The organism is Cupriavidus oxalaticus, assembly GCF_004768545.1.
Lineage (GTDB): Bacteria > Pseudomonadota > Gammaproteobacteria > Burkholderiales > Burkholderiaceae > Cupriavidus > Cupriavidus oxalaticus_A.
Genome location: NZ_CP038634.1, coordinates 911,867 through 968,819, shown reverse-complemented (window position 1 = coordinate 968,819; position 56,953 = coordinate 911,867). Strand labels below are relative to the sequence as shown.

Here is a 56,953-nt window from a genome sequence, read left to right as displayed (position 1 = left end):
TTGGTGAAGGCGGTGGTAGCCTGTCAAGGACAGCATGCCGCCTCTAGGGCAAATCCCGAGAGGGAAAATGGCCGGCGCTCAACATTTCCCCGGCCCAGTGCCGACGCAGCCATGCATTCATCAGAAGAAGGTGCCCCAGGCACCGACCGCCCCCACGACACCGCACCGAAAGCACCGCCGGCACGCGGAACCGGCGCGACCAAATACCGCCGCGGCCTGGAAACGCGCCAGCGCGTCATTGACCTGACCAAGGGATTGATCGCCGAGCACGGCTATGGCGAAGTCACGCTGGACCAGGTCTCCACACACGCCGGCGTGGCAAAAAGCAGCTTGCTGTGGCATTTCGGCAGCAAGGAAATGCTGCTGGCGGAAGCCGCGATCAGCCTGTTCCAGGAAATCGAGGTGCAGTTCGACCCGGCTGACCTGCAAGGCCTGACCGTGTCGCAGCGGGTGGATGAGTTGTTCGAGCGGGTAGCCGATTACTTCACGCGCAACCCGGAAACCAAGGGGATCGTGCTGGCGCTGTTGTTTTCAGGCAATGCGCCGCAAAGCGTGCGCGAGCATATCCGTGAAGGGTGGAACGGCCATGTGCGGGTTCTGGTGGAGGCCCTTGGCACGCCGGAGCGCCCGCTGCCACCGGAAATGGCGCGCGCGCTGCTGGCGGTATTCCATGGCTGTTACTGCCACTGGTATGCCAATGGCCGGCAGGAGCCTATCGGCAGTTACCTGGCGCCGGCACGGGAGATGTTCCGCCACTGGTATCTCGGCGCGGAATAATCGTATTGAGGGCTGGCGGACTCCGATGTGTGTCCTATAATCATTGACATCGCAACGATTGATCGAGCAATCACATGACTCCCCAGCCACAAAGCGGTGAGGCCACCGGCCAGGTCCTGCCATTCCGCAAGTCTTTGCTGGCCATGCTGGGCGTGTCCTTCGTGGTGATGCTGGTGGCGCTGGACCAGACCGTGGTCGGCACCGCGCTGCCGACCGTCGTGGCGGAACTGCAAGGCTTCGAGTACTACGCCTGGGTGGCGACGGCGTACCTGCTGACGTCCGTCATCACCGTGCCGATCTTCGGCCGGCTGGGCGACTATTACGGACGCAAGCCCTTCGTGCTGGCGTCGATCGTGGTGTTCACCGTCGCGTCGGCATTGTGCGGGCTCGCGAGCAGCATGCCGTTCCTGGTGCTGGCGCGAGCGCTGCAGGGCATCGGCGGCGGCATGCTGGTGGGCACGGCTTTCGCCTGCATTGCCGACCTGTTTCCCGACTCGCATGTGCGGCTGCGCTGGCAGGTGATGCTGAGTGCGGCATTCGGTATCGCCAATGCCATCGGACCGTCGCTGGGCGGCGTGCTGACCGAGTGGTACGGCTGGCGCGCGGTGTTCTATGTCAACCTGCCGGTCGGCGTGCTGGGCCTGTGGTTTGCCTGGCGCTACCTGCCGCACCTGCGCCAGCAGGCGCACAGCGGGCCGGTGCGCGTGGACTGGGTCGGGGCCTTGCTGATCGCCCTTGGCCTGGGCGCCATGCAGATGAGCGTCGAACTGCTGCCCGGGCGCGGCTTCGATGCCTATACCGGTGGCTTGCTGTTGCTGTCGGCCCTCGCGATGGTGGCGCTGTGGCACTGGGAGCGGCGCTGCGCCAACCCGATCCTGCCGGTGGAGATGTTCCGCAATCCCGGACTGGCGCCGCTGTTCCAGCTGTCGGTGTTCGCCGGCTTCACGATGTTCGCGCTGCTGCTGTATGCGCCGTTGCTGTTCCAGGGCGGCTTTGGCCTGTCGCCGAAGGAAGCGGGCTTGCTGATCACGCCGCTGGTGGTCTGCATCACGGTCGGCAGCATCGTCAACGGCCGCGTCATCACCCGCATCCGCCGGCCCAACGCGATGCTCTATGCCGGGTTTGGCATGCTGGCGCTGGCCACGCTGGCCCTGTCGCAGGCCACGCGCGCCATGCCGCACGGGATGCTGCTCGCCATCATGCTGGTGGGCGGACTCGGGCTGGGCTTCATCATGCCCAACCTGACGGTGTTCGCGCAGCAGACCGCCGGGCGCGAGCACCTTGGCATTGCCACGGCGATGCTGCAATCGCTGCGCATGGTGGGCGGCATGGTCGGTACGGCGATCGTCGGCACGCTGGTCACGCGCAGCTATACCGGCGGCGTCGACCACGCCATGGCTGCCGCCGGCGCCAGCCAGTGGGCAGCGCGCATGGGAGACCCGCAGGTGCTGATCGACAAGGCCTCGCAACTGGCGCTGCTCGGCGAGCTGGGCCAGGCCGGGCACAATGGCGCCTTGCTGCTGGAGCAGGCGCGCATGTCGCTGGTCAGCGCGATCCACCTGGGCCTGCTGGCCGCCGGGATTGCCGCTGCGGTGGGCGTCTGGTGCGCGCACCGGGTGCCGCCGGTCAGACTGGTGCGCACCGCGGGGCCTGCGATGGCGGCGGAGTGAGCGCCTGCGGCGCCTGTGATGGCGCTTGTGTACCCCTGAGGAGAACGGATGGAACTGGAGCGACAAAGCGTAGCCGTACTGCAGCAGTTCGGACGCACCTACCGCGCGTATGCGGCCGCATTCGAGCAGTGCATCGGCCTGCCGCTGGCGCGCTGGCGGATCCTGCATGTACTGCACCTGCAGGAGGATGCCATTGCGCAGCGGGCACTGGCCGACCGCGTCGGCATGGATCCGGGCGCGCTGACGCGCCAGCTCAAGGCCATGCAGGAGCTTGGCTGGGTCGAGCGGACCACATCGGAGCGCGACAACCGCGTGACCCATGTCACGCTGTCGCACGCCGGGCAGCAACTGGTGGCGCGCCTGATGCCGCTGCGCTCCGCCTTCCTGGAGGATGTGCTGACCGAGGTTTCGGCCTCGACCATGCAAGACCTGTCGCGCGGGCTGGCGCAGCTGGAGACCGGCATTGCGCATGCGCTGGCGCGGCTGGAGCAGCCTGACGCCGTGGCCTGAGTGCCGGGCCGGTGCCGGCGCCCGCCATTCAGCAGCCGGAAAGCAGCATGCCGTTGAGGGCGGCGAATTCGAACAGCTCGCGGTCGTTGGTGACACCGAGCTTGTGCATGGCACAGTTCTTCTGGCGGCTGATGGTCTTGACGCTGCGGCATAGCAGGACCGCAATCTCGCTGACGGAGCGCCCGGCCAGGTACATCCGCAGCACTTCCATTTCACGCGCCGACAGCCGCTCGGCGCCACCATGGCTTGCCGCCGGGTTGCCGGGATCGGCCTGTGACAGGATCTCCATGGCCGACTTGCCGATGTAGCGGAAGCCGCGCTGGATGCGGCTGATCATGGTGACCAGCTCCGACAGCGGGGCGTCTTTCAGCAGCAGGCCATGCACCTGCGTATCGAGGATGGAGCGCAGCACCAGAGGATTGGTGATCATGGTCAGAACGGTCACGGCCAGCGACGGATGGCGCCGGCGCAGTGCGCCCAACATGCGCAAACCGTCCCCGCTGCCTTCCTGCTGCGAGGGCATGTGATAGTCGGTGACGACGACATCGGGCCGCAGGGTCGCGACGCTGTTCAGCAGTGCCGTTGCGCTGGTCACTGTGCCGCAGATTTCCCATCCGGTCTGGGTGTGCAGGCGGTCGGCAACGGCCGCGCTGACCACCGGATGGTCATCGGCAAGCAGGATCCTCAATGCCATCGGGTCTCCTCGGTCCAGATTCGAGCCGGCCGTCATGCCGCGCCGCGCTCAAGAAAACGCCGCACGTCGGCCGACGTGCGGCGAAATGGCGGCGCCAGACAAGTGACGCCAGACAACTGCATGCATCGCCGCAGGACGGGCCAAACGGGAGACGGCCGGCGCGCTGCGATGCATGGGCAGGATACTGGCTATGCCCCGGCGCGAAAGTAGGAGAATTCGCAAAGCGCTGTCGCCACCGTGTCGCAGCAAAAAAAAAGCGCTGGCCCCGGCAGGGGCCAGCGCCTCGCGGCGCATCGAATGCGTTGACGGATCGGCGACTAGCGCGCCGGCGCCATTGCGCGAGTCAGGCGAGCGCCTCGGCCTGTGCCATCGCGGGCCGCCCGCTGCGGCGGCCGTCGATGGCCTTGAGCGGATCGCGCAGCACCGCGCTGCCGACTTCCATGATGTCGCGCAGCACCGCCTTGTCGTGGCTGCGCTCCGGCGCCCAGAAATGCAGGGCGGCCCATTCGGGAAAACTGCTCGGCGGTGCCAGCAGCCGTGTCTTGCGCTCGCGCGTGACCAGCGGCACGTTGAAGTCCAGCACCGGGCAGATGCCTCCCGCGGCATGCAGCAGCGTGATCTGCGTGTGCCAGGAAGGCACCACGGTCTCGCGATGCCCGGGCGTGCCGGCCTGCCGGCTCAGGAAGGCGCGCAGCGGGCTGCCGGCTTCGCAATCTTCCTGCAGCAGGATCCAGTCCGTTTCACCCTCGTCGTGGCTGCCTTCGCGGGCGGCACTGACGAGGCGGCGCGGCGTGGCCATGATGTTCTGTTGCTGCACGCGCTCGGGGTCGTGGCCGCCGTCTACGACAAACGCGCAATCCAGTTGGCCGCTATCGAGATGGCTGGCCAGCGCGGCATCGGCGATCACGGGGCGCGTGATGAAGCTGTCCTGCGGGAACTGCTCGCACAGCGTGGTCAGGATTTCCGTAATGACCGGGTCGCCGATCGAAGACGAGAAGCCAATGGAAATCCGCCTGCCGTCCGCGCGGCGCTGGCTTATGCCCGCTTCGCCCGGGCGCACCAGCTGGTTCCACTTGGCCAGGATCTGGCGCGCGGTCTGCTCCAGGCGCAAGGCGTGGGGCGTCGGTTCGAGCATGCCATTGCGCTTGACGAACAGCGGATCGCCCGTGATTTCGCGCAAGCGCGTCAGGCTATAAGCGACGGTGGGCACGCGTCCCTGGGTACAGGCGGCGACCGCGTTGAGGTCGCGATACTCCATCACCAGGACGAAGACATGTAATAGCTTGGTGCTGACGTGACGCATTCTGACTTCTCCCGATGCATGATTCTTTTTTTGATTTCTTGTCTGTCCGATGCGTACAGCACCGCGCGCAATGGAGCGCGCGGCAAAGCATGAAACGTGCTTATCCGACGGGGCGGCAATCTGACGCCCATACTGCAAAGCCAGCTTGGAAAATGGCGCCCGTCACACTCGGCGCGGCAGACCGGATCGGTCCGCGCCGTCCGGACAGGACTCTTTGGATGGCCATGCACGACTCCACATTTCCGACTTGCGTCGACAAATTGGCGCAGTGACTCCTCGATCCTTCAGGCCTGATATTTGCCGGCAGTGTAGGGACCGCACACCGGTTCTCTTCACGGTGGCTGCGGGCTGCCGGGCCGCTTCCTGCGAGCGCCGCGTGGCGCATTGCGAAAGCGTGCGAAATTTAGTTGTGCCGAGGAATCTTAATACATGGTCTGCAAAAGTCCTAGAAACTTGATTTGATGACAGGCTTCTAATCCTGCTTTTATCGCCCTTATCCGGTTCGCTATACCGGCGGGACAGCCGCTGCCGGCTCAAGACGACGTGCGGGCCGACACGGCTTGCCAGGCCATTGCCACGGTGCTGAAACAAAGTGGACTCCAAATTGGCTTAGCAAAATATGGCCGTGTCGGCAGCGTTGCCGGCACGGCGGCACGGCCTGTGCGGCTACGGCGAGGCTTGCGGATTTTCTGAACGACGAGGTGCCGGAAACGCCCGCGCGCCTGCTGGCAGGTGGCTTGCGGCAGCCATTTGGGCGGCGCTGCGCGCGGCGTCCATCCAGATAATTTTCTTAACTCGCCTTGCGAAGACACTGAATTGCCTTTTGGCGCGGCCGTGGGCTAACGTACGGCCAGAGTCGGCACGGTTGGCGGCGCGGCCGGCATTGCCTGCGCCAGCGCCGGCGCCGTTGTGGAGCGGAGAGATTCGTGAACAGACGGTATTCGGAAGAACAGATCCGCAGCTACCTGGCCGAAGCGGCCAGCGGCGTGCCGGTGCGCGAGCTGTGCGCGCGCTATGGCTTCAGCGATGCCTCGTTCTATGGATGGCGCGCGCGCTACGGGGACCAGAGCCAGAACGATGCCCGCGACGGGCGCAAGCTGCGCGAACTGCAAGAGGAGAATGCGCGGCTTAAGAGTATGCTTGCGGACGCACTGCTCAAGCTCGAGCTGCTGCGCAACCGTACCGGCCGCCGCCAGGGCAACGGCAAGGATCGCTGAAGGCACGGCTGGTTTTTCCGCAACGCAATGCCGCGCACCATGGCTGTCGCCATGCCCTGCGCAGGCCCCTGGAGTACTGGTTTTGAAGAGGTTTGTTTGCAAGTGCGGCCTGCTGACGGCCGCCATCGTGGCAATTTCCCTGCACGCCACGTCGTGGGCAGCGAGTCCTGCCGCATCCGCAGCCGCCGCCGGAGGTACGCCGATGGTGGCGCCACCGCCGCCGCGGATGCTGGACGAAGCCACCGCCGTGGTCGAAGGCCCCGGTGGCACCTTGTCCGCATCGCAGCGCCAGCACTGCCAGGGCCTGCTGGACCAGATCGATGCGCTGCCGAAGGGGCCCCAGTGGTCCGAAGGCAAGTCGTCGGTGACCACGGCAGACGGCCGCACCTATCCGACACTGGAGCGGCAGCCGGATCGCAAGCGGCTGGAAGAGGCGTATCGGCAGGAGTGCACGCAGCAACGTCGCTGAGTGCGCAACCCCCGGGGCTGCAAGCCGTCGCCGACGGCTAGGACGCCGGGCCCCGGCACATCGCCATCGCGGGCGCGAATTCCGCGCCCGGATCACCTTCGCGCGCAGGCCGCTGTGCGCCGCCGTCAAGGTCGGCATAGATCGAGGCAAGCCCGGCGGAGTCGATGATGCGCAGCCGCCGCTGGCGCACCGCGATCAGACCAACCGATGCAAAGCGCGACAGCAGCCGCGATACCGTTTCCAGCGTCAGGCCCAGCAGACTGGCGATATCGGCGCGCGACATCGCCAGCGTCAGCGTGCTGTCCTGCCGTCCATGGCGGCGTGCCTGCTCGCCGGCAAGGTCCAGCAGCAGCATGGCCAGGCGCTGCGGGGCTTTCATCGATCCCACGGCAACCAGCAGCACGCGCTCGCGCTCGGCGTTGCGGCGCATGACCGCCAGTGCGGCGATGCGGAAGGCCGGCGCAGCCATCAACTCGCGCAGCGATTCGACCGGCACCGCGCACACCTCGGAGTCCTGCAGCGCGATCGCCGCGGCACCGTGCTGTGGCGCTTCATGCGGTTCCAGTCCCAGCACATCGCCCGGCAAGGAAAAGCCGGTGACCTGGCGCCAGCCCAGCGGCGATTCGTAGACCTGCTTGGCGCTGCCCGTGCGCAGCGGATAGACCGTCAATGCCGGGCGTCCCTGGCGGACGACATAGTCGCCGGCGCGCAGGCTCAGGCGCTCGGGCCGCAGGCGCGTGCCGGCGGGCGCGGTGGCGGCGGCCGTCGCGGCTGCGCCACAGACGGGATGGAAAAGGCAAAGCGAACAGGCGGGGGCGCCGTGATCCGGCATGGGTATTTTGACGCAAGGGCAATCGACAAGTCAGTATAAAACGCCGGCATCGCCAGCCAACTTGCTGCGATCTTCATTCTTTCGATTCCAGTGTTCAATATTTTCGCGATGGCGGGGGAGGCCCGGGCGTGGCGCCAAGGCAATCCGCGTGCCACATCCGCCTCACGGGAAGTCCATCCGGGGTGTGGTATGCTGCAACGCACAACAAAGGCACCCCGGGGGAGATTCCGTCATATGAGCAGGAGTCCTCATGACCAAGAGCCTAGCCGCTGACTGGCACGCACAACTCCGGCGCCTGAGCCGGGTGCAGGCCCGAACTGAAACTCAGGTGAAGTCCTGGCTGCGACGCCTCGATTCGCTGAACCCGCTGACACCGTCACGTCCGCAGGACGCGCCAGCCCGCCCACGCCGCTCGGCTGTTGCCCCCCTGACGACGCCCGCCACGCCGCCCGCGTGGTCACCCGCGAGGTCGCCCGCCACGTCACCCATCGCGCCGGACGAACTGCCCGGCACTTGGCAGGCACACCGGCTGCGCCTGGCGGCGCTGCCCGGCGAACTGGTGCCGCAGCTGTCCTATCACCTCTATATCCCGTCCAAGCGCCATCGCGGCCCGTTGCCGGTGGTGGTGCTGCTGCATGGGTGCCGGCAGACGCCCGATGCCCTCAGTGCCGGCACGCGCATGAACGCGCTGGCAGAACAGGAGGGCTTTATCGTCGCTTACCCGCAACAGCCGCTGCGGCGGCAGGTCCAGCGCTGCTGGCAGTGGTTCGACCTGAGCGCCGCCGAGGGCGGGCGCGAGGCGCAGGCCCTGGCGGCACTGCTCGATGCGCTGGCCGCGCGCCACGATGTGCGCGAGCGCGAGATCTACCTCGCCGGCATGTCCGCCGGTGCGGCCATGGCCGCGGTGGTGGCGCTGCGTTACCCCGGCAAGGTGGCCGCGGTGGCGATGCATTCCGGTGTCGTGATCGGCGCTGCCGACACGCCGCGCGCCGGCCTGCACGCCATGCGGCACGGTGCCACGGCCGAGCCGGCATGGCTGCTCGACGCCGCTGGCGTCACGCCAGGCGGGCCCGAGATGCCGGCGCTGGTGATCCACGGCCTCGCCGACGATGCGGTGCACCCGGTCAACGGCAGGCTGCTGGCGCGCCAGTTTCTCGCCTACAACGAGCTGGAAGACCGGCTTGCCGCGATTCCGGACGCAGGGCCCGACGCGGCGCCGGGCGAAGAACCCGGCCGCTGCCGCGAGTACCGCTTCGGCCGCTGGAGCCGCGACCTGGTCGCGCTGGTGGAGGTGGAAGGGCTGGACCACGCCTGGAGCGGTGGCGACGCCAGCTACGGTTTCCATAGCGACATCGGCCCCGACGCCAGCGCGATGATGTGGGATTTCCTGCGCCAGCACCGGCGTTGAGCCGTGACCACGCGCGCATGAAAAAAGGGACGGCAACTGCCCTCCATTTCTCTGCGTCTCAGGGCACCGCGCTTCAGCCGCGCGAACGGTCCTTGACGAACAGCGCCGTCACCATGCCCGGCACGCACAGAGCGACGACATCGCCGTGGTCGATGCTGGACTACCAATGCGCAGACGCGGCACCTGAACTGGAGAACTACGCTGACGCCTCTTCCGCCATCGCATCAATCCTCCGGCGTTGAACTCGGTCAGGCAATTTAGATCGATCGCACGGATGTGCTCGACCGTGAAATCGATGAAGACGCGATTGCGCGTGGGCAGGTGTTGCCGGCTCAGATCGCAGATGTAATGCCCGCGGTCGTCGCAACCAGCAGGTCTTTGCTCGCAATGTGATCGCAGATCTGGTAGCCGGCCATCTGCGCAATGCACCATCCCCGCAGCAGCGCCTGCAGTACAAGGTCGGCATCGTTGAAGGTCATACGAGCCGCTGGCGTGTACTTGCGGACAATGCCGTCGACCTTGAATTCCCACGGCGGCATCATGCAGTCGGCCGGACAGGGCGACACGATCACACTCGCGTCCGCGCTGATCCAGCCTATCGCGTCGGACGATGTCCGCGTTCCGCACGGTGCCCGGTTCGTCCGGCAAGGCCTTCGGACTCGACAAGGCCGCAAGGGAGCCCCGCGAATGCGGAGCTATCAGAAAATCTGAAAGATTCCATCAATATTATTCGATTTTCTTTTTGAGCGCGATGCAGCAAAGTCTGGGCAAGGAGTTAAACATGAATGCACGAGCGCCCCTGACTGCGCTGGCTCTTGCCGGTGCCTGGCTACAACCTTCTTTTGTTTCCACTGCCTCCGGCACCTCCGTTCCCTATGTGGAAGCTGGCAGCGGCGAGCCAATGGTATTCGTGCACGGGTCGCTGTGCGACTACCGCTATTGGGAGCCGCAGCTCGCTTCTCTGTCGAAGGACTTCCACTGCCTCGCTCCGAGCCTGGGCCACTATTGGCCACAAACCAGTGCGAACGGACGCGGCGACTTCAGTTGGGAGGCGCACGTCGCGGAGATTGCGGAGTTCATCGATGCGCTCGGTCTGGGGCCGGTCCATCTGGTCGGCCACTCGCGTGGCGGTTGCATTGCGTTTCATCTAGCGTGTGAATACCCTCACTTGGTGAACACGCTCACGCTCGCTGATCCAGGCGGCCCACTTCAGGCAACGCCGCAAGCAGGGGCCGGCAAATTGCCGCCGGCCACCCATGCGTTGAGAGAGAAGGCTGCAGCACTGGTTGAGCAAGGCGAATTCGATGCCGGTCTGAATCTGTTCGTAGACTCGGTAACCATGCCGGGTTTTTGGAGCAAGAGTTCCCAGGGCTTCCGCAGGATGGCGCTCGATAATGCGCTCACACTGCCGAAGCAGCTGCGTGACCCGTTGCCCGCCTACACACGCGAAGCGGCCGGCGAAATCCGGTGTCGAACGTTGCTGATCGATGGGCAAAAGAGTCCGCGCATGTTCCGTGGCACGGTCGAGAAGCTTCAAGAATGGATCGTGCAAGCTAAGCGTCAGACAATTGCCGGAGCCTCTCACGGCATGAATATTGCCAACCCAGGCGCGTTCAATCGGGCGGTTGCCGAGTTGGCTGGCTAGAGAGGCCCTGTCTCGCAGAGTTCGTGGATCGAGCCGTTGATCGCCATCGTGACCGAGGAAATCCTGACGCGTCATTCACGGAAGGCGCGCCTACAACGACTTCAGATACTCGGCCAGATCCGCAATCTGCTCAGCGGTCAACCCCAGCCCTTGCCTGGTGTTATAGGTCTGCGCAACGTCCTCCAGCGTTGCAGCCGACCCGTCGTGGAAGTAAGGCGGATGCTGCCACACACTCCTGAGCGGACTGGTTCGATACTGCTTGCCGAACGTGAGGCATAGCTGGGCGATTCCGGTTCGACCATCGAGTCGCTCGGCGGATGCAGGCGCGCATTGGCGTCGGTAAGCAGTGTGCCGCTATGGCAGGTGGCGCAGCGGCCGGCGCCTTCGGACACCAGCCTGCATATCGGCGAAAGCGCCTTCCACAAGGCAACGCTATTTCGTCCGACCGGGTCCGAACGGGCGCCTGTTGCGAGTGGGTGATGGCGCTGCGCGCCCAGGGCGGCACGATGAAAGAAATCGCGCGCGAGCTCTCAGTCGACAATCGAACCGTACACAAGTCGTCACCGCGGGGGCATTCCCCGAGCGCGTCGGATACAGCGCGGGAGTGGCAGGCGCGGTGTGGCGGGTAAGCCCCAGGCTTGCGACCAACCACTTCGCAAAGGCCATAAAGATGCCAGATCGGCATTTTTGGCGGTGACTGAGCAATTCCCATGTCTTTGCTTTGTCCGAATCCGTTGCCATAATGGCGACAAAAAAGTGAAATCCGGGGCACAAAGCAGCGTGTAACGCCGGAGTGCGGGGTCAGATTTTCTGGGACGACATGGAATTCAAGCAATCCATTCAGGCAGTGGCCGCCACGCCGCGCGGCCGGCTGGCGACCCGCGTTGCCGGCGGCGTGGTTGCCGCGCTCGCGGTGTTCGGGCTGGCGGGCTATATCGGCGGACCGCCGCTGCTCAAATACCTGATCGAAAAGAACGCGACTGAAGCACTCGGGCGCAAGGTCACGCTGGGCAAGGCGCATGTGCGGCCGTTCGAACTGGCCGCCACGCTGTCTGACCTGACGATCTACGAGCGCGACGGCAAGACGCCTGCGGTGACGCTGGGCGAGGCCGAGGCCAATACTTCGGTGGCATCGCTGTGGCATCTGGCACCGGTGGTGGACAACCTGCACGTCGACCGCCTTGCCGTGCGCGTCGCGCGCGGCGCCGACGGGCGCATGACCTTTGCCGATGTCCAGGAAAAATTCGCAGCACTGCCGCCCAAGCCGGCCGATGCCAAGCCGGCGCGCTTCTCGGTCAACAATATTGCCGTGACCGGCAGCAGCTTCAGCTATGACGACAGGCTGCTCGACACCAGCCTGCGCGTCGACCACCTGACGCTGACGCTGCCGTTCCTGTCCAACCTGCCGCATGACGTCGAGATCGTGACGCGGCCGACGCTGAGCGCGCGGGTCAACGGCACGCCGCTGGCGCTCGATGGCGAGGTGCTGCCCTTCGCCGATTCGCGCCAGACCCGGCTCAATGTCAATCTCGACGGGCTCGACGTGACGCGCCTCATGGCCTTCGCGCCGCCGCTGCGCGATGCCGAGGTCAAGTCCGGCAAGCTTGATACGCGCCTGACGGTGGCGTTCCGCCAGCAGAAGGACACGCAGGAAATGCTGCTGATGGGCACGGCCGCGCTGCGCGATGCGGATATCCGCACGCGCGCGGGCCAGCCGCTGGTGAAAAGCGGCCGGCTGGCGCTGGACATTGCCCGGCTCGAGCCGCTGGCGCACCGGGCCCAGCTGCGTAGCGTGGAAATCGAAGGGCTGGGGGTGCAGGCGGTACGCCGCGCCGACGGCACGCTGAACCTGGCGACGGCGTTCCTGCCGCAGGCGGTAAGCAAGTCGACCGACGGCGTGGCGCCGGCCCCCGCTCCGGCTCCGGCTGCGGCGGCGTCCGCGCCCGCGCCCGCCGCGGCTGCTTCCGCTGCTCCTGCTCCTTCGGCTTCTGCCGCGCAAGCCGCGCCGGCCGGCCCCGCGGCCAAGGACCAGCCCTGGCGCTATGCGGTCGACCGCATCGTAGTAAAGCAGGCCAACCTCGGGTTTGAGGATGCGCTGGCGCCCTCGGGCCCGGGCAAGCTGGCGCTGGGCCCGCTCGACGCCGAGGTCAAGGGCTTTGCCGGCACCGAAGGCGACAAGCCGGCGCATATCGATGCCACCCTGACCGTGGCCGACGGCCAGACCCTGCACCATGCCGGCGACCTGCTGCTGCGCGACGGCACGCTGGCCGGCACGCTCGAGACCAAGGGGCTGCGGCCGCAGGGCTTTGCCGCGTGGTGGCCGCGCGAGCTGCGCAGCCAGTTCGGCGAGACCGCGGTCGATGCCGAGCTGCACTACCGCATGTCGTGGGCGGCGCCGCAGTTCCAGTTCGTGCTGGAAAAGTCCCGGGTGGAACTGGCGCCGCTCTATGTCGCCACACGCGATCCGGTGGTGATGCCGGCCGCGCCTACCGCCACCGCCAACACCGCCAACACCGCCAACACCGCCAACACCGCCAACACCGCCAACACCGCCAACACCGCCAACACCGCGAATGAAGCCGCGACGCAGGCCCCCCAGCGCGTCAGCCGTCGTGCGCGCGAACGCGCCGAGGCCGACCGTGCAGGCGCCAACCTGCCGCTGCTGCGCGCCGAGAAGCTGGTGCTCGACGATATCCAGTTTGACCTCGCGCGCCAGACCTTCGCGACCAGCCAGGTGACGCTGGCGCAGCCGCAGATCGCGGCCACGCGCGACCATAGCGGCCAACTGCTCGAAATGGCGCGGCTGTGGGCCAGCGAATCCGCCCAGCAGGCTCGCGCCACGCCGCGCAAGGCACCGGCCCCTGCCGCGAATGCCACGAATGGCGCTAGTGGCGCCAATGGCAGGAACGGCAGTGCCGCCGCAGGTGTCTGGCAAGCCAGGATCGGCAAGATCGCCGTCGACGGCGGCAGCGCGCGCGTGGCCGACTACCAGCCGGCCGAAGCCAACCGCGGCCGCCCGGTGATCCACCAGTTCCGCAATATCGAGCTCAGCACCGGCGCCATTGTCTGGCCGCTGACGCCGGCGGCGGTGCCGGTGAAGCTGCACGCCGAATCCGGCCGGCGCGGCGTGATCGGCATCGACGGCACCGTCTTGCCTGCCATGCCGGCGAGCCGCCTGCAGCTGGACCTGCGCCAGGTCGAAATCGGGCCGCTGCAGCCGTACCTGGCCGACCGCCTCAACGCGGCGCTGCGTAGCGGCACGCTGACCGTCAAGGGCAAGCTCAATGTCGACGCGCCCACCGGCAAGCCGATCGCCGCGCAGTTTGCCGGCAACGTGCTGGCCGGCAACGTGCGCACGGTCGACCGTGTCAGCGGCGAGGATTTCCTGCGCTGGCGCTCGCTCGCGCTGTCGGGCATCGACTTCGCGATGGATGAGAGCAAGGGCCCGATGCGCGTCAGCCTGGGCAATATCGCGCTGTCCGATTTCTATGCGCGCGTGATCCTGAACGCCAACGGCCGCCTGAATCTGCAGGACGTGCTGGCCGGCGGCGCGGCCAAGGGCGAGGCGGCGCCGTCCACCAGCCTGACGCAGGCCAACCCGGCCTCGGCGCCGGCGACGCCGCCGGTGCAGGCCGGTGACACGCGCACCGCGCAGGTCGAGCAGAAGCCGGGCGGCCCCAAGCCGCAGATCCGCATCGGCGGCGTGTCGGTGAACCAGGGCAACATCAATTTCTCGGATTTCTTTGTCAAGCCGAACTACACGGCCAACCTGACCGGCATGAAGGGCTCGGTGTCCAAGGTGTCGTCGGGCGATCCCGCGCCTGCCGACCTGGTGCTCGACGGCCGCATCGACGACGATGCGCCGGTCACCATCAGCGGCAAGATCAACCCGCTGGGCGAGCAGTTGTTCCTGGACATCGCCGCCAAGGCATCGGGGGTCGAGCTGACGCGGCTGACGCCGTACGCGGCCAAGTACGCCGGCTACCCGATCACCAAGGGCAAGCTGACCGTCGATGTCGCCTACAAGATCGAGAACGGCAAGCTGGATGCGAGCAACCACCTGTTCCTCGACCAGCTTACCTTCGGCGAGCGTGTCGACAGCCCGGACGCGACCAAGCTGCCGGTGCTGCTGGCGGTGTCGCTGCTGAAGGACCGCAATGGCGTGATCGACGTGAACCTGCCCGTCTCCGGCTCGCTGTCGGATCCGGAATTCAGCATCGGCGGCGTGATCGTGCGCGTGATCGTCAACCTGCTGACCAAGGCGATCACTTCGCCGTTCTCCTTGATAGCCTCTGCCTTCGGCGGCAGCAGCGAGGAGCTCGGCTACGTCGAGTTCGCGCCCGGCACGTCGACGCTGACGCCGGCGGCGAAGGAGAAGATCGGCAAGCTCGGCCAGGCGCTCAATGACCGGCCTTCGCTGCGGCTGGAAATCAGCGGCCGCATCGACCCGGCCACCGACGAAGCCGGCGCGCGCCGCGCGTGGCTGGATGCGCGCGTGGCCGAGCAGAAGCGGCGCGACCTGCGCAACAGCGCGCAGGCAGGCACCGAGGCCGGCGACGACGAGTCGGGCGTGCAGGGCGCCGAGATCAAGGTGTCGAAGCAGGAATACCCGAAGTACCTGGAAGAGGTCTACAAGCGCGCCTCGATGAAGAAGCCGCGCAATTTCGTCGGCTTTGCCAAGTCGCTGCCGCCCGAGGAAATGGAGAAGCTGCTGATGGCCAATGCCACTGTCTCCGAGGCCGACCTGAAGCGCCTTGCCGAGCAGCGGGCGCTGGTGGTCAAGCAGTCGCTGGAGCGCGAAGGCAAGGTGCCGGAGAGCCGGCTGTTCCTGACCGCGCCCAAGCTCACGGCCGAGGGCATCAAGGACAAGGGCGCGCCGAACCGGGTCGATTTCTCGATCCGGCAGTAGCCGTGGCGGCCGGCGGCGCCGTCACGGCGCCGCCGGCAAAAAACGGTATGATTCGGCCCGGACAATGTGTCATGACCGAATCTGGAGAATGTTTTGCAGGATCAACTTGAAGCGGCCGTTGCCTACAAGACCTGGGTGTGCGTGATCTGCGGCTGGGTCTACGACGAAGAACAGGGCTGGCCCGAAGACGGCATCGCCCCCGGCACGCGCTGGGAAGACATCCCCGACGACTGGCGTTGCCCCGAATGCGACGTCGGCAAGGGCGAGTTCGCGATGATCGAGCTGTAATGCATGACGGCGCTTTGCAGCGCCGTCATGCATTGACTAGCCATGCCGCCGCAAAGGCGGCCGGCACAGGCCGGTGTGGTGACGTTGCGCGGCATAACGCCGGTAGCGCATCCGATACGGGTGAACGCTGCGCCACAGGGCCACCAGCACGGTAACAAGCAGCAGGGCCGCCATGATGGCGGCAAGCAGGGCGATCGACATGGCGGCCCTCCTCTTCGCGATTCGTGCGGATCGTGCAAAACCTGCCAGCCCGGCCTCCCGGGCCGGTATCAGATCAGCATCGGCAGCGCTTCCAGCACCAGCACCGCGACCAGCGCGCCGATCAGCGCTCCCATGGTCCGGCAACTGATACGCAGGTACTTGGCGGTCACCGGGATCGAACCCATGGCGATCACGCCCACCAGCGCCATCGGAATCAGGAATACAAGATCATGCGCGGTGAAGTGCATGGCGGTCTCCTGTCTCTCTTTTGTGATTCCAGTATAGGCAGTGTGTGCCGCGCGCAAGGCAGCGCGCATCGGGATTGTCCCGTAGTGTGCACAGCAGCCGGGCGTTCGCAGGTATCGTTATCGGCACTCCTGCGCCGATGGCGTTGCGCCACGCACGAAGCGGAAGTGTTTTTCGCCATGCCGGCAGCCTGGTGGGAAGCGCGTGTCCTATGCTGATCAGAGACGCGGGCCCCGATCCCATCCATGTCGAAGGTCCCGCCGACTCAAGAGAGAGAGACGGAGGTGGCTATGGAACTTCACATGCGATCGCACCATTACGTGCGGCGCCAGCCGGACTGGACCGCGGCAGCGGTGTCGGGGCTGGCCGCGGGCGCGCTGCTGCTGGTGCTGGAACTGTTCTGGTCGTCGATGGTGTCGGGCGTCAATCCGTGGGTGGCCACGCGCATGATCGCGGCGATCGTGATGGGCCCGGACGAGCTGCAGACGTCGCTGTTCACCGTCGGCACGGCGGCCGCGGCACTGGCGATCCACTTCGTGCTGGGCGCGGTGCTTGGCATGATCCTGGCGGCGATCATCGCGCCGTTCACGCTGGACTCGAGCCTCGGCATGGCGATGCTGGCCGGCGCCGTGTTCGGGCTGGTCGTCTACTTCTTCAATTTCTATGTGATGACGCGCGCGTTCCCGTGGTTTGTCGAGGTGCGTGGCTGGCATACGTTCATCGGCCACCTGATCTTCGGCGTGACGGCCGCGGCGTGCTACTGGAAGCTGGAAAGCAAGGACGTGTCGCACTGAGATGACGCAATGAGCCGCGGTGCTCAGCGGCCGAACCGAGACATTTTTCAACCCGGGGATCGTGCCCGAACGGCACGGCAAGACGCATGCACGTTTCCTGCGCGCTTTGGCCATTACACGGGGCCGCGCGCGACCATGGCGGTGGCATGGAGCCGAAGGGTTCCTGCCGCCGCTTTTTCTGGGCGGACCGCTTGTGCATGGAGGCACGCATTTGCCCGCCATGTCGCCTTGCAGTGACCTGACGGCATGCACTAGTCTTATCTAACCTTGCGTGACTTCCGCATCCCTCGCCGCGCGCGAGGAGGAGGGTGGTTATGGCGTTGGCCATTGCACTCGTCGTCATCGTCGTCGCTTCGGTGCTCTTCCATTTTCTGAGCCCGTGGTGGGCGACCCCGCTGGCGTCCAACTGGAAGCAGATGGACGACACGCTGACCATTACCCTCGTCATCACCGGGATATTCTTCGTCGTCATCAACCTGTTCGTCGGCTACATCGTCTGGCGCTACCGGCACAATGCGCCGCATCCCAACGGCGGCACTGGCCACCGCGCCGCCTACGAGCCGGAAAACCGCAAGCTCGAGTGGTGGCTGATCGGCGGCACCACCCTGGGCGTGGTGGCGTTGCTGGCGCCGGGCCTGTTCGTCTACGCCGACTACGTGCGCCCGCCGCGCGAGGCGATGGTGCTGGAGGTGGTGGGCCAGCAATGGTCGTGGGGGTTCCGCTTTCCGGGCAAGAGCGGCGAGCTGGGTGCTTCCGACCCGCGCTTCATTACCGGTTCCAATCCGCTGGGCCTTGACCCGGACGACCCGCGCGGGCAGGACAACATCGTCATCGTGGGGCCCGAGGTACACCTGCCGCTGAACAAGCCGGTGAAAGTGCTGCTGCGCTCCAAGGACGTGCTGCATGATTTCTATGTGCCGCAGTTCCGCGCGCGCATGAACATGGTGCCGGGCATGGTGACGTCGTTCTGGTTCACGCCGACGCAAACGGGACGCTTTGAAATCCTGTGCGCGCAGCTGTGCGGCGTGGGGCACTACAACATGCGCGGCATCGTGGTGGTGGACGAACCCGCCGCGTACGACGCCTGGCTGGCGAAGCAGCAGACCTTTGCCATGGCGCTGGCGAAGGCGGCGGCACCGCCGGCCGCCATGGCCGCCGCAGCGCCGGGCGCCGCCAGCGACGCCGGCGTGGTGGAAAAGGGCCGCGCGCTGGCGCAAAGCAAGGGCTGCGTCGCATGCCACAGCATCGACGGCAATCCCGGCGTGGGCCCGACGTGGAAGGGCCTCTACGGCAAGACCGAGACCTTTGCCGACGGCAGCAGCGCCGCGGTCGACGACGCCTTCCTGCACAAGGAGATCACCGACCCGCACGCGCGCCTGGTGAAGGGCTTCGGTCCGGTGATGCCCCAGCTGCCGATGAGCGAGGACGAGACCGCTGCGCTGATTGCGTATATCAAGTCGGCGGGAACCGGCGCCCCCGCACCGGAGGTCGCGGCGCCGGGCGCGCCCGCTGCCGCCACCAGCGCCGCCACGACCGCGGCAGCCGGCACGGCCGCGCCCGCGCCAGCCCCTGGCGCTGCCTCGGGCACCTATACGACCTCGACCGCGGTGGCCGTGCCGCCCGGCGCGGCGCCCGCGCCGCCACGCAAGTGAGGAGACCCGCATGGCTTACGCCGACGATGCAGCCCATCACGCGCCGCAGAGCTTCTGGACCCGCTACGTCTGGAGCCAGGACCACAAGGTGATCGCCGTGCAGTACACCATCGTGGCGATCGTGGTGGGGCTGGTGGGCGTGGCGTTGTCCAACCTGATGCGGATGCAGCTGGGTTTTCCGGGGCGTTTCGAGTTTATCGACGTCAACCGCTATTACCAGTTCGTCACCATGCACGGCATGATCATGGTGATCTACCTGCTGACCGCGCTGTTCCTGGGTGGCTTCGGCAACTACCTGATCCCGCTGATGGTGGGGGCGCGCGACATGGTGTTCCCCTTCCTCAACATGCTCAGCTTCTGGGTTTACCTGCTGTCGGTGATCGTGCTGCTGGCCAGCTTCTTCGTGCCGGGCGGGCCCACCGGCGCCGGCTGGACGCTGTATCCGCCACAGGCCATCCTGCCCGGCACGCCGGGGCATGACTGGGGCATCATCCTGATGCTGGTGTCGCTGGCGATCTTTATCGTCGCGGCGACGATGGGCGGCCTGAACTACGTCACCACCGTGCTGCAGGCACGCACCGAGGGCATGACGCTGCTGCGCATGCCGCTGTCGGTGTGGGGCATCTTCATGGCCACCATCCTGGCGCTGCTGGCGTTTCCGGCGCTGTTCGTGTCCGCGGTGATGATGCTGCTGGACAAGACCCTGGGCACCAGCTTCTTCATGCCCGCGATGGTGTCGATGGGCCAGCAGCTCACCTACAAGGGCGGCAGCCCGCTGCTGTTCCAGCACCTGTTCTGGTTCTTCGGCCACCCCGAGGTGTATATCGTCGCGCTGCCGGCGTTCGGCATCGTCTCCGACCTGGTCAGCGTCCATGCGCGCAAGAGCATCTTCGGCTATCGCACCATGGTGTGGGCGATCCTGGCGATCGGCGTGCTGTCGGTGGTGGTGTGGGCGCACCATATGTTCGTCAGCGGCATGAACCCGTACTTCGGCTTCTTCTTCGCCACCACCACGCTGATCATCGCGGTGCCAACGGCAATCAAGGTGTACAACTGGGTCATCACGCTATGGCGCGGCGACATCCATTTCTCGGTGCCGATGCTGTTTGCGATCGCGTTCATCAGCACCTTTGTCATCGGCGGGCTGACCGGGCTGTTCCTGGGCAATGTCAGCGTGGATATCCCGCTGTCGAACACGTATTTCGTGGTGGCGCACTTCCACATGGTGATGGGCGTGTCGCCGATCCTGGTGGTGTTCGGCGGCATCTACCACTGGTATCCCAAGGTGACGGGGCGCATGCTCAACGACACCATGGGCCGCGTGCATTTCTGGATCACCTTCATCGGCACCTACGCCATCTTCTTCCCGATGCACTATCTCGGCGTGCTGGGCATGCCGCGGCGCTACTACGCTTGGGAGAACTACGCCTTCATCCCCGAATCCGCGCACGTGATGAACATGTACATCTCGGTGGCGGCCTTCGTGGTCGCGACGGCGCAGCTGCTCTTTGTCTACAACCTGGTGTGGAGCCTGCGCCATGGGGACAAGACTGATGGCAATCCCTGGCGCGCGGCCTCGCTGGAGTGGCAGACGCCGCAGACGCCGCCGGTGCACGGCAACTGGGGCCCGCACCTGCCGGTGGTGTACCGCTGGGCCTATGCCTACAGCGTGCCGGGCGCGCCCGAGGACTTCATCGCGCAGAATGCGCCGCCCGAAGCGGGTGGATCGGAGCCTGAACCCCACGCCAGCCGCGGAGCCGTAGCATGAACGCCGACGCCGTCTACAAGGTCAGCCGCGACGACTTCGGCGGCAACCCCTCCGGCGAGAATGCCGCGCACCGCCACCCGCGGCGCCGCTCGCCGGCAAGCACCGGCCTGTGGGTGTTCATGGGAGTGGTCACGTCGCTGTTTGGGCTGTTCCTGACCGCTTATGCGCTGCGCATGGACAGCCCGGACTGGCACCGCATCGCGCTGCCGTGGCAGGTGTGGCTGTCCACCGCCCTGCTCGCCGCCGGCAGCGCGGCGATGGAGGTGGCGTCGCGCGCGGCACGCCGCGGCAGCATGGGCGTGGCGCGGCTGGCGCTGCGCCTCGGCGGCCTGGGCGCGGCCGCCTTCGTGGTTTCGCAGCTGTGGGCCTGGCAGGCGCTGGGCGCGATGCAGGTCATGCCGGCCGGCAATCCGGCGGGCAGCTTCTTCTACCTGCTGACCGCCATGCACGGCCTGCACGTGCTGGGCGGGCTCGTGGGCTGGGGCTTCGCGGTTGCCGCGCGCGGCAGCGGCGAAGTTGCCGTGCTGCGCATGCGGCTGTGCTCGCGCTACTGGCATTTCCTGCTGGCGGTATGGGTGGTGCTGCTGGCGGCGCTGGGCTGGCTCACGCCCGAGCTGGTGCGCTATCTCTGCGGCACGGCCTAGGACGGGCACGCACGCGCAAGAGGAGGAGAGCGGCATGTCAACGCAACTGTCTTCACCGTCGGCCACGCCGCCCGCGGCTCCGCCACTTGGCGGGGTGCGCGGCCTGCTGGCCGACTGGTCGTCGGACCAGCAGGCCTTCAAGGTGTCGTGGGGCAAGACCATGATGTGGATCTTCCTGCTGTCCGACACCTTTGTCTTCAGCTGCTTCCTGACCGGCTATATGTCGGTGCGGATGGCGACCACGGTGCCATGGCCGAATCCCAGCGAGGTATTCGCGCTGCACGTGGGCGGCGCCGATATCCCGCTGCTGCTGATCGCTATCATGACTTTCGTGCTGATCACCAGCAGCGGCACCATGGCGATGGCCGTCAACTTTGCCTACCGGCGCGCGCGCCGGGAATGCGCGCTGCTGATGCTGGTGACGGCGCTGTTCGGCATGCTCTTCGTCGGCATGCAGGCGTTTGAATGGACCAAGCTGATCGTCGACGAGGGCGTGCGGCCGTGGAGCAACCCGATGGGCGCGGCGCAGTTCGGCTCGACGTTTTTCATGATCACCGGCTTCCACGGCCTGCACGTGTCGTGCGGCGTGATCTACCTGCTGGTGGTGGCCACGCGCGTGCTGCGCGGGCGCTACGAAGCCACCGGCAACTACCAGATCGTCGAGATCGCCGGGTTGTACTGGCACTTCGTTGACCTGGTCTGGGTGTTCATCTTTGCGTTGTTCTATCTCTGGTGAGGGCGGCCATGGCATCGACTCCCGCATCCCCCGCAGGCTCCACGACGCCCGCGCAGCCGGCCGCGCACGAATCCGGGCATGCCGGCGCGCATAGCGGCCAGCAGCATCCCATCGGGCTGTACCTGAAGATCTGGTTGTTGCTGTTCGTGCTGTCGACGCTGTCCTACCTGGTCGACTATTTCCACGTCACCGGCTACCTGCGCTGGACGCTGATCCTGGTGTTCATGGCGCTGAAGGCGGGGCTGATCGTGGCGGTGTTCATGCACATGGCATGGGAACGCATGGCGCTGATCTGCGCCATCCTGGTCCCGCCGCTGTGCCTGCTGGTGCTGGTCTGGCTGATGGCGGAAGAAGCGAACTATACGTTCCTGACGCGCGGCATCTTCTTCCGCTGACGGGGAGGGCGCCGCCGGCTCCGGGAGGGAGCCGGCGGCAGGCCGCCTCAATGGCTGTCGCCGTCGTTCGGCTTCAGACCTGGGTGATGAACTTGGTCACAAGGTAGCCGTCGAACGTCTCCAGGCCGCCCTCGCTGCCGATGCCCGAGTCCTTGATGCCGCCGAACGGCGTCTCGGCCAGCGCCATGCCGAAGTGGTTGATGTTGACCATGCCCGCTTCCAGCCCGTTGGAAACTTCCGTTGCGGTCTTCAGCGAGTTGGTAAACACATACGAGGCCAGGCCAAAGGGCAGGCTGTTGGCGCGGCGCAGCACCTCGGCGGTGTCCTTGAAGCGCGTGACCGGCGCCACCGGGCCGAACGGCTCGTCGGTCATCAGGCGCGAATCGTCGGGCAGGTCGGTCACCACGGTCGGCGCGAAGAAATAGCCCTTGTCGTTGCCGAGGGCGCTGATGCGCGAGCCACCGGCCACCACCTTGCCGCCGCGCTGGCTGGCATCGTCCAGGAACTGCTCCATCGACAGCACGCGGCGCTCATGCGCCAGCGGGCCCATCTGGGTGCCGTCGTCCAGGCCGTTGCCCACCTTGATCGAGCCGATCACCTCGGTAAAGCGCGCCAGGAACTTGTCGTAGGCCTTCTCCTGGACATAGAAGCGCGTCGGCGACACGCACACCTGGCCGGCATTGCGCAGCTTGAAGCGCGCCAGCATCTCGGCGGCGGGCTCGATGTCGGCGTCGTCGAACACCAGCACCGGCGAATGCCCGCCCAGCTCCATGGTCACGCGCTTCATGTGCGCGCCGGCCAGCGCGGCCAGCTGCTTGCCCACCGGCACCGAGCCGGTGAACGAGATCTTGCGCACGATCGGCGATTCGATCAGGTAGGTCGACACTTCGCTGGGCACGCCCCAGACGATGTTCAGCACCCCCGGCGGCAGGCCGGCGTCATGGAACAGCTGCGCCAGCGCCACCACCGCGCTGGGCGAGTCCTCCGGGCCCTTCAGGATCAGCGTGCAGCCCGCACCGACCGCGGCCACGATCTTGCGGATCGCCTGGTTGAACGGGAAGTTCCACGGCGTGAATGCGGCGCAGACTCCGATCGGCTCGCGCACCACGATCTGCCGCACATTGGGCTGGCGCGGCGGAATCACGCGGCCGTAGATGCGGCGGCATTCCTCGGCGTGCCAGTCGGCATGCTCGGCGCAGACCATGATTTCGCCGATGGCTTCGGCCAGCGGCTTGCCCTGGTCCAGCGTGATATTGCGGCCGATCTCCCTGGCGCGCTCGCGGGCCAGCTCGCCCACGCGGCGCAGGATCTTGCCGCGCTCCAGCGGCGAGGACTTCTTCCAGCTCTCGAACGCGCGCTGCGCGGCGGCGAGCGCGTGGTCCAGGTCGGCGCGGGTCGCGTGCGGCAGCTTGCCCAGCACTTCCTCGGTGGCCGGATTGATGACGTCCTGCTCGCGCCTGTCGCCTCCCTTGATGAATTCACCGTCGATATAGAGGGCGAGATCCTGGTACATGCGTGTTCTCCTTGGTGGCGTTCGATGGGCGAAGGGCAAGGCCGCGGCGGCGGGCAACCCCGCGGCCGCGGCCGTCAGTGAAAACGCAAGCTTACCGCGACTGCGGCGATCATGCAGTGGACGCTGCGCCGGGGGGGCGGGCGCAGGCAGGGAGGAAAGTGCGGCACCCGTCCCCCGCCGGCGCGAGGGAGCTATGGGCCGGAGCGGACTGCGCCCGTGGGCGCTCAGGCCAGGTCGCGCGGCCGGGCGGCCGGGGTGGCGCCGGTGCGGGTGGCTTCCACCACCAGGATCACCAGCAGCGTGATCAGCGTCAGGCTGAACACGGCATAGCCGATGCTGTCGCCCTCGATGGCGAACAGGCTGGGCGCATAGGTCGGGCTGGTGCAGACCATGGTGCCGGCGGACATGCCGGTGTAGTGCATGCCGCAGACCGCCACGCCCATCACCACCGCCGCGGCCAGCTGCTTGCCGCCCGTCTTCACCGTGGTGGCCAGCCACAGCGCCACTACCGACACCACGACGGCGATCACCGCCGACAGTGCGATCACGCCCAGGTCCCAGTCAAAGCCAGGGCTGCGCGTCGTTGTCGTCCGCACACGCCTCAGGGGCGTGTACGCCATGTCATCGCGATATCGCCGGTCTATGTGTGGTTGACCACATAGACGTGAACCCCCCGGTGCCGCGCCCTGTAGAATTTGTCGGACCTATACCTAAACCCCCTAAACCGTCTTCACGTGCGCGCCATCCGGCTTCTTCTGCTGGTCATGATGCTGGCCTTCCTGCCTCTCCAAGGCTGGGAGGATGCGGTCGCGCACACCGTGTCGGCGGACGCCACGGCCAGGGCCGCCGAGGCCGAGTTCGCAGAGCGCGGCGACGCCGGCCACCCCATACCATCTTCGGAAGCCGCCGAGCCGTCGGAGCAGCCCGGCCCCGATCCTTTCGAGCAGCTGTTATCGCCCTCCCCGCTATATCCCGCGGCCTGTGCGGGTAGTGCCAGCCGGCCGCATTACACCGACGGGCCACGGCCCGGTCCCGACCTGCCACGCCTGCCGCGTCCTCCACGCGGCTGATCCCTCACCGTGAGCGGTGTGCGCGATCGCGTTCGGCGTCCTGGCAACAATGATCGTGGCCTAGTTCTCGCGCCAGCGTGAATTGTGCCCTCGATGCGGGTGCCGCCGGGCTGGTGGCCTCGCCCACGCGAACGGCACGACTTTCCGGTCATTCCAGTCATTCACCCATCGAAAGCGCATCGCGGCGCCTCAGTCCGTAAGCTGATGCCAGCGAGACCAATGCCCCGGCGCTGAGCGCGCTGGCACGGGTTCTCTGATATGGAATCATCAATGCAATCGATCCTGCTTCAACCAGGCATGCCAGCGTGGCGGGAAACGCTGGCACGCTGCCACCATGACTGCCATCACACGCCAGGCTGGTACGTAGCAGCAGAGCGCAGTGAGCGCGGCAGTGCGGCTGCCGTCCATGTCACCGACGGATCCCGCGACTTGCTGGTTCCGCTCGTGTGCCGGCCGCTTACCAATGTCAGTTGGGACGCCACCTCGGCCTACGGTTACGGAGGACCGGTAGTGAGCCACGGCGCACCGGCCGGGTTCGCCGACGAGGCGCTTGGCGCCGCGCTGGCGTTGCTGCGCCGTGAAGGCTGCGTGTCGTGGTTTATCCGCATGCACCCATTGCTGAATGCGGACTGGCGGAGCCGCTTCGGGTTGGTGGTCGAGCAAGGGGCCACCGTCTCGATCGACCTCACGAAGAGCCCGGAGCGGCTGTGGCAGGAAACCCAGGCGCGCCACAAGCGCGGCATTAACCGCGCCCGCCGCGCTGGCGTCACCGCACGGCTAGATAGTGACTTCGCCACGCTGCCGCGGTTTATCCGGCTCTACAACGAAACCATGACGCGGTTAAATGCGTCAGCGTATTACTTCTTCGACGCGCAATACTACCGGACCCTGGTGCGATCCCTCGGCAGCGACCTGTTGCTGTTCGTGGCCGAAGAGGACGACTGCGTCATCGGCGGGGCATTGTTCACCGTGTCACGCGAGTCGGGCATCATGCAATACCACCTCGCAGGCTGGGATTGGGAATACCGTCATCGCCAGCCGTCAAAGACGGTGATCCATGCCGCGCGCGAATGGGGCCGGCTTAACCGCATGAGCTGCCTGCACCTGGGCGGCGGATTGGGTTCGGCGAACGATTCTCTGCAGGAATTCAAGCTAGGTTTTTCGCCTGACACGCATGTGTACCGGACGCAGCGCGTGGTTGTGGATCCTGAGCGCTATGTGGCGCTGTCCGGCGGCGACAAATCCACGCTGGACGAACTGGACGGCTACTTCCCGGCGTACAGGCGCCCGGGGGGGCGTTTCGGGCCAGCGCTGCCGTCGACGCTTGTGGCGAGACCATCCCGCCAGGCGAAGCCTGAAGCAAGCGATGGCGGCAGGGGCAATGCAGATTGCCTAGTTGAGGAGGTGTGATTGTGAGGGGGCGTGATTGCCGGCTTCGGCGGGAAGCTGATCGCTGGCGCGGCGGAGCGTGATTACGCCGGCGACTTTGCCATACCGCGCCACCCGCCGATGCTTGCTGAAAGCCATTCGAAAGATCAGCCTGTCATCCTGCAACCGCTGGCACTCCCTCCCGGCACACGCGCCGGCACACACCAGCGCGTCTTAACGGCCGCGCCTTGCCCTGACGCAAGCGCGCGCCGTCTTATTCGCCAGGCCAATAGCAACCCTCATCCAGCCTGCGCCGACCACCACTTCCAATACGAACGGCATTGCGAGCATATGCATCACATCATGATGTATTGAAGCAGCCCATTCTGTCAAAAAACCCCTTATTTAAAGGGTATATCGGTAAATACCCGTAAACAAAGACAAATGAAAGGCACCTGAAAGATCACCTCTTTAAGGTTCGATCCATCCGTCGGAAACCATGCCCACGGCATGCCGCGTTGCGCAGAGCCAGCGCACGTCCCGGCCTTGCATTTCATGAACTTTGAGGAGAATCGTTTTGCGCATACGCAGCCAAAAGGACTTTGCCTCCGGCCTGATGTTTATCCTGGTCGGTCTGGGCTTTTCCTGGGTCGCACGCGGCTATTCCATGGGAACGGCCGCAAAGATGGGACCCGGATATTTCCCCTTCCTGCTGGGCCTGGTGCTCGCCGTGTTGGGCGCGGTAGTGCTGCTCGGCTCGCTCTCGTCCAAGGGCGAGGAAGACCACCTTGCCCGCTGGGACCTGAAGACCCTGCTGTGGATCCTGGGTTCGGTAGTGCTGTTCGGCCTGCTGCTCAAGCCGCTCGGCATGGTGCTGTCCGTGTTCGTGCTGGTGCTGGTGTCGTCGATGGCGAGCCATGAATTCAGCTGGAAGGGCGCGTTGCTCAACGGCGTAGTGCTGGTGCTGATCAGCCTGGGTGCGTTCGTGTACGGCATCAACCTGCAGATGCCGGTGTGGCCGGCTTTCCTGGGCAGCTAAGGAGTCGCAAACCATGGAATTGTTTGACCATCTTGCGCTGGGCTTTTCCACGGCCCTGTCGCTGCAGAACCTGGCCTACGCCTTCCTCGGCTGCGTGCTGGGCACGCTGATCGGCGTGCTGCCGGGCCTGGGGCCGCTGGCTACCATCGCCATGCTGCTGCCGATCACCTACACGCTGCCGCCGGTGGCCGCGCTGATCATGCTGGCCGGCATCTACTACGGCGCGCAGTACGGCGGCTCGACCACCGCCATCCTGGTGAACCTGCCGGGCGAATCGTCGTCGGTGGTGACAACCATCGACGGCTACCAGATGGCAAGACGAGGACGGGCGGGCGTGGCGCTGGCCACCGCCGGCCTGGGTTCGTTCTTCGCCGGTTGCGTCGCCACGCTGATCCTGGCCGCGTTTGCCACGCCGCTGTCGGAAATCGCGTTCAAGTTCGGTCCCGCCGAATACTTCTCGCTAATGGTGCTGGGCCTCATCGGCGCCGTGGTGCTGGCTTCCGGCTCGCTGCCCAAGGCAATCTCGATGATCGTGCTGGGCCTGCTGCTGGGCCTGATCGGAACCGACGTGAACTCGGGCGCCGCGCGCTTCTCGTTCGACGTGCCGGAGCTGACCGACGGCATCGACTTCGTGGCACTGGCCATGGGCATGTTCGGCTTCGCGGAAATCATCGCCAACCTGGAGCAGAAGGAAGCCCGCGAGACCTTCACCAACAAGGTCACCAACCTGTTCCCGACCAGGGACGACTTCAAGCGCATGATTCCCGCGGTGCTGCGCGGCACGGCGCTGGGTTCGGCGCTGGGCATCCTGCCTGGCGGCGGCGCGGCGCTGGCATCGTTCGCGGCCTACTCGCTCGAGAAGAAGACCTCCAGGTTTGCGCACGAGTTCGGCAAGGGCGCGATCGAAGGCGTGGCGGGTCCGGAATCGGCCAACAATGCAGCGGCGCAGACTTCGTTCATCCCGCTGCTGACGCTGGGCATTCCGCCCAACGCGGTGATGGCGCTGATGGTGGGCGCGATGACCATCCACAATATCCAGCCCGGCCCGCAGGTGATGACCAGCAACCCGGCGCTGTTCTGGGGCCTGATCGCCTCGATGTGGATCGGCAACCTGATGCTGATCATCCTGAACCTGCCGATGATCGGTATCTGGGTCAAGCTGCTGACCGTGCCGTACCGCTTCCTGTACCCGGCGATCCTGACGTTCTGCTGCATCGGCGTCTACTCGGTCAACAACCAGACCTTCGACGTGTTCATGGCTGCGGGCTTCGGCATCATCGGCTACCTGTTCCTGAAGCTCAAGTGCGAGCCGGCGCCGCTGCTGCTGGGCTTCGTGCTGGGGCCGATGATGGAAGAGAACTTCCGCCGCTCGCTGCTGCTGTCGCGTGGTGACTTCACGGTGTTCGTGACGCGCCCGCTGTCGGTCGGCCTGCTGATCGCGGCTGCCGCGCTGGTGGCGGTGGTAGCCCTGCCGTCGATCAAGGCCAAGCGCGAAGAAGCGTTCCAGGAAGAATAGCGCCGCGCGTGCTGCCCCGGGAATGCGCCGTTGGAACGGTTCACCCCAGGCGGCGCATCACAACGCAAGCGTTCCGGGGTGCCTCTGTGCACCCCGTTTTTCTTTGGCTGGGCCGCACGGCCCGCCATCACGACAAGAGAGTGCCCGACTGCGGCAGCAGTCATGGGCTGCGCATGATGATCAGGATTCCCGCACCGTCGGGTGCGCCGACAGCGCCCATGAAACCGCCAACCCTTGACCGGTTTTTCTCACGTATCTACGTCCTCAAGCTCGTGCAGTCGAGTCCTTCGACGGTGCTGAGCCTGGTCGAACGCCTGCGCGAACGCGGCATCGACAAGAACATCCGCTCGCTGCGGCCGGTGCTGCGCAGCCTGATGATGGCGCGTGCCATTACCGCCGAGCTGGTCGAAGGCAGCGGCCGCGTGTACTGCATCACGGAGCGCGGGCGTGCCGAACTGGAGCAGTACATCTCGCACCTTGCGGTGCTGAAGGCGGAGCTGGCGCCGGACGAGGGCGAGCAGCCCTGAGCGTCATTCCCTGGTGAAGATCTCCAGGAAATGCTTGCTCGGGTCCTCGAAATAGATCCGGCGGCCGCCATCGTCGGTACTGACCTGTTCCGGCCGGCGGCGGTACGGGTCGGCCCAGTACATCAGGTGGCGCGCGCGGATGCGGGCAAAGCTCTGGTCGAACTCGGCGTCGCTCAGCAGGAAGGCGTAGTGCTGCAGGGCAACATCGCCTCCGGCGTCCATAAAGTCCAGCGTGACGCTGTTGTCGAGCCGGACGGCAAGAAATGGCCCGAACGGCACTGCCGCAGGTCGACCCAGTATCTCGCAGAGGAAGTCGGCCGATACCTTCTTGTCATGGGAAAACACGATGGTGTGATTGAGCTGGATAGCCATGTCCGCAATCTCCCAAAGCTGTGTGGAGGGAGCAGCGCGTCATCATGCCACGGCGGACATGCGCGCCACGCGCGTCCCACGCCGATAGCGTACAGGTTTTGGCGGCTGGATGTCGCCCGCAATAAGCACAGGCCGGTCCAGTGGACCGGCCTGCGGCGCCTGCCCGCGCGGCTGGCTCGGGCAGGATCATGCTTGCTGCGTTATTGCGATACCAGCTCCAGGCCGGCCTGCGACTCGTCATCGCCGCGTGCCACCAGCACCTTGATCTTGTTCGGCACGGACGCGCCGACGCCGTCAGTCGGAATGGTGGTGATCAGCCAGTCGGCGTTGTTGGCCAGCGTCAGCGTGCCCGAATCAAAGATCACGGTCTTGGTGCCCGCCGTGGTAATACGCAGCCGATAGGTGCCGCCGTCCATGTCGACCGAATCGGACCCGGAGGCCGGCGATGCCTGCTTGTAGCCCACGTTGCTGAAGTTCGGGCCGACCGAATTGAGGTCGACCGCCGGCATGGTCAGGTAGAAATCGACGTTCTGCGCATTGAACGAAGCGTTCAGCGTGCGCACGCGCGCCTTGTGCGAGAACAGGCCCTTTTCGAACGGATCGTCGATCTGCAGCACTTCGGCGCCGGTCGCGCCTGGCAGTGCGACCACGGTGTACTTGTGGCCGGTGGCTGCCACGATGGTGGTGCGGCCGAGTTCGGTCTGCGTGCCGGCAGTGTTGAACGAGATCAGCTGGTTGCCGGTTTCGACGTTGAAGTAGGTCGAGACAAACTTGTACGGCTTGTTGGTGAAGCTGGTCAGCGCGCCGTTCTGCAGGATGTCGACGTTGGGGCCGCCGGTGACCGCATGGATTGCGCGGACGCTCGGCTTGCTCAGGCCGATGCGATCGTCGATACCGTCATCGCCGCCGCCGCAGGCGGACAGGATTGCCGTTGCGGCCAGCGCAAGGCCGAATATAAGACTGGACTTGGATCGGAACATGGGTCACCTCTTACCGTTGGACTCAGAGACGAGCTGGCCCATGCCGCGCGGCGGGTGCGCCGGTAGCTGGCCAGTTGGCTTTCTGCATGGACTGCAGGCGCGGCGTACGCGCGTGCCGGGATGCAACTGCCGTGATGCAACGATAGGTATGAAGTGTGGTGCGAGACAGGCGCGCGCTTCCGAATTCCCTGTCGGAGGAATCCCACAAGACGCGGTGGCCACAATGCGTCCGAAATACGGCAAAGCGTGACCGGCTATGGGTTGGCGGCGGCCGGCCCGAAGCGCCGACTTGTGCGGGCCTGCGGCAACTACTGTGTAACCGGTTGTTGCAACCGGCGTGTCGACGCCATTGACCCCGTCATTAAGGCAAGGGTTTTGGCGCGATCGGGCTCATCGCTAAGGCAGTGACATCATGACCTGGTTGCGCCCGTTGCGCTTGGCCTGGTACAGCCCCGCATCGGCGACCTCCACCAGCCGGCTCGACGGCTCACCGGCCTGCGGCACCAGCAGCGCGCCGCCGATGCTGACGGTCACGCAATCGCTGGTGGGCGAGCCGCTGTGGGCGATGGCAAGGTCCTGCACCGCGCGCCGTACTTTCTCGGCCAGCAGCCGCACGCCGCCGGGCGAGGTGCCCGGCAGCACCATCGCGAACTCTTCGCCGCCGAAACGCGCGGGCAGGTCCGATGCCCGCGTGCAGTTGTCCCTGATCACCGCGGCCACGCGCCGCAGCACGTCGTCGCCGGCGACGTGGCCATAGGTATCGTTGTAGGCCTTGAAGGCGTCGACATCGATCATCAGCAGCGCCAGCTGCGTCTGCTCGCGCTGCGCGCGGCGCCATTCCGCGCCGAGGTATTCGTCGAAGTAGCGGCGGTTGGACAGCCCGGTGAGGCCGTCCGAGTTGGTCAGCCGCTGCAGTTCCAGGTTGGTCTCGAGCAGTTGCTGCTGGCTTTGCCGCAGCGCACGGTAGGCTTCGTCGCGCTGCAGCAGGTTCAGGTACGAGCGCGAGTGGTAGCGGATGCGCGCGACCAGCTCGATGCTGTCGGGCAGCTTGACCAGGTAGTCATTGGCGCCGGCGGCGAAAGCCGCGCTCTTCATCGAGGCCTCTTCCTTGGTCGACAGCACGATGATGGGGATATCGTGCGTGGCGGCGTTCTCGCGGTAATGGCGAACCAGCGTCAGGCCGTCGACGCCCGGCATGACCAGGTCCTGCAGGATCACCGTGGGCCGGGTGCGCTGCGCCACGGCAACGGCTTCGCCGGGCTGCGAGCAATAGTGGAAATCGATGTCGGGCTCGGTGGACAGCGCACGGCGCACCGCTTCGCCGACCATGGCCTGGTCGTCCACCAGCAGCACCATGACCTGGTAGTCCGATGCGTTAGAGGCGAGGGCAGGGTGTTGGGAGTTCATGCTGTAATCCTGGGGTGTTGCGCTCCCGGGCCGGGCCCGGGACGTGTTCTGGCAGTATGGCGGCGCTCACGGCAGTGGCGCGGCCAGGCCGGTGCGGCCGCACGCCTGCACCAGCCGTGGCGCGATGCGGCCCAGCGGCAGGATTTCGGCCGCCGCGCCAAGCGCCGCCGCCGCCTTGGGCATGCCGTACACGGCGCTGGTGGCGCGGTCCTGTGCGATCGTCAGGAAGCCGCGATCATGCATCGCCTTCAGGCCGAGCGCGCCGTCGCGGCCCATGCCGGTCAGCAGCACGCCGACCATGTCGCCGCGCCAGTGCTCGACCACGCTTTCAAAGAATACATCGATGGAGGGCCGGTACAGGTAGTCGCACGGTTGTTCGGTATAGACCATGCGCGTCGGGCTTGCCAGGCGCAGGTGGTCGTTGGTGCCGGCCAGCAGCACCGTGCCGGCCTGCGGCGTGTCGCCGGCGCGGGCGATGCGCACCGGCAGCGCGCATTGTCCGTCGAGCCATTCGGCCATGCCGGCGGCGAAGGCCTCGTCGACGTGCTGCACGGCCACCACCGCCGCGCCGAAGTCGGCCGGCAGCGCGCCCAGCAGCGCCGCCAGCGCGGCCGGGCCGCCGGCGGAGGCGCCGATCGCCACCAGGCGGGGCGCGGCGACGGCGCGCGGCGCGGCTTGCAGCTTGTGCTGCGGGGCCACGCGGCCAGCCAGCAGCCGGCCGATATTGCGCATCTTGCGCAGCAGCGGGCCGGCGGCGAGCTGTGCATCGGCTTCCGTCAGCGTGGGCGTATCGACCGCGTCGATGGCGCCGTGTCCCATCGCCTCGAACACCTGCTCGGCATTGCGGCCGAGATCCATGGTGACCACCACGATCGCGCAGGGCGTGGCCGCCATGATCCGGCGCGTGGCTTCGACGCCGTCCATCACCGGCATCAGCAGGTCCATCAGGATCAGGTCCGGGGTGCGGGCCGCGGCCATCTGCACGGCTTGTTCGCCGTCGACGGCGACCCAGGCGAGCTCGAAGGCGGGGTCCAGCGCGATGGCCCGGCGCAGCGCGGCGACGGCGAGCGGGGAGTCGTTGACGATGCCGATTTTCATGAGCGTGCCTCGCCGATCAGGTCCTGCACCGCGTCGAGCAGCGCGGCGTCGTGGAAACTGCCCTTTGCCAGATAATAGTCCGCGCCCGCTTCCAGGCCGCGCTGGCGGTCCTGCTCGCGGTCCTTGTACGACACCACCATCACCGGCAGCTGGCGCAGCGCGGCGTCATGGCGGATCCTGCTCACCAGCTCGATGCCGTCCATGCGCGGCATGTCGATATCGGTGATGACCAGGTCGAAAGGCTCGGCGCGCAGCACGTTCCAGCCGTCCATGCCGTCGACCGCCACCGCGACATCGTAGCCGCGCCCGGCCAGCAGCTTGCGCTGCAGCTCGCGCACGGTGAGCGAGTCGTCGACCACCAGCACGCGCCGCGCGCGCGCTTGCACGCTGGCTTCGGCAGCGTGGCGCACGCCTTCGATGCGGCCTTCGGAGACCAGCTTCTCGACCGAGCGCAGCAGGTCTTCCACGTCGAAGATCAGTACCGGCGTGCCGTCGTCGGTCAGGCTGCCGGCGGCGATGTCCTTCACCTTGCCCAGCGCGGCGGGCAGGGGCTGCACCACCAGCAGCCGTTCGCCCAGCATGCGGTCGACCGCGATGCCGTAGGTGCGCTCGCCCTCGCCGACGATGATCACCTGCACGTCGTCGCGCTCGTGCGCAATGCTCTCCGGCCGCTGCATTACCTGCGCCGCGCTGACCAGGCCGATGGCACGGCCCTCGTGGCGGAAATGCTGGTGGCGTTCGGTCTGCTCGATCTGCGCGCGTCCGACCGCGGCGGCGCGCAGCACATGCCCGAGCGGGAAGGCATAGGCCTCGCCCGTGACCTCCACCAGCAGCGTGCGCACCACCGACAGCGTCAGCGGCAGCTCGAGGTGGAAGTGCAGGCCCTGCCCGGGCTGCTGCGTCAGGCGCAGGCTGCCGCGCACGCGCCGCACCATCTCCTGCACCGCATCCAGGCCCACGCCGCGGCCGGACACTTCCGACACCGTGTCGCGCATGCTGAAGCCGGGCAGCAGCAGGAAATCGAGCAGCTCCGCCTGCGACAGCCGCGCCGCGGTCTCTTCCGAAGCAAGGTTGCGCCGCACGATCGCGCGCCGCAATGCGTCCAGGTGGACGCCGGCGCCGTCGTCGAAGATCTCGATCACCAGCCGGCCGGCGTTGTGGCGGGCCTGCAGCGTGACCCGGCCTTCGGCGGGCTTGCCCTGGGCCTGGCGCACCGCGGGCGGCTCGATGCCGTGGTCCACCGCGTTGCGCAGCAAGTGGGCGAGCGGGGCGTCGAGCGCTTCCAGGATGTCGCGGTCGACCTGCGTGCCCGCGCCGACCAGCTCCAGGTGCACGGACTTGCCGAGCGCACGGCCCAGGTCCCGAACCATGCGCGCGTAGCCGGTCAGCCCATCCGCGAGGGGGCGCATGCGCGAGCCCAGCGCGCTGTCGTAGAGCCGGCGCGCAAGGCGCGTGGCGCGGTGGTCGTACTGGTCGAATTCATCGGCCCGCCGCGACAGCTCGCCATGCCCGTCTTCGAGCAGCTGGCGCAATCCGGCCAGCGCCACGCGCGCGCCGGCGTTGTCCGCGAGGGTGTCCTGCAGCGCGTCCTGCAGCGCATCGGCTGCGCGCAGCGCGCGCGCCTGCTGGCGCCTGGCCTTCTGCAGCGCCTGGCCGAATGGCCGCAGCCAGTGCGACTCGACCATGGCCTCGCCGGAGAGTGCCAGCAGCTGGTCGAGGGCATCGGCGTTGACGCGCAGCATGCGCTCCTGCGGCTCGCCGGGGGCGACTGGCTGTGGCCCCGTTGCCTGCGGCTGCGGGATGGGTGCGGCTGGCGCTGGTGGTATGGCGGGCCCATCGTCTGCCGGCACTGTCCACGGCGCGGCTTGCGGGGCTGCAACGGGCGGCAGGGCCAGGCCGCCATCCAGTGTGCCCAGCCGCTGCACCACCGCATCGATCCCGGCGCGGCCGGCGCCGTCGGCCCAGCCCGGATCGCCGCCGGGCGGATGGCCGATGCGCAGCAGCAGGTCGGTGCCCTGCAGCAGCGCGTCGATATGCGCGGCCGTCAGCGGCATGCCGCCCTGCGCGGCGACTAGGCAGTCTTCCATGGCGTGCGCCATGCGCACGCCGGCGTCGAGCCCGACGATGCGCGCCGCGCCCTTGAGCGAATGCGCCGCGCGCATGCACGCCTCCAGGTGCTCGGCGGCGGCCGGGTTGCGCTCCAGCGCCAGCAGCCCGGCGTTGAGGATTTCGGCCTGCGATTCGGCCTCGAGCGCGAACAGCTCGAGCAGCGAGGCGTCGCGCAACTGTTCGGGGTTCATGCCAGGCTCCGTGCCAGTGCCTGGCGCAGCAGGGCCGCGTCGAGCAGGCCGACGCTGCGGCCATGGTCCAGGAATAGCGCCTGCGTGTAGCGCGCCGACGCGCGGCCCAGCGTGGCCGGCAGCGGCTGCAGCGCGGGTCCGGATACGCGCACCACGCCGGAAACCTCGGCCACCGGCAGCGCGAGCGCGGCGCGGCCCTGGCCGAGGATCAGGAAGCGGCTGCCCGCTGCCTCGCCGGCATCGCCGGCCTCGCCAGTGCCGAACAGCCGTGCCAGCGACAGGCACACCAGCAGGTTGCCGCGCACGGCCGCCAGGCCCAGCACCGCGGCATCGCGTCGGTGCGGCAGCGAATGCACCGGACACGGCGCGGTGACTTCGCCCAGTGCCGCGGTCGGCAGCGCCAGCCATTCTTCGCCGATGCGGAATACCAGGCACGACAGCGCGTTGCCGTGCCCGGCGTACGGGTCGTCCGCTTCTCCGCCCATGGCTGCCGCATCGGGCAGCGCATCGGCGTTCTGGTCGAGCAGGTCTGGCAGGTCGAGCTGCTGCGCATCCAGCAGCATGGCCGCGGCTTGCGCGTAGGTCGGGCAGTTGCGGCAGTGCGCGTGCTCGGCCAGCGCCGGGCAGGAGCCGTCGCCGCGCACGCCGATGCGGCGCCAGCAATCGTCCACTGCGACGGTGGCCGCGCAGGTTCCGCGGAAAATGCCTTGCGGTTCAGCCATGGTGCTTGCGGGTGTGGCGTTGCGCGCGCTGGCGCAGGCGCATGGCGCCGTCGTGGTCGCCTTCGGTGTCGAGCAGCGCGGCCAGGTGGTACAGGCTCTCCTGGTGCGCCGGGTCCAGGTACAGCGCCTTGCGGTAGGCGGCGTGCGCCTGCGCGGTGCGGCCGGCGGCGTCGTGCAGCACGCCCTGCATGCACCAGGCGCCGGCGGCGCCCGCATCGGTGCCGATGCGGTCGAGCAGTGCCTGGCAGGCGGCGCCAGCGGCCTCGAGTTCGCCACGGTCGGCCATGCCGGCGATACGGGCCAGTTCGCTGGCGTGCGCATGGCCGGGCATGACGGTAGCAGCAGGCGTGCCGGGCGCGGGCGCTGGCCGCACGACGGGCCTGGCCGGCACCGGCGAGCGCGGCAGGCGCGGCGGCGCAGCCATCCTTGCCCCCTGCGGCGGGTGCGCGATGGCGACCGGTGTGGCGCGCGGCGAGGGTTTGCGGAAGGCAAAGGTCAGCGGCAGGCCGACCGGCACCATCCCCTGCGCGCTCAGCAGGCTGGCCTCGGCCGGGCCGACGAAAAGCAGGCCGTCGGCCATCGTCAGCCGCGCCAGCGTCTGCACCGCGCGCCGCTGGTCGGGCGCAGCGAAATAGATCAGCAGGTTGCGGCAGAAGACGAAGTCATAGGGCGGCTCGCCGGCGAGCAGGTCGGGATCGACCAGGTTGCCCTGCAGCAGCCGCACCTGCGCACGCACACGCGGGTCCAGCGCGTAGCCGGCGGGGCCGGCGGTGAAATAGCGGTCGCGGAAGTCGAGCGGGCCACTGCGGAAGGCGTTGGCGCCGTACTCGCCCTGGCGCGCGCGCGCCAGCGCCCGGGCGCTGATGTCGACGGCGTCGATGCAAAAGCGCGCCGCCGGCACGCCGGCATCGAGCAGGGCCATGGCGATCGAATAGGGCTCTTCGCCGGTGGAGCAGGGCAGGCTCAGCACGCGCAGCGTGCGCGTGCCGTCGGCAAAGGCGCGCTCGGCGGCAAAGCGGCCCAGCGCCAGTAGTGCCTCGCGATGCCGGAAGAACCAGGTCTCGGGCACCACCACCGCCTCGATCAGCGCCTGGAACTCGCCGGCGGTGCCGTGCAGCAGGTTCCAGTACGCCTGCGTATCCGCTGCCTGCACTGCGTGGCTGCGCTCGCGCACCGCGCGTTCCACCGCGCCGCTGCCGATGGCATCGGCGTCCAGGCCGATGCGGGCCTTGAGCAGGGCCTCGATGTGTGTGGCAGTGCTCATGCGGGGTCTCCGGACGTGTCGGCGAACAGCATCGCATGGATTTCGTCTGGCAGCAGGGCGTCGATGCGCACCCACTGCACCAGGCCGCGCGCGTCATGGCGCACCGGCCCCAGGTAGCGCGGGCTGGCGCCCGCTATGCCGCTATCGACAAAGGATTCGGCCGGGCAGCGCAGCATCTGCGTGGCGGACTCAAGCCGCAGGCCGAGCAGCCGAGGCGCGGCGGTGCCGCGATGGCGGTAGTGGACCAGCACCGTGCGCGTGCTGGTGCGCAGCGCCGCCGGCACGCCGGTCGCCAGCGCCGGCAGGTCGATCACCGGCACCGGCTGGCCGCGGCGCTCCATCATGCCGGCCACCCAGGCGGGTGCGCCGGGCACCTGCTTCTGGCGCGTCAGCGGCAGCACCTCGGCGACCTCGGCCGCATCCAGGGCGTAGTGGTCGGCGCCAAGACGGAACAGCAGGAAGAGCTTCATGGTTGCGAGGCGGAAGGCTGGGCGGGCCAATACGGGCCAATACGGGCCGATAAGGTCCAGTAAGGGGCCGCCTAGACCTTGAAGCGCGAGACGCCGCTGCGCAGGTCGTTGGCGACCAGCGTCAGTTCGTCGATGGCCTGGCCCGACTGGCGCAGCGATTCGACCGTCTGCTGGGCGGCTTCCGACAGTTGCATCAGCGCCTGGTTGATCTGCTCGGCGCCGCCGGCCTGCGCCTGCATGCCCTCGCTGACCATGACCACGCGCGGCGCCAGCGATTGCACCTGGGCGATGATCTGAGACAGCTGGTCGCCCACCTGCGTCACCTCCGACATGCCGCGGCGCACTTCTTCCGAGAACTTGTCCATGCCCATCACGCCCGCGGCAACGGCCGACTGGATCTCGCGCACCATCTGCTCGATGTCGTAGGTGGCCACCGCAGTCTGGTCGGCCAGGCGGCGGATCTCGGTGGCCACCACCGAGAAGCCGCGGCCGTACTCGCCGGCCTTCTCGGCTTCGATCGCGGCATTGAGCGACAGCAGGTTGGTCTGGTCGGCCACCTTGGCAATGGTGGTCACCACCTGGTTGATATTGCCGGCCTTCTCGTTCAACGTGGCGAGCTTGCCGTTGACCGAGCCGGCGGCTTCCATCACGTGCTGCATGGTGCCTTCCATGCGCGACAGGCCCACCTGCCCGGTGCCGGCCAGCCCGGCCGCCTGCTCGGCGGCGCTGGACACCTCATGGATGGTGCGCACCAGGTCGCGCGCGGTGGCCGAGATCTCGCGCGAGGTGGCGCCGATCTGCGTGGTGGTGGCGGCGGTCTCGGTGGCGGTGGCCTGCTGCTGGCGCGCGGTGGCGGCGATCTCGTTGACCGAGGTGGTGACCTGGATCGCGGTGCGCTGCGCCTGGCCCACCAGCGAGGTCAGCTCGCCGGTCATCTGGTTGAAGCCTTCCTCGACCTCGTGGAACTCATCCTTGCGGCGCAGCGCCATGCGCTGGCGCAGGTCGCCGCCGCGGATGCCGGCGAGCAGGCCGACGATCGACTGCATCGGCACGGTGATCGCGCGCAGCAGCAGGTAGCCGCACACCACGGCCACCACCAGCGCGACGATCAACGCGGCCTCGATGCTGATCTTGGCGGTGTTGACGGCATCGTCGATGCCGCGCGCGGCGCGTGCATTGACCGCGCTGTTGTCGTCGACCAGGTGCTGGGCCGCCTTGCGCGCGGCGATCCAGCGATCATGCACGGGGCCGCGCAGCGCCGCGACCGCGGCCGCGCCGTTCCAGTCGCCGGCCTGGGCCAGCACCTGCGCGGCCTGTTCATACTGGGCGCGCAGGTCGCGGTAGGCCTGGAACGCGACGCGGTCCTCGCTGCGCGTGATCGTGCCCTCGTACTGCTGCTCCAGCTTGTCCAGGCGCGCGGCCGCGTCCTTGCCCTGTTCCTGGAAACCGCGGCGCTCGTCGTCGTTCGAGGCATTGATGGTCTGCCAGGCAAGCACGTAGCGCTCGCCCCAGACGCCGCGGATACCGGTGCTGTAGTTCAGCCCCGGCAGGGCGTCATGCAGCATCAGCGCGGTCTCGCGCTCGATCGCATTCATCCGCATATAGGCGACCACGCCCATCAGGGCCATGACCAGCAGGATCATGGAAAAGCTGGCCAGGATGCGGGTACGGATGGTCCAAGCGTTCACGGTGAAGGTCCCGGTAATGTTCTTGTTCAGGGAGGAGCAGGGCGACGGAGCGCAATGTTACCGGGGGCGGCCGTTGCCCGCATCGCCGCGTCCAGGGCCGCTTTCCGGCTGCGCGGCTGCCGGCACGGCCCTGGTGCGCGGTAGGGTACTGTATGCCGCAAGCCGATTCAACGCGCAACCGCGCGACGGGCTCGCCAGCGTTGCGCCGCCGCATTGGGGTTACGGCAGCCGGCGGGAACTTCTTGATTTTTTCCAAGTTTTCGTCACACTTGCTAAATTGCTTGCGGGTAACAATGTCGACAATTACAGATGGGGCAGGGATGGTGGCCAAGTCCGGGGCGAAGGCGGCTGGCGCCTCGCCAGGCTCGGATCTCGATCCGCTGACCGGCGTTGACAATCGCCAGGGGTTTCTGAAGCGGCTGGAGGTGCGCCTGCAGGCTGAGGCGGTGCCCCGCTGCGCATTGCTGCTGATCGGCATCGATGATTTCCGTGCCTTCAATGATATGCACGGGCATGCCGAGGGCGACGTCATCCTGCAGCGGGTGGCCCGGCGCCTGCGCGATGCTTCGCCGCGCGATGCCGCCATCGGCCGCGTCGGCAGCGACGAGTTCGGCGTGCTGCTGCCTTCCATTTCCGATCCCACGCTGGTCCGGCATGTCGGCGCGGCGATCCTGTCAATGCTGTCTTCCCCGCATGAGCACGCCGGGCGCCGCCACCATGTGCTGGCCAGCATCGGCGCGTGCGTGATTCCCGCTGCCGGCGAACTGGGTTCAGACGTACTCGCCGCCGCCAGCCTGGCGCTGGCCCGTGCCAAGCACGACGGCGGCCGCACCATCCGCTTCTTCAAGCCGCAGATGCGCTCGGACGTGACCGCGCGCCTGTCGCTGGTCCAGGCCCTGCACGAAGCCTACGCGCAGCGCCAGTTCGAGCTGCTGTACCAGCCCCAGGTCGACCTGCGCGACGGCCGAATCCGCGGCGCCGAGGCGCTGATGCGCTGGCGGCATCCGACCCGCGGGCTGATCGTGCCGGCACTGTTCATCGACGCGCTGGCTGCCAGCAGCATTGCCAGCGACGTCGGCATGTGGCTGCTGCAGACCACGTGCGCGCAGGCGCGCGCGTGGTCGCTGGCGTTTTCGCAGCCGCCGCGCGTCGCCATCAACCTGTTTGCGGCGCAGCTGTCCGAAAGCCGCCTTCTGACCGAGGTGCGCCACGTGTTGCGCGCGCTGGAGCTGGCGCCGGATTGCCTGGAGATCGAGATCACCGAGACCATCGCGCTGCAGCAGGGCGACGAGGTCTCGGACCAGCTGCAGGCGCTGCGCCGCGACGGCGTGACGCTGACCTGCGATGATTTCGGCACCGGCTATGCGTCGCTGAGCTTCCTCAAGTCGTTCCCGGTCGACCGGCTCAAGATCGACCAGTCCTTTATCCGCAATGTCACCCAGGATCCGGTCGACGCCGCGATCGTGCGTTCGGTGATCAACGTGGGCAAGAGCCTGCGCATCGGCGTGGTCGCAGAGGGCGTCGAGACCCCGGAGCAGCGCGACTTCCTGCTGGCCCACGACTGCTACGAGGCGCAAGGCTACCTGTATGGGCGGCCGATGCCGGCCGACCGGCTGACCGAACTGCTGCGCGAGCAGCAAGGCCGCTGAAACCGCCGCCGGCCGGCCGGCGCGCGCCGGCTCCGGCAATACCGGCACAACCGGCAATAGTTGTTTCTACCTTTGACGCCCGGTGTGCCGCCGCGCATCGCCCGCCGCCCGCCTTCCCGCCCGCCGCCTGCCTCGCGCCTCGTTTCCCGGCGGGCCACCATGCCACATGGTGAAATACGCGCTTACAAAGTCCGCCGCATGGGCCATGTTGCCAGGCTTCCCGGCAATGTATCGTGCCAATAGGATGGCGCGTTGCCATTGGCTTCGCCGATCGGTTCCGACCGGCTGCCCGCGCCGCATCCCGGAGCGTCTTGTCCCGACCTGAAATCATGTCCGAATCCGTCCAATCTGGTGGTTCCCGCCCGCTCGCCGGCCCGCGCACCCGGCTTGCCCTGACTGCGCTCGCCGCCGCCTCGGCCCTTGCGGTGGCGGCTGCTGCACTGGCCCAGGTGCCGCCACCCGGCCAGCCCTACCTGGACGCGCCCATCGTCGACGCCCCGGTTGCGCAGGCCGACCCGTCCGCCCGCATCGCCACGCTTACCGCGGTCGACGGCAACCTGAGCTTCGCGCCGGCCGGCTCGGACCAGTGGGCCGCCACCGGCCTGAACCGCCCGGTCACTACCGGCGACCGGCTGTGGATGGACGCCGGCGGCCGCGCCGAGCTGCACGCCGGCAACGTTGCCATGCGCATGGGCGGCGCGACCGCGGCCAGCATCCTGAACCTGGACGACGACACCACCCAGGTCAAGCTGACGCAGGGCACGATGCAGGTGCGCGTGCGTGCGCTGCCGCAGGACCAGACCGTCGAGATCGATACCCCCAACCTGGCCTTCGTGCCGCGCGAGCCGGGCGACTACCGGCTCGACGTGGCGCCGGACGGCAGCACCACCACGGTGACGATGCGGCATGGCAGCGCCGTGGTCTACGGCGATAGCCGCTCGATCGAGCTGCAGCGCGGCGATCGCATGCGCTTTGCCGGCACCGACCTGGCCGATGCCGGCGGCGGTCCGATTGCCGAGGACAGCTTCGACCGCTGGACCGCGGCCCGCGACGCCCGCGAAGACGCGTCGCCGTCGGCGCGCTACCTGCCGCGCGAAATGCCGGGCTACGCGGCGCTGGACGACTACGGCGACTGGCAGGAAGAACCCGCCTACGGCGCGGTCTGGTTCCCGCGCGTCGTCAGCGCCGGCTGGGCACCCTACAGCGTCGGCCACTGGGCATGGATCGCGCCGTGGGGCTGGACCTGGATCGACGATGCCCCATGGGGCTTCGCCCCGTCGCACTACGGGCGCTGGGCCTTCGTGGGCACGCGCTGGGGCTGGGTGCCGGGCCCGCGGGTGCGGCCGTGCTACTCGCCGGCCGTGGTGGCCTTTGTCGGCGGTGGCGGCGGCGGGCACGGCTGGAGCAGCGTGCAAGTGGGCGGGGGCCCCGGCGTGGCGTGGTACCCGCTCGGTCCGCGCGATGCCTACCGGCCGGCGTACCGCGCCAGTCCCAGCTATGTCGCGCGCATCAACCGCGTCACCGTCAACAACATCGTGATGGGCGACCGCGGGCGGCCCGTGCCGTATGCCAACCGCAACGTGCCTGGCGCCATCACCGGCATGCCGGCGCGCAATTTCGTCGAGGGTCGCCCGGTGCGCGGCATGCACCGCGCCGAATGGCGCAACCTGCCGGCCGGCGAGGCACGCGGCGGCCCGCCGGTGGCGCCGGTCAAGAACAGCCTGGTCGGCGCCGCGCCGGTGCGGCAGCTGCCGCCGCAGGCGCGCCCGGTCTTCGAGCGCCAGGCGATCGCGGCGCACCCGCCGGGACGGCCGGCCACCGATGACCTGGCCCGACGCTTCGCCCGCGAGGGCGGTGTCGTCCCCGGGGCGGGCCCGGCATGGCGCGGCAGCCCCGAGCCACGGCCGGGACGCCCCGGGCGCCCGGGACGCAAGGCGCAGCCCATGCCGGACGTGCGCATGAGCCAGGCCGCCCTGGCCGCGCGCGAGCAGCAGCCGCGCGCCGGCCGCCCGGACCCGGCCCAGGCGCCGGACGGCTGGCGCGGCAATGGCCGTGGGCAGAGCGCGCGTCCCGACGATGGACGCGGCTTTGCCGGCCAGCCTGATGCGCAACGCCAGGCGCAGGCCATGCAGCGCGAACAGCAGCAGGCGCGCGACCTGCAGCGGCAGCAGCAGGAAGCGATGGAGCGCCGCCAGCAGGACCAGCAGCGCCAGTGGCAAGGCCAGCCTGGCCGCGAACAGCAACAGGCGCGCGAACTGCAGCGGCAGCAGCAGGAAGCGATGGAGCGCCGCCAGCAGGAGCAGCAGCGCCAGTGGCAAGGCCAGCCTGACCGCGAACAGCAGCAGGCGCGCGAACTGCAGCGGCAGCAGCAGGATGCGATGGAGCGGCGCCAGCAGGAGCAGCAGCGCGGGCAGCAACGGCAGTGGGCGGACGGGCAGGATCGCCCCGATCCGGCGCGGCAGTCGCAGGAAATGCAGCGCCAGCGCTTCGAGCAGCAACGCCAGATGCAGGAGGCGCAGCAGCGCCAGGCCCAGGACGCCCAGCAGCGCCAGATGCAGGAAGGCCGCCAGCGCCAGCAGATGGAGCAGCAACGTCAGGCCCAGGACGCGCAGCGCCAGCAGATGGAGCAGCAACGCCAGGCGCATGACGCCCAGCGCCAGCAGATGGAACAGCAGCGCCAGGCCGCCGAGCAGCAGCGCCAGCAGGTGGAGCGCCAGCGCCAGATGGCCGACCAGCAGCGGCAGGGGCAGGAGATGCAGCGCCAGCGCTTCGAGCAGCAACGTCAGATGCAGGAGGCCCAGCAGCGCCAGGCGCAGGAAGTCCAGCAGCGGCAGGCACAGGCCGCCCAGCGTCAGCAGATGGAACAGCAGCGCCAGATGCAGGAACAGCAGCGGCAGGCGCAGGAACAACAACGGCAGATGCAGGAGCAGCAACGCCAGCAGGCCATGCAGCGCCAGCAGGCTGAGCAGCAGCAGCGCGCCGCGCAGGCGCAGCAGCGGCAGGCGCAGGAGCAGCAGCGGGCAATGCAGGAGCAGCAGCGCCACCAGCAGGAACAGCAGCGGCAAATGCAGGACCGCCAGCGCCAGCAGATGGAGCAGCAGCGCCAGCAACAGCAACAGCAGCAGCGCGCCCAGCACGACCGTGGGCAGATGGAGGCACGTAACCGCGACGGTGACCGGCCCCAGTAGCGGCGATGCCCCCGATGGGCCGGCGCGCCGTGCTAGCATGAACGCCAGCCCAGCAGCGCCCCCATCGCCCCATGACGACCCTCTACGCGACACTAGGCGTGCAAGCCGACGCCACCCTTGACGAGATCAAGCTGGCGTACCGGCGCGCCGCAATGAAATGGCACCCGGACCGCAACCTCGGCCGCGAGGCCGAGGCGCACGCGGCCTTCCAGGAAATCCGCGACGCCTACGCGATCCTGTCCGACGCCGAACAGCGCCAGATCTACGACGAAGTGTTCGAGCGCGAGATGCGCCGCTGGCAGGCGGAGCAGGAAGCACACGAAGAGCAGGAACGCGCCGCGCAGCGCGAGGCCCAGCGCGCGGCGCAGGAACAGTACGAGAAGATGGTCACCATCGCCATGCGCTTTGCCGATGACGGCCACAACCGCGATGTCCTGTTTGGCGTGCTGCTCGGCCGCGATTGCGAGGCGGAGCTGGCGGCCCGCATCGCCGACAGCGTTTCGGCCTTGCAGGCATCGCGGCAGGCAAGCGCGGCTGCCGCGCAGGCGCCGGAACCCGAGGCAGCGGCGGCGTCAGGGCACGATGCCCCGGAGCGCCACAGGCGCCATCCCGGCGCCTTCGATTCGTTCTGGCACGGCCTGTTCGGCGTTCGCTCGTAGCGGCGCGCCGACCTCCGGCTGAGACGCGTCGGATCCTGTCGGTTGCCGCCAACAGAAAAAAGCCCCACAGGCGCGTGGCCTGCAGGGCTTTTCGGCGTGGATGGCCAACTCATTTGGCCAGCGCATTTGGCCAGCTCATCTGGCCACCTTACTTGGCCAGCTCCGACAGCCGCACCTGCGAGATCTTGCCGTTCTGTACCCAGCCCACCACGGTATCGGCCATCGAGCCGCCCTTGGCGTCGATGCCGTCGACTTCGTTGGGATTGACCTCCCTGGCCAGTCCCTTCACCGCGTCCGGCATCTTTGCGCGGATCGCCGCGGCATCGCTGGTGGTGCCCGCCAGCTTCATGGCGCCGGCCAGCGCATAGACCATGGTGTAGTTCAGCGACATCTCGGTGGTCGCATCGCGGCCGTCATGCAGCTTCTTGTACTTGGCATTGAACGCCTGCGCCGCCGGGCGGTTGTCGTTGACCAGCGGCAGCACGCCGATCGAGCCTTCCAGCATCGACAGCCCGTTGGTGACCTTGGCCATCTCGTCCATCTTGGCCTGGTCCATCACGATAAAGCCGCCCTTGAAACCCAGTTCGCGCGCCTGCTTGACCACAAGCGCGGTCGGCTCGGACGGTCCGCCGACGAACATCACGTCCGGCTTCTCGCTGATGGCGCGCGACACGCCGCTGTAGAAGTCGGTGGCCTTGGTGTACGACATCGGGTTGTTGGCCACCACCTTGCCGCCGGCCGATTCCCAGGCCGGCACGAAGGCCTGCACCCAGGCCTTGGCATAGTCGTGATCCGCCGGCGTCAGCGCCACGTTCTTGCCATAGCGCTTCATCTGCGCCTTGATGAACGGCTCGATATAGCCGGTATAGGCCGGGGGGATGCGGATGGTCAGCTTGTTGCCGGCATCGGTGATGCGCGGCACGCTGGAATAGGCCATCACCAGGAATTTCTCCTGCTCGTTGAAGGCCTGCAGCGCAAAGATGCCGCCCGAGTGCGGCACGAAGATCGCCGCGGTCTTGTGCTGCTGCACCAGCCGGCGGCCGTTGATGGCGGCCTCGGCGGGCGAGTACTTGTCGTCCAGCGCCACCACTTCCAGCTTGACCTTCTTGCCCTTGACCTCCAGCCCGGCGGTGTTGATTTCATCCACCGCCATCTGCACGCCCGACAGCACGTTCTTGCCATAGAGCGCGGCGCCGCCGGACAGCGGGCCGGTATAGCCGATCTTGACGACTTCCTGCGCCAGCGCGGCGCCCGAAGCCATTATGGCGGTCATGGCGGCCACGGCGGTGGCGGCCAGCGGGAAGATACGGCGGATGATGTTGCTTTGCATGGTGATGTCTCCTGGATGTACTGCGCTTGTTATGTCTGCTGTCCCTTAACGACCGCACGGTTTGCTTCCCTCTCTCGCAAGCGGGAGAGGGAGCACACAATCGGTAGTGGAGGCCTTTGGTTCCTTAACCCCCGATATACGCCTTCCGAATCCCCTCGTCCTTCAGCAACGTATCCCTGTCCCCCTCCATCACGATCTTCCCGCTCTCGATCACGTACGCGCGATGCGCGATCCCCAGCGCCGCGTACGCGTTCTGCTCGGCCAGCAGCACCGTGGTGCCGGCGCGGTTGATGCGCTGGATGATCTCGAACATCTGCTTGACCACCAGCGGCGCCAGCCCGAGCGACGGCTCGTCCAGCAGCAGTGCGCGCGGCCGGCTCATCAGCGCGCGGCCCAGCGCCACCATCTGCTGCTGCCCGCCCGACAGCGATCCCGCGGGGTCGTCCTTCTTCTGCCGCAGGATCGGGAAGAGTTCATAGACTTCCTCCAGCGTCCTGCGGATCCCCGCCCCGTCGCGCCGGTGCACATAGGCGCCCAGCACCAGGTTCTTTTCCACGCTCATCGCCGGAAAGAGCTTGCGTCCTTCCGGGCAATGCACCAGCCCCGCCTGCACGATCTGCGACGGCTTCATGCCCGACAGTTCGCGCCCGTCGAAGCGCATGCTGCCGCCGCTGATGCGGTGGATTGCGCTCATCGCCAGGAAGATCGAGCTCTTGCCGGCACCGTTGGCGCCCAGCAGCACCACCAGCTCGCCGGCGCCGGCGTGCAGCGTGATGTTGTCCAGCGCACGGAAGCTGCCGTACGACAGCGAGACGCGTTCAAGCTGCAACATGGTCGGCTCCCAGGTAGGCCTCGATGACATGCGGATCCTGCTGGATCTGTGCAGGCGTGCCTTCGGCGATCTTCTCGCCGTAGTTCAGCACCATGATCTTGTCGGCCAGCCGCATGATCATGTCCATCTTGTGTTCGATCAGGCAGACGGTCTTGCCATGGCGCACCATCTTGCGGATCAGCTCGGCCAGGCCGACGGTTTCTTCCGGATTGACGCCGCCCGCCGGCTCGTCGAGCAGCAGCAGCTCCGGGTCGGTCGCCAGCGCCAGCGCAAACGCCACGCGCTTGCGCGCTTCCTGCGTGATATCGGCGGCGACTTCATGCGCGAGGTGCGACAGGCCGACAAAGTCGAGCGCGGCTTCGGCCTTGTCGCGGCACAGGCGCTCTTCCTCGCGCAGCCGGCGCGTGTTGAGCAGCACGTCGCCCAGCCCGGCGCGCGTGCGCAGCCGGTGGCCGACGATCAGGTTGTCCAGCACCGTGGCGCGGTCGAACAGCGCGGTCGCCTGGAAGGTGCGCGCCACGCCGAGGCGCGCGATCTGGTCGGCGCGCAGGCCGGCCACGTCCTGCCCCTTGAACAGGATCTGCCCGGAGGAGGGTGCGTGCGTGCCCGCGACCAGGTTGAAGAAGGTGGTCTTGCCGGCGCCGTTGGGACCGATGATGGCATTGATGTGGCCCTGCTCGAAGGTCACCGAGACATCGTGCACCGCGGTCAGGCCGCCGAATTTCTTGGTCAGGTTGCGGATCTCAAGCATGGTCGGCTCCGGCGCGGGTGGTCGGGACAGATGCGATGTTGCCGGCGGCAGCGGGCTGTGCCTGCTTGCCGCGGCGTGCGGCGGCGGCCTTGCGCGCCTGCTTCTTCAGCCAGGAACCCACGATGCCGTCCGGCACGAAGATGATCAGCAGGATCAGCACCGGCCCGAACACCAGCATGCGGTAGTCCTGCATGAACTGCAGCGACTGCGTGATCCACGGCACCAGCACCGCGCCCAGCAACGGCCCGAAGAGGGTGCCGATGCCGCCCACCAGCATCGACATCACCATGTCGAAGGTCAGGTCGGTGCGGGCGATGTCCGGACCCAGGAAGCGCACCTGGCCGGCGTACAGCGCGCCGGCAAAACCGGCGTAACCCACCGACAGTACGAACGACAGCACCTTGGTGCGCATCAGGTTGATGCCCAGCGCTTCCGCCAGCGCATCGCTGTTGCGCACGGCCATGAAGCTGCGGCCCAGCAGCGAGGTGACGATGCGGTGCATCAGGAACGTGCCCACAGCCAGGAAGAACAGCACCAGGTAGTACTGCGCCTGCACGCTGTCGAACGCGAGCGGTCCGATCGCAGCCGGCACCGGGATGCCGATCAGCCCCACGGTGCCGTGCGTCAGGCTTTCCCATTTCTCGATCACCAGGTAGATGATGTAGCCGATGCACATGGTGAAGATCGAGAAGTAATGGCCCTTCAGCCGCAGCGACACCACGCCGACGACGTAGCCCAGCACCATGCAGACCACGCCGGCCAGCACGAAGGCGAGCCAGAACGGCACCTGGTGATCGACGGTCAGGATGCCCAGCGTGTAGGCGCCGATGGCCATGAAGCCGCCGTGCGCCAGGTTGAGCTGGCCGGTGTAGCCGGTGATGAGGTTGAGTCCGAGCGTGGCGATGGCGTAGATGAAGGCCAGCGTCATCACGGTCAGGTAGTAGCTGTTGGGCGTGACCAGCGGGAACGCGATGGCCAGTGCCAGCAGCAGCATCCAGCCGGTCTTTCCTTGCAGTGCTTTCATGTCGTACTCCTCAGGCTGCCTTGCCGGCAAACAGGCCCTGCGGCCGGATCGACAGGATCACCACCAGCAGCACGAAGGCGATGATGTCCTTGTAGTCGGTGGAAACGTAGAAGCCGCCGAAGCTCTCGGCCATGCCGATGATCAGCCCGCCGACGATGGCGCCGGGAATGCTGCCCATGCCGCCCAGGATGATGATGACGAAGGCCTTGGTGATCACCAGGTTGCCCATGCTCGGGTAGACCAGGTTGATCGGCGCGTACAGCGTGGCGGCGATCGCGGCCAGTGCGCCGGAGATGGCGAAGACCAGCAGCGTGACGCGCGTCGCATCGATGCCGACCAGCGCGGCGCCGTCGCGGTTCTGCGCCATCGCCATGATGGTGGCGCCGGTCATGGTGCGCGTGAGGAACAGGTGCAGCAGCACCATCAGCGCAAACGCGGCGCCGATGATCAGCAGGCGCTGCAGCGGCGCGGTCAGGCCGAAGACGTCGACGATCTGGCCGTACGGCGTCGGCATGCGATGGAAGTCCGCGCCCCACAGCGCCTGCGCGCCGGCCTCCAGGAACAGCAGGATGCCGATGGCCGCGATCATGTCGTGCAGCTCGGGCGAGTTGCGCAGCGGATGGAACACCAGCCGGTCGGCCAGCATCGACAGCACCGCCACCACCAGCGCGGCGCCGACCATCGCCAGCCAGTAGTTCATGCCCAGCGCCGTCATCAGGTAGTACGACACATAGGCGCCGGCCATGTAGAACGCGCCGTGCGCGAAATTGGGCACGTGCAGGATGCCGTAGACCAGCGTCAGGCCAAGCGCCACCAGGCTGTAGACGCCGCCCAGCGTCAGGCCGTTGAGTATCTGTTGAAGGAACAATGCCACGGGGTTACCTCATGCGGTTCGCGAATCGGAAATCCAGGCACGCGCTGGCAAGACGCCGCGCGTGATCCCTCGCGGCAGCGCCGGGCGCTGCCGCGCAAGAATTCGGGGCGTATGGGGATCAGGTGCGCGGAGTGCGGGCCTGACAGCGGGCGCCGGCGCCTGGCTGGCGTGTGCCGGCCGGCGTGGCGGGGATCGCGCCGTGACGGTCACGGGGCGGATGCGCGGACGCGGGGTGCGGATACTGCATGGGCTGTCTCCTGTGCGATGCGGCAACGTGGCCGCCCGGCTTGCCGGGCACCGCTGTGCCATCGGCGGCAGCGAAAGCCCGGTGACGAGGTGTCGGGATTATTCCCGCACGATCGTTCGTTTTCACCGACTTTTGCACAGGCTTCGCGGCATCGTCAAGGAAACCGGCTGACAATTCCGCACAGCGAAATAGCGACAGCGAAACCCTCGGGAAAGCCCCAATCGGTACGGCGCCGGAAGCGTCGTACCGATTGCGGAGGCAGGCAGGATGGGGAATGCGAGCGGGCGACGGTGGCCGCTTACTCCAGGCGGAACCCGGTCTGCTTGATCGCCAGCGCCCACTTCTTCTGCTCGGCCGCCATGAAGGACGCGAACTGGTCCGGCGTGCCCGGCGCGGCCGGGTCATAGCCCTTGCTGGCCAGTTGCTGGCGCACGCCGGGGGCGTTGAGCGCCTTGTCGATTTCCTTGCCGAGCAGCGCGACGATTTCCTTGGGCGTGCCGGCAGGGGCCACCAGGCCATACCATTCGCTGGCCTCGATGCCGGGGAAGCCGGACTCCGCCATGGTCGGCACGTCAGGGAACAGCGGCAGGCGCTGCTTGCTTGCCACGGCAATGGCCTTGAGCTGGCCGCCCTTGACGAATGGCATCACCGCCGGCACGCCGTGGAACATCATGTGGATATGCCCGCCCACCATGTCGGTCAGCGCCTGCGGGCCACCCTTGTAGGGAGCGTGCACGACGTTGATCTGGGCGTTTTCCTTGAACACTTCGCTGACCACGTTCTGCTGCGTGCCCGGCCCGACCGAAGCATAGCTCAGCTTGCCGGGCTCGGCCCTGGCGCGCGCCACCAGTTCCTTGACGGAACCGGCCACCGACGGGTTGACCACCAGCATGTAGGGCGAGCTCGCCATCAGGCCCAGCGGCGCGAAGTCCTTGCCCAGGTCGAACGGCAGGTTCTTGTGCAGGCTGGCATTGATCGCCATCGGCGCGCTGGCGACCAGCAGCGTGTAGCCGTCGGGTGCCGCCTTCGCGCCCATGCCGGCGCCGATATTGCCGGTGGCGCCGGGGCGGTTGTCGACGATCACCTGCTGGCCCAGGCTGGCGCTCATCTTCTCGGCCACCGTGCGCGTGACGGCGTCGACACCGCCGCCCGCGGGCCAGGGCACGATGATGCGGATCGGGCGGTTGGGATATCCGCCCTGCGCCAGCGCACCGGTGGCGCAGGCGGCAAATGGGGCGCCAAATGAGGTGGCAAGCGCGATCGCACCCAGGGCGCGGCCAAAGCGGTTCAGTACGGTCTTCATCATCTCTGTCTCCTCGCTGTCTCTGTGGCGGGACCCGCGGCAGCAGCGGCGGCCGGGACCCGTTCGTTGTCTTCAGTCTGTGGTGGATGCTGTTTGAGCTTGCCTATGCCGCCGCGCTGGTCCGCGCCGGAACCTGCGTGCCGCCCGCGTGCCACTGCGCCATCAACCGCTCCCAGCGGATGCGGGTGGCGGCCAGGTTGCGCGCCTTGACGTGGCCGTAGCCGCGGATCTCCTGCGGCAGCCGCGCGATCTCCAGTGCCAGTTCGAGGTTGTACGCGGAAAGTGCCGGCAGCAAGGCTTCGATGCTGCGGCGGTACTCGCCAATTAGCGCGCGTTCCTGCCTGCGTTCCTGCGTGTAGCCGAAGGGATCGAACGGCGTGCCGCGCAGGCCCTTGAGGCGGGCCAGCACGCCGAAGGCGTTGCGCATCCATGGGCCGTAAGCCCCCTTGACCGGCTCGCCGTCCTGGTTCCTGCGCGCCAGCAGCGGCGGCGCGAGGTGGTGCACCAGGCGGACCTTGCCTTCGAACATCGACGCGATCTGCTCGCGGAAGGCGGCGCCGGTGTGCAGGCGCGCCACCTCATATTCGTCTTTATAGGCCATCAGCTTGAACAGCGAGCGGGCCACGGCTTCGCTGAGGCGGGTGCCGCCGACGACCGATTCCGCTGCGCTGACGCGACTGATGAACGACTCGTATTGCGCCGCATAGGCCCGGTTCTGGTAGCCGGCCAGGAACCCGGCGTACTTGTCCGCCAGTTCCGCCAGCGGCACCTTGCGCACGAACTGGATCACCTGCGAGCCGTCCGGCTGCGACGGCAGGTACGACTGCAGAGCAGGCATATCGTGCGCGCCCAGGCGCCCCCATTCGAACGCCGCCTTGTTGCTTTCCACCTGCACGCCGTTGAGCTCGATGGCCCGCATCAGCGCCGCGTGCGACAGCGGCACCTTGCCCTGCTGCCAGGCATAGCCGAGCAGCAGCAGGTTGGCGAAGATCGACTGGCCCAGCAGCTGCTTCGCGACCTGCTCGGCGTCGAAGCTGGCCAGCTGCCCTTCGCCGACGGCGCGCGCGATACGCGCCACCGCCTCGCCGGCCTGCGGATCCCAGTCGGGGTTGCGCACGAATGCCGCGGTGGGGGTCAGGTGGCTGTTCAGCACCACATAGGTCCGTGCCGACATCGCCGCCAGCGACGCCTTGCCGGCCGCGACCACGGTGTCGCAGGCGATCACCAGGTCGGCCATGCCCAGGTCGACACGGCTGGCGTGCAGCGCGTCGGGGCTGGCGGCGATCTGGATATGGCTCCAGGTGGCGCCGCCCATCTGCGCCATGCCGGTCGCGTCCTGCGTGATCACGCCCTTGCCTTCCAGGTGCGCAGCCATGCCGAGCACGCCGCCGATGGTGACGATGCCGGTGCCGCCGATGCCGGCCACCACGATGCGCTGCGGCTTGCCGGCATCCGGCAGCGCGGGCATCGGGATCGCCGGCGGCGTGGCCTTGCCGCCGGCCGGCTTCGCGGGCTTCTTCAGCTGGCCGCCTTCGACCGTGACAAAGCTCGGGCAGAAGCCCTTGGTGCAGGAGAAGTCCTTGTTGCAGGTGTCCTGGTTGACCTTGCGCTTGCGCCCGAAATCGGTTTCCACCGGCTGCACGGCCAGGCAGTTGCTCTGCACCGAGCAGTCGCCGCAGCCTTCGCACACCAGCTCGTTGATGACCACGCGCCGGGCCGGATCGGCCATGGTGCCGCGCTTGCGCTCGCGGCGCTTCTTGGTGGCGCAGGCCTGGTCGTAGATGATCACGGTCACGCCGGCGACCTCGCGCAGCTCGCGCTGCACGGTGTCCAGCTCGTCGCGGTGGCGCACGGTGACGCCCGCCGCGAGGTTGCCGACACCCTTGTACTTGCCCGGCTCGTCCGTCACCACCACGATCTGGCGCGCGCCCTCGGCGGCCAGTTCGCGCGTCATTGCCGGCACGTCGAGCTGGCCGTCGACCGGCTGGCCGCCGGTCATGGCCACCGCGCTGTTGAACAGGATCTTGTAGGTCAGGTTCACACCGGCGTGGATCGACTGGCGCACCGCCAGCAGGCCAGAGTGGTTGTAGGTGCCATCGCCCAGGTTGGCGAACATGTGCGCGCGCTTGCTGAAGGGCGCCTGGCCCATCCAGTGCACGCCTTCGCCGCCCATCTGCGACCACGAGGTGGTGGACCGGTCCATCCACACCACCATGCCGTGGCAGCCGATGCCGGCGGTCGCCACCGAGCCCTCCGGCACGCGCGTGCTGGTGTTGTGCGGGCAGCCGGGGCAGAACCAGGGCAGGCGGTCGGTGGCGCGGCTGTCGCCCTGCGCGGTGGCGCGTTCGGCGGCGGCGATCTCCTGCAGGCGCTGGTCCATGCGCGCGGCCATGTCGGCCGGCACGCCCAGTGCCTTCAGCCGCAGCGCGATGGCCTTGGCCACCAGCGCCGGCGACAGGTCGGCCTTGGCGCGCAGCAGCCAGTCTTCGGCGGGCTTGCGGTGGCTCCACTCGCCGCCATTGCCGTCGCTGTGGTGGTACTTGCCGAACACGGCGGGGCGCGCCGCGGGCGGGTAGTGGTAGAGCTCGTCCTTGAGCTGCTGCTCGATCACAGGCCGTTTTTCCTCGACCACCAGCACCTCGCGCAGGCCGCGCGCGAAGTCGCGCACGCTGTCCGGCTCCAGTGGCCACACCACGCTGACCTTGTGCAGGCGGATGCCGAGGGCGCGGCAGGCGGCATCGTCCAGCCCCAGGTCCAGCAGCGCCTGGCGTGTGTCGCTGTAGGCCTTGCCGCTGGCAATGATGCCCAGCCGGTCATCGGGACCCTCGATCACATTGCGGTTGAGGCGGTTGGCGCGCACGTAGGCCAGCGCCGCCGGCCACTTGAACTCCATCATGCGCGCCTCGGCCGCGAGCGGGTCGTCGGGCCAGCGGATATGCAGGCCGCCGGCGGGCTGCGTGAAATCCTCCGGCAGCACGATGCGCACGCGGTCGGCGTCGGTGACCACCGAGGCGCCCGATTCCACCACTTCCTGCACCGTCTTCATGCCCGACCACAGCCCGCTGAAGCGGCTCATCGCAAAGGCATGCACGCCCAGGTCGAGGATGTCCTGCACGTTCGCCGGGAAGAACACCGGCAGCCCGCACGCCATGAAGGTGTGGTCGCTCTGGTGCGCCAGCGTGCTGCTCTTGGACACGTGGTCGTCGCCAGCCAGCGCGATCACGCCGCCCAGCGGCGCGGTGCCGGCCAGGTTGGCGTGCTTGAGCGCGTCGCCGCTGCGGTCCACGCCGGGACCCTTGCCGTACCAGATGCCGAACACGCCATCGAACTTCCTGCTGGCGGCATCGAACTCCAGTTGCTGCGAGCCCCACACCGCCGTGACGCCGAGTTCTTCATTGACGCCGGGCTTGAACACCACGTTGCTGGCGGCCAGGTGCGCGCGCGCCTGCCACAGCGCCTGGTCATAGGTGCCCAGCGGCGAGCCGCGATAGCCGGAGATAAAGCCGGCGGTGTTGTGGCCGGCCGCGGCATCGCGCCGGCGCTGCAGCAGCGGCAGGCGCACCAGCGCCTGTACGCCGCTCATATAGGCACGGCCGGACTCCAGCGCGTACTTGTCATCGATCGACACAGCGGCCAGGGCCTGGCGGGCCGCATCGGGGGGCATGGGGGCATTCATAGTGGCGGTTTTTCAGGCAAGCAGGGTTGAAGGGGGCCAGCCGGTGTGCGCATGGCACCCGGATCTTCGGCAAGACGGAAAAGAAAACCGGTTACCCGGGCAGGGGGATGCCCAGCGCCTGGCCGAGCGTGTCCAGCTCCCGCGCTAAGGCATCGGGCAAGGCAATGCCGTGCTGGCGCCCTTCGCGCTCGAGCAGGTCGCCGCGATGGCCGGGTAGGCGCGCGTCGGCACCGCCGGCGGCAAGGTAGTTGCCGGTCCATTGCGCCATGTAGTCGGCAAAGAGCTGCTGGCCGGCGAAGGCCTCGGGTTTGACCAGCCAGACAAAGCCGCCCTGGCGGCCGACCGCGCCGGCACCGGAGACGGTATTGCGCTCCGGCGACAGCGAGTCGGCGGTGGCGGCCATGGCGCCGGCCAGGCATTCCACCATCATGGCGATGCCGATGCCCTTGTGCCCGCCCATGGGCAGCAGCGAGCCCTCCAGCGCGCGCCTGGCATCGGTGGTGGGCTGGCCGTCGGCATCGAGCGCCCAGCCTTCCGGGATGGGTTTGCCTGCGCGCGCGGCCAGCAGGATATGGCCGCGCGCGGCGACGCTGCAGGCCACGTCGAACACGATCGGCGCCGCGCCCGGCAGCGGGCAGCCGAAAGCGATGGGGTTGTGGCCCAGCGCCGGGCGGGCAAAGCCTTCCATGCCCAGCATCGGCGGAGTGCGCTGGCCGACCATGCAGAAGGCGCCGGTCTCGGCGGCCTGCAGGGCCGGCAGGCCCAGCGCGCCCAGGTGGCCGCACGACTGCACCGCGACCAGCACGCTGGCGCTGTGCTCGAGCGCCTGCAGGCCCAGCCGCACCGCGTGCGGCGCCGCAACCTGGCCCATGGCGCCATCGGCATCGAGCACGATCCCGCCCGGGAAGGCGCGATGCGACATCCGCGGACGCGGGTTGAAGTCGCCCGCGCGCAGGCGCTCGACGTAGGACGGCACCCGGGTCAGGCCATGGGTCCTGTAGCCGCGCAGCTCGCTGCGCACCAGCCCGGCGGCGGCCTCGTGCGCATGGCCGGACGCCACGCCGCACGCTTCGAAGATGGCCGCGGTCCAGTGCGTGAGCTGGTCTGCAGTGCGACGGATGGTACGGCTCGTCATGTTGACTTCTCCCTGACAATCATCAGGCGCTCCGAGAACGGGGCGGCATAGACCGACTGGTAGTAGAGCGGCTGGTCGCGCAGCGTGTAGCCGCGCAGCTCCATGATGAAGGCCGGCGCGTCGGGTTCCAGCCCGATCTCGCGCGCCGCCGTGGCGGGGGCCGGCCCGAAGCGGATCCACTGGTCCACGCGCAGCGTCGGCAGCGACAGGCGCTGGCCGATCAGCTCGCGCAGGTTCTTCTCCAGCGCCTCGCGGTCCAGGCCGCCGAGCTGGGCGAAGTCTTCGTCGCGCATCCAGAACTCGCTGTACAGGTCCAGGCGCCCGCCCACGCTGATGACGCGCTCGATGCGCACGCAGCCATCGCCGCCGAGGAATTCGGACCAGGGACCCTGGCGCTTGACGCGCTTGACCGAGCGGGCGTGCACATAGGACGGCAGCTCGTTGCCCTGCTCGTCGCGAAAGCGCAGGTAGCGCACGTCGGCCGGCGCCACCCGGGTGCCCGAGACAAAGGTGCCGCGGCCCTGCTCGCGCGTGATCAGCCCCGAGTGCGTCAGCCGCGCCAGCGCCTTCTGCACCGTGCCCACGCTGACCCCGTGGAAGGTGGCCAGCTCGCCCTCGGAGGGCAGCCGGTCGCCTTCGCGCAGGGCGCCGGACTCGATGGAGCGGATGATGGCGTCGGAGACGCTGCTAAGTTTGGTCATGGTCGTTCAAAGGCTCAGGGCGAATCGACTGATCGCGGTCTCCCGGATATCGAGCACCTCGCTGGTCAGCCGCGTGCCGGATGCGACATCGA

48 protein-coding genes and 2 pseudogenes (1 of these 50 only partly in view) are annotated in these 56,953 nt (G+C 67.8%); 23 read left to right on the top strand and 27 right to left on the bottom strand.

The genetic code is table 11. From position 1 onward, the window contains the following. The first annotated feature begins 111 nt into the window (after window positions 1–111). The 3 genes from E0W60_RS04195 (at window position 112) to E0W60_RS04185 (ending at window position 2,957) form a co-directional block, all read left to right on the top strand. Complete coding sequence (locus E0W60_RS04195) at window positions 112–777, top strand: TetR/AcrR family transcriptional regulator (protein ID WP_135703124.1); 666 nt, start codon at window positions 112–114, stop codon at window positions 775–777. A 74-nt stretch (window positions 778–851) separates the two neighbouring features. Next, window positions 852–2,447 carry an MFS transporter gene (locus E0W60_RS04190; RefSeq protein WP_135703123.1) on the top strand — a complete coding sequence of 532 codons (1,596 nt, stop codon included), beginning with the start codon at window positions 852–854 and terminating at the stop codon, window positions 2,445–2,447. A 48-nt stretch (window positions 2,448–2,495) separates the two neighbouring features. After that, window positions 2,496–2,957: a MarR family winged helix-turn-helix transcriptional regulator gene (locus E0W60_RS04185; RefSeq protein WP_133095819.1), complete on the top strand. Its 462-nt coding sequence runs from the start codon at window positions 2,496–2,498 to the stop codon at window positions 2,955–2,957. Between the two features lie 28 nt (window positions 2,958–2,985). On the opposite strand, the gene E0W60_RS04180 is transcribed toward E0W60_RS04185, so the two are convergent. Both E0W60_RS04180 and E0W60_RS04175 read right to left on the bottom strand, forming a co-directional pair. Continuing rightward, the gene (locus tag E0W60_RS04180; RefSeq protein ID WP_135703122.1) at window positions 2,986–3,651 is read right to left on the bottom strand and encodes a response regulator; all 666 of its coding nucleotides are present in this window, start codon (window positions 3,649–3,651) and stop codon (window positions 2,986–2,988) included. 343 nt (window positions 3,652–3,994) lie between these two features. Beyond that, window positions 3,995–4,954, bottom strand: coding sequence for a LysR family transcriptional regulator (locus E0W60_RS04175; RefSeq protein WP_135703121.1), 960 nt, complete (start codon window positions 4,952–4,954; stop codon window positions 3,995–3,997). 926 nt (window positions 4,955–5,880) lie between these two features. Here E0W60_RS04175 and E0W60_RS04170 point away from each other — a divergent pair. Then, window positions 5,881–6,171 carry a transposase gene (locus E0W60_RS04170; protein WP_158577668.1) on the top strand — a complete coding sequence of 97 codons (291 nt, stop codon included), beginning with the start codon at window positions 5,881–5,883 and terminating at the stop codon, window positions 6,169–6,171. An 82-nt stretch (window positions 6,172–6,253) separates the two neighbouring features. Beyond that, a complete protein-coding gene (locus tag E0W60_RS04165; protein WP_431189868.1) occupies window positions 6,254–6,640 on the top strand; it encodes a hypothetical protein in 387 nt (128 codons plus the stop codon). Between the two features lie 37 nt (window positions 6,641–6,677). On the opposite strand, the gene E0W60_RS04160 is transcribed toward E0W60_RS04165, so the two are convergent. Beyond that, entirely contained in the window at window positions 6,678–7,472 is a 795-nt protein-coding gene (locus E0W60_RS04160; protein WP_135703120.1) for a Crp/Fnr family transcriptional regulator, read from the bottom strand. A gap of 250 nt (window positions 7,473–7,722) precedes the next feature. On the opposite strand from E0W60_RS04160, the gene E0W60_RS04155 reads away from it, so the two are divergent. Next, on the top strand, window positions 7,723–8,880 hold the full coding sequence (locus E0W60_RS04155; protein WP_133095814.1) for an extracellular catalytic domain type 1 short-chain-length polyhydroxyalkanoate depolymerase: 1,158 nt from the start codon (window positions 7,723–7,725) through the stop codon (window positions 8,878–8,880). Between the two features lie 237 nt (window positions 8,881–9,117). On the opposite strand, the pseudogene E0W60_RS04150 reads toward E0W60_RS04155, so the two are convergent. Continuing rightward, window positions 9,118–9,410, bottom strand: a pseudogene (locus tag E0W60_RS04150) (LysR family transcriptional regulator); the annotation flags it as partial. Between the two features lie 251 nt (window positions 9,411–9,661). Between E0W60_RS04150 and E0W60_RS04140 the strand changes: the two are divergent. The 3 genes from E0W60_RS04140 (at window position 9,662) to E0W60_RS04125 (ending at window position 15,722) form a co-directional block, all read left to right on the top strand. Continuing rightward, complete coding sequence (locus tag E0W60_RS04140; protein WP_135703119.1) at window positions 9,662–10,525, top strand: alpha/beta fold hydrolase; 864 nt, start codon at window positions 9,662–9,664, stop codon at window positions 10,523–10,525. Window positions 10,526–11,345: 820 nt separating this feature from the next. Next, window positions 11,346–15,434: a DUF748 domain-containing protein gene (locus E0W60_RS04130; RefSeq protein ID WP_167884550.1), complete on the top strand. Its 4,089-nt coding sequence runs from the start codon at window positions 11,346–11,348 to the stop codon at window positions 15,432–15,434. A 93-nt stretch (window positions 15,435–15,527) separates the two neighbouring features. After that, entirely contained in the window at window positions 15,528–15,722 is a 195-nt protein-coding gene (locus E0W60_RS04125) for a rubredoxin (protein ID WP_135703117.1), read from the top strand. A gap of 36 nt (window positions 15,723–15,758) precedes the next feature. Here E0W60_RS04125 and E0W60_RS36950 read toward each other — a convergent pair whose 3' ends face one another. Together E0W60_RS36950 and E0W60_RS04120 are read right to left on the bottom strand one after the other, a co-directional pair. Then, window positions 15,759–15,923 carry a hypothetical protein gene (locus E0W60_RS36950; RefSeq protein ID WP_165971506.1) on the bottom strand — a complete coding sequence of 55 codons (165 nt, stop codon included), beginning with the start codon at window positions 15,921–15,923 and terminating at the stop codon, window positions 15,759–15,761. 68 nt (window positions 15,924–15,991) lie between these two features. Continuing rightward, window positions 15,992–16,171, bottom strand: coding sequence for a hypothetical protein (locus tag E0W60_RS04120; protein ID WP_029047537.1), 180 nt, complete (start codon window positions 16,169–16,171; stop codon window positions 15,992–15,994). A gap of 288 nt (window positions 16,172–16,459) precedes the next feature. Here E0W60_RS04120 and E0W60_RS04115 point away from each other — a divergent pair, with 288 nt between their 5' ends. The 6 genes from E0W60_RS04115 (at window position 16,460) to E0W60_RS04090 (ending at window position 22,158) form a co-directional block, all read left to right on the top strand. Continuing rightward, the gene (locus E0W60_RS04115) at window positions 16,460–16,963 is read left to right on the top strand and encodes a hypothetical protein (RefSeq protein ID WP_135703116.1); all 504 of its coding nucleotides are present in this window, start codon (window positions 16,460–16,462) and stop codon (window positions 16,961–16,963) included. Window positions 16,964–17,277: 314 nt separating this feature from the next. After that, entirely contained in the window at window positions 17,278–18,615 is a 1,338-nt protein-coding gene (locus E0W60_RS04110) for a cytochrome c oxidase subunit II (RefSeq protein ID WP_133095810.1), read from the top strand. A gap of 10 nt (window positions 18,616–18,625) precedes the next feature. Further along, entirely contained in the window at window positions 18,626–20,383 is a 1,758-nt protein-coding gene (ctaD, locus tag E0W60_RS04105) for a cytochrome c oxidase subunit I (RefSeq protein ID WP_133095809.1), read from the top strand. Next, entirely contained in the window at window positions 20,380–21,027 is a 648-nt protein-coding gene (locus E0W60_RS04100) for a bb3-type cytochrome oxidase subunit III (protein ID WP_133095808.1), read from the top strand. Before ctaD ends, E0W60_RS04100 begins: the two co-directional genes overlap by 4 nt. A gap of 34 nt (window positions 21,028–21,061) precedes the next feature. After that, complete coding sequence (locus E0W60_RS04095; protein WP_133095807.1) at window positions 21,062–21,763, top strand: heme-copper oxidase subunit III family protein; 702 nt, start codon at window positions 21,062–21,064, stop codon at window positions 21,761–21,763. Window positions 21,764–21,771: 8 nt separating this feature from the next. Next, window positions 21,772–22,158, top strand: coding sequence for a cytochrome C oxidase subunit IV family protein (locus E0W60_RS04090; RefSeq protein WP_133095806.1), 387 nt, complete (start codon window positions 21,772–21,774; stop codon window positions 22,156–22,158). Between the two features lie 73 nt (window positions 22,159–22,231). On the opposite strand, the gene E0W60_RS04085 is transcribed toward E0W60_RS04090, so the two are convergent. Next, entirely contained in the window at window positions 22,232–23,671 is a 1,440-nt protein-coding gene (locus E0W60_RS04085) for an NAD-dependent succinate-semialdehyde dehydrogenase (protein WP_135703115.1), read from the bottom strand. Window positions 23,672–23,895: 224 nt separating this feature from the next. Then, window positions 23,896–24,237: pseudogene (locus tag E0W60_RS04080) on the bottom strand (MHYT domain-containing protein); the annotation flags it as partial. A 774-nt stretch (window positions 24,238–25,011) separates the two neighbouring features. Here E0W60_RS04080 and E0W60_RS04070 point away from each other — a divergent pair. The 5 genes from E0W60_RS04070 (at window position 25,012) to E0W60_RS04050 (ending at window position 29,191) form a co-directional block, all read left to right on the top strand. Then, entirely contained in the window at window positions 25,012–26,151 is a 1,140-nt protein-coding gene (locus tag E0W60_RS04070; protein WP_135703114.1) for a GNAT family N-acetyltransferase, read from the top strand. Window positions 26,152–26,163: 12 nt separating this feature from the next. Next, window positions 26,164–26,484, top strand: a complete 321-nt coding sequence (locus E0W60_RS04065; RefSeq protein WP_135703113.1) for a hypothetical protein — start codon at window positions 26,164–26,166, stop codon at window positions 26,482–26,484. A 202-nt stretch (window positions 26,485–26,686) separates the two neighbouring features. Then, window positions 26,687–27,148: a tripartite tricarboxylate transporter TctB family protein gene (locus E0W60_RS04060; RefSeq protein WP_135703112.1), complete on the top strand. Its 462-nt coding sequence runs from the start codon at window positions 26,687–26,689 to the stop codon at window positions 27,146–27,148. A gap of 13 nt (window positions 27,149–27,161) precedes the next feature. Next, complete coding sequence (locus E0W60_RS04055) at window positions 27,162–28,664, top strand: tripartite tricarboxylate transporter permease (RefSeq protein ID WP_133095801.1); 1,503 nt, start codon at window positions 27,162–27,164, stop codon at window positions 28,662–28,664. Between the two features lie 218 nt (window positions 28,665–28,882). Then, window positions 28,883–29,191, top strand: coding sequence for a helix-turn-helix transcriptional regulator (locus tag E0W60_RS04050; protein WP_135703111.1), 309 nt, complete (start codon window positions 28,883–28,885; stop codon window positions 29,189–29,191). 3 nt (window positions 29,192–29,194) lie between these two features. Here the strand turns inward: E0W60_RS04050 and E0W60_RS04045 are convergent, their stop codons facing one another. The 9 genes from E0W60_RS04045 to E0W60_RS04005 all read right to left on the bottom strand — a co-directional run bounded on the left by E0W60_RS04045 (window position 29,195) and on the right by E0W60_RS04005 (window position 39,492). Further along, window positions 29,195–29,563, bottom strand: coding sequence for a VOC family protein (locus E0W60_RS04045; protein WP_135703110.1), 369 nt, complete (start codon window positions 29,561–29,563; stop codon window positions 29,195–29,197). Between the two features lie 200 nt (window positions 29,564–29,763). Beyond that, window positions 29,764–30,543 carry a DUF4397 domain-containing protein gene (locus E0W60_RS04040; RefSeq protein ID WP_133095798.1) on the bottom strand — a complete coding sequence of 260 codons (780 nt, stop codon included), beginning with the start codon at window positions 30,541–30,543 and terminating at the stop codon, window positions 29,764–29,766. 396 nt (window positions 30,544–30,939) lie between these two features. Then, entirely contained in the window at window positions 30,940–31,950 is a 1,011-nt protein-coding gene (locus tag E0W60_RS04035; RefSeq protein ID WP_133095797.1) for a response regulator, read from the bottom strand. 66 nt (window positions 31,951–32,016) lie between these two features. Next, window positions 32,017–33,048: a chemotaxis response regulator protein-glutamate methylesterase gene (locus E0W60_RS04030; protein WP_133095796.1), complete on the bottom strand. Its 1,032-nt coding sequence runs from the start codon at window positions 33,046–33,048 to the stop codon at window positions 32,017–32,019. Beyond that, window positions 33,045–35,348 (bottom strand): hybrid sensor histidine kinase/response regulator, encoded by a 2,304-nt coding sequence (locus E0W60_RS04025; RefSeq protein ID WP_135703109.1) that lies wholly within the window; start codon window positions 35,346–35,348, stop codon window positions 33,045–33,047. Before E0W60_RS04025 ends, E0W60_RS04030 begins: the two co-directional genes overlap by 4 nt. Then, window positions 35,345–36,070, bottom strand: coding sequence for a chemotaxis protein CheW (locus tag E0W60_RS04020; protein WP_135703108.1), 726 nt, complete (start codon window positions 36,068–36,070; stop codon window positions 35,345–35,347). Before E0W60_RS04020 ends, E0W60_RS04025 begins: the two co-directional genes overlap by 4 nt. Further along, window positions 36,063–37,334: a CheR family methyltransferase gene (locus E0W60_RS04015; protein WP_135703107.1), complete on the bottom strand. Its 1,272-nt coding sequence runs from the start codon at window positions 37,332–37,334 to the stop codon at window positions 36,063–36,065. Before E0W60_RS04015 ends, E0W60_RS04020 begins: the two co-directional genes overlap by 8 nt. Continuing rightward, window positions 37,331–37,804, bottom strand: coding sequence for a chemotaxis protein CheW (locus E0W60_RS04010; protein WP_135703106.1), 474 nt, complete (start codon window positions 37,802–37,804; stop codon window positions 37,331–37,333). The genes E0W60_RS04015 and E0W60_RS04010 overlap by 4 nt, the downstream gene beginning before the upstream one ends. A 71-nt stretch (window positions 37,805–37,875) precedes the next feature. After that, complete coding sequence (locus E0W60_RS04005) at window positions 37,876–39,492, bottom strand: methyl-accepting chemotaxis protein (protein WP_135703105.1); 1,617 nt, start codon at window positions 39,490–39,492, stop codon at window positions 37,876–37,878. Between the two features lie 320 nt (window positions 39,493–39,812). On the opposite strand from E0W60_RS04005, the gene E0W60_RS04000 reads away from it, so the two are divergent. The 3 genes from E0W60_RS04000 (at window position 39,813) to E0W60_RS03990 (ending at window position 44,988) form a co-directional block, all read left to right on the top strand. Beyond that, a complete protein-coding gene (locus E0W60_RS04000; RefSeq protein WP_135703104.1) occupies window positions 39,813–41,141 on the top strand; it encodes a putative bifunctional diguanylate cyclase/phosphodiesterase in 1,329 nt (442 codons plus the stop codon). A gap of 329 nt (window positions 41,142–41,470) precedes the next feature. Beyond that, the gene (locus E0W60_RS03995; RefSeq protein WP_135703103.1) at window positions 41,471–44,329 is read left to right on the top strand and encodes a DUF6600 domain-containing protein; all 2,859 of its coding nucleotides are present in this window, start codon (window positions 41,471–41,473) and stop codon (window positions 44,327–44,329) included. 71 nt (window positions 44,330–44,400) lie between these two features. Further along, the gene (locus tag E0W60_RS03990; protein WP_133095788.1) at window positions 44,401–44,988 is read left to right on the top strand and encodes a J domain-containing protein; all 588 of its coding nucleotides are present in this window, start codon (window positions 44,401–44,403) and stop codon (window positions 44,986–44,988) included. A 148-nt stretch (window positions 44,989–45,136) separates the two neighbouring features. Here E0W60_RS03990 and E0W60_RS03985 read toward each other — a convergent pair whose 3' ends face one another. The 10 genes from E0W60_RS03985 to E0W60_RS03940 all read right to left on the bottom strand — a co-directional run. Further along, window positions 45,137–46,318, bottom strand: a complete 1,182-nt coding sequence (locus E0W60_RS03985; RefSeq protein ID WP_133095787.1) for an ABC transporter substrate-binding protein — start codon at window positions 46,316–46,318, stop codon at window positions 45,137–45,139. 124 nt (window positions 46,319–46,442) lie between these two features. After that, entirely contained in the window at window positions 46,443–47,150 is a 708-nt protein-coding gene (locus E0W60_RS03980; protein WP_135703102.1) for an ABC transporter ATP-binding protein, read from the bottom strand. Beyond that, a complete protein-coding gene (locus E0W60_RS03975) occupies window positions 47,137–47,901 on the bottom strand; it encodes an ABC transporter ATP-binding protein (protein ID WP_135703101.1) in 765 nt (254 codons plus the stop codon). The genes E0W60_RS03980 and E0W60_RS03975 overlap by 14 nt, the downstream gene beginning before the upstream one ends. Continuing rightward, a complete protein-coding gene (locus tag E0W60_RS03970) occupies window positions 47,894–48,925 on the bottom strand; it encodes a branched-chain amino acid ABC transporter permease (protein ID WP_135703100.1) in 1,032 nt (343 codons plus the stop codon). The genes E0W60_RS03975 and E0W60_RS03970 overlap by 8 nt, the downstream gene beginning before the upstream one ends. A 10-nt stretch (window positions 48,926–48,935) precedes the next feature. Further along, window positions 48,936–49,799: a branched-chain amino acid ABC transporter permease gene (locus E0W60_RS03965; protein WP_133095783.1), complete on the bottom strand. Its 864-nt coding sequence runs from the start codon at window positions 49,797–49,799 to the stop codon at window positions 48,936–48,938. Between the two features lie 545 nt (window positions 49,800–50,344). Next, window positions 50,345–51,349 (bottom strand): tripartite tricarboxylate transporter substrate binding protein, encoded by a 1,005-nt coding sequence (locus tag E0W60_RS03960; protein WP_135703966.1) that lies wholly within the window; start codon window positions 51,347–51,349, stop codon window positions 50,345–50,347. Between the two features lie 103 nt (window positions 51,350–51,452). Beyond that, window positions 51,453–55,025, bottom strand: coding sequence for an indolepyruvate ferredoxin oxidoreductase family protein (locus E0W60_RS03955; protein ID WP_135703099.1), 3,573 nt, complete (start codon window positions 55,023–55,025; stop codon window positions 51,453–51,455). A 91-nt stretch (window positions 55,026–55,116) separates the two neighbouring features. Next, window positions 55,117–56,160, bottom strand: a complete 1,044-nt coding sequence (locus E0W60_RS03950; RefSeq protein WP_135703098.1) for an Ldh family oxidoreductase — start codon at window positions 56,158–56,160, stop codon at window positions 55,117–55,119. Next, entirely contained in the window at window positions 56,157–56,861 is a 705-nt protein-coding gene (locus E0W60_RS03945) for a GntR family transcriptional regulator (RefSeq protein WP_133095780.1), read from the bottom strand. Before E0W60_RS03945 ends, E0W60_RS03950 begins: the two co-directional genes overlap by 4 nt. 6 nt (window positions 56,862–56,867) lie before the next feature. After that, window positions 56,868–56,953, bottom strand: the 3' portion of a protein-coding gene (locus tag E0W60_RS03940) for a UxaA family hydrolase (protein WP_135703097.1). The gene runs 1,069 nt beyond the window's last position; 86 of the gene's 1,155 nt are visible here — the last part of the coding sequence; its start codon lies off the right edge, out of view; it ends in the stop codon at window positions 56,868–56,870.

Coding starts and splice junctions, on each gene's coding strand:
- E0W60_RS03955 (WP_135703099.1), bottom strand. CDS start 55,025: ATGAATGCCCCCATGCCCCCCGATGCGGCCCGCCAGGCCCTGGCCGCT.
- E0W60_RS03975 (WP_135703101.1), bottom strand. CDS start 47,901: ATGCTTGAGATCCGCAACCTGACCAAGAAATTCGGCGGCCTGACCGCG.
- E0W60_RS04055 (WP_133095801.1), top strand. CDS start 27,162: ATGGAATTGTTTGACCATCTTGCGCTGGGCTTTTCCACGGCCCTGTCG.
- E0W60_RS04185 (WP_133095819.1), top strand. CDS start 2,496: ATGGAACTGGAGCGACAAAGCGTAGCCGTACTGCAGCAGTTCGGACGC.
- E0W60_RS04175 (WP_135703121.1), bottom strand. CDS start 4,954: ATGCGTCACGTCAGCACCAAGCTATTACATGTCTTCGTCCTGGTGATG.
- E0W60_RS04030 (WP_133095796.1), bottom strand. CDS start 33,048: ATGAAAATCGGCATCGTCAACGACTCCCCGCTCGCCGTCGCCGCGCTG.
- E0W60_RS04180 (WP_135703122.1), bottom strand. CDS start 3,651: ATGGCATTGAGGATCCTGCTTGCCGATGACCATCCGGTGGTCAGCGCG.
- E0W60_RS04110 (WP_133095810.1), top strand. CDS start 17,278: ATGGCGTTGGCCATTGCACTCGTCGTCATCGTCGTCGCTTCGGTGCTC.
- E0W60_RS03950 (WP_135703098.1), bottom strand. CDS start 56,160: ATGACGAGCCGTACCATCCGTCGCACTGCAGACCAGCTCACGCACTGG.
- E0W60_RS03995 (WP_135703103.1), top strand. CDS start 41,471: ATGTCCGAATCCGTCCAATCTGGTGGTTCCCGCCCGCTCGCCGGCCCG.
- E0W60_RS03945 (WP_133095780.1), bottom strand. CDS start 56,861: ATGACCAAACTTAGCAGCGTCTCCGACGCCATCATCCGCTCCATCGAG.
- E0W60_RS04160 (WP_135703120.1), bottom strand. CDS start 7,472: ATGCCGGATCACGGCGCCCCCGCCTGTTCGCTTTGCCTTTTCCATCCC.
- E0W60_RS04095 (WP_133095807.1), top strand. CDS start 21,062: ATGTCAACGCAACTGTCTTCACCGTCGGCCACGCCGCCCGCGGCTCCG.
- E0W60_RS04100 (WP_133095808.1), top strand. CDS start 20,380: ATGAACGCCGACGCCGTCTACAAGGTCAGCCGCGACGACTTCGGCGGC.
- E0W60_RS04050 (WP_135703111.1), top strand. CDS start 28,883: ATGAAACCGCCAACCCTTGACCGGTTTTTCTCACGTATCTACGTCCTC.
- E0W60_RS03980 (WP_135703102.1), bottom strand. CDS start 47,150: ATGTTGCAGCTTGAACGCGTCTCGCTGTCGTACGGCAGCTTCCGTGCG.
- E0W60_RS04130 (WP_167884550.1), top strand. CDS start 11,346: ATGGAATTCAAGCAATCCATTCAGGCAGTGGCCGCCACGCCGCGCGGC.
- E0W60_RS03985 (WP_133095787.1), bottom strand. CDS start 46,318: ATGCAAAGCAACATCATCCGCCGTATCTTCCCGCTGGCCGCCACCGCC.
- E0W60_RS04085 (WP_135703115.1), bottom strand. CDS start 23,671: ATGTACCAGGATCTCGCCCTCTATATCGACGGTGAATTCATCAAGGGA.
- E0W60_RS04015 (WP_135703107.1), bottom strand. CDS start 37,334: ATGAGCACTGCCACACACATCGAGGCCCTGCTCAAGGCCCGCATCGGC.
- E0W60_RS04035 (WP_133095797.1), bottom strand. CDS start 31,950: ATGAACTCCCAACACCCTGCCCTCGCCTCTAACGCATCGGACTACCAG.
- E0W60_RS04040 (WP_133095798.1), bottom strand. CDS start 30,543: ATGTTCCGATCCAAGTCCAGTCTTATATTCGGCCTTGCGCTGGCCGCA.
- E0W60_RS03990 (WP_133095788.1), top strand. CDS start 44,401: ATGACGACCCTCTACGCGACACTAGGCGTGCAAGCCGACGCCACCCTT.
- E0W60_RS04020 (WP_135703108.1), bottom strand. CDS start 36,070: ATGGCTGAACCGCAAGGCATTTTCCGCGGAACCTGCGCGGCCACCGTC.
- E0W60_RS03960 (WP_135703966.1), bottom strand. CDS start 51,349: ATGAAGACCGTACTGAACCGCTTTGGCCGCGCCCTGGGTGCGATCGCG.
- E0W60_RS04155 (WP_133095814.1), top strand. CDS start 7,723: ATGACCAAGAGCCTAGCCGCTGACTGGCACGCACAACTCCGGCGCCTG.
- E0W60_RS04025 (WP_135703109.1), bottom strand. CDS start 35,348: ATGAACCCCGAACAGTTGCGCGACGCCTCGCTGCTCGAGCTGTTCGCG.
- E0W60_RS03970 (WP_135703100.1), bottom strand. CDS start 48,925: ATGAAAGCACTGCAAGGAAAGACCGGCTGGATGCTGCTGCTGGCACTG.
- E0W60_RS04120 (WP_029047537.1), bottom strand. CDS start 16,171: ATGCACTTCACCGCGCATGATCTTGTATTCCTGATTCCGATGGCGCTG.
- E0W60_RS04115 (WP_135703116.1), top strand. CDS start 16,460: ATGGAACTTCACATGCGATCGCACCATTACGTGCGGCGCCAGCCGGAC.
- E0W60_RS04140 (WP_135703119.1), top strand. CDS start 9,662: ATGAATGCACGAGCGCCCCTGACTGCGCTGGCTCTTGCCGGTGCCTGG.
- E0W60_RS04045 (WP_135703110.1), bottom strand. CDS start 29,563: ATGGCTATCCAGCTCAATCACACCATCGTGTTTTCCCATGACAAGAAG.
- E0W60_RS04000 (WP_135703104.1), top strand. CDS start 39,813: ATGGTGGCCAAGTCCGGGGCGAAGGCGGCTGGCGCCTCGCCAGGCTCG.
- E0W60_RS04090 (WP_133095806.1), top strand. CDS start 21,772: ATGGCATCGACTCCCGCATCCCCCGCAGGCTCCACGACGCCCGCGCAG.
- ctaD (WP_133095809.1), top strand. CDS start 18,626: ATGGCTTACGCCGACGATGCAGCCCATCACGCGCCGCAGAGCTTCTGG.
- E0W60_RS04070 (WP_135703114.1), top strand. CDS start 25,012: ATGCAATCGATCCTGCTTCAACCAGGCATGCCAGCGTGGCGGGAAACG.
- E0W60_RS36950 (WP_165971506.1), bottom strand. CDS start 15,923: ATGTCGATCGCCCTGCTTGCCGCCATCATGGCGGCCCTGCTGCTTGTT.
- E0W60_RS04190 (WP_135703123.1), top strand. CDS start 852: ATGACTCCCCAGCCACAAAGCGGTGAGGCCACCGGCCAGGTCCTGCCA.
- E0W60_RS04010 (WP_135703106.1), bottom strand. CDS start 37,804: ATGAAGCTCTTCCTGCTGTTCCGTCTTGGCGCCGACCACTACGCCCTG.
- E0W60_RS04195 (WP_135703124.1), top strand. CDS start 112: ATGCATTCATCAGAAGAAGGTGCCCCAGGCACCGACCGCCCCCACGAC.